This window comes from Billgrantia antri (assembly GCF_017868935.1).
Lineage (GTDB): Bacteria > Pseudomonadota > Gammaproteobacteria > Pseudomonadales > Halomonadaceae > Halomonas > Halomonas antri.
In genome coordinates, this window is record NZ_CP053383.1 from 2,393,039 (window position 1) to 2,450,709 (window position 57,671).

47 protein-coding genes (2 of these 47 running past the window's edge) are annotated in these 57,671 nt (G+C 64.6%); 26 read left to right on the forward strand and 21 right to left on the reverse strand.

All coding sequences use genetic code 11. The annotated features are described in order from the left end of the window. From HNO53_RS11140 to HNO53_RS11175, 8 genes are all read left to right on the forward strand, one after another. Positions 1-341, forward strand: partial view of a hypothetical protein gene (locus HNO53_RS11140; RefSeq protein WP_209472189.1) — the 3' portion only. The gene continues 208 nt to the left of window position 1, outside the view; the window shows 341 of its 549 coding nt (coding positions 209-549); the start codon falls outside the window, past its left edge; its stop codon occupies positions 339-341. Next, positions 331-1,545 (forward strand): MFS transporter, encoded by a 1,215-nt coding sequence (locus HNO53_RS11145; protein WP_209472190.1) that lies wholly within the window; start codon positions 331-333, stop codon positions 1,543-1,545. Before HNO53_RS11140 ends, HNO53_RS11145 begins: the two co-directional genes overlap by 11 nt. Positions 1,546-1,645: 100 nt before the next feature. Next, entirely contained in the window at positions 1,646-2,425 is a 780-nt protein-coding gene (locus HNO53_RS11150; protein WP_209472191.1) for an ABC transporter ATP-binding protein, read from the forward strand. Positions 2,426-2,439: 14 nt separating this feature from the next. After that, entirely contained in the window at positions 2,440-4,803 is a 2,364-nt protein-coding gene (locus HNO53_RS11155; protein ID WP_209472192.1) for an ABC transporter permease, read from the forward strand. A 50-nt stretch (positions 4,804-4,853) separates the two neighbouring features. Then, positions 4,854-6,062: an efflux RND transporter periplasmic adaptor subunit gene (locus HNO53_RS11160; RefSeq protein WP_209472193.1), complete on the forward strand. Its 1,209-nt coding sequence runs from the start codon at positions 4,854-4,856 to the stop codon at positions 6,060-6,062. Positions 6,063-6,143: 81 nt separating this feature from the next. Continuing rightward, positions 6,144-7,196 carry an asparaginase gene (locus HNO53_RS11165; protein WP_209472194.1) on the forward strand — a complete coding sequence of 351 codons (1,053 nt, stop codon included), beginning with the start codon at positions 6,144-6,146 and terminating at the stop codon, positions 7,194-7,196. Between the two features lie 107 nt (positions 7,197-7,303). After that, complete coding sequence (locus HNO53_RS11170) at positions 7,304-7,540, forward strand: DUF2789 domain-containing protein (RefSeq protein ID WP_209472195.1); 237 nt, start codon at positions 7,304-7,306, stop codon at positions 7,538-7,540. Between the two features lie 117 nt (positions 7,541-7,657). Next, the gene (locus HNO53_RS11175; protein ID WP_209472196.1) at positions 7,658-9,181 is read left to right on the forward strand and encodes a sensor domain-containing diguanylate cyclase; all 1,524 of its coding nucleotides are present in this window, start codon (positions 7,658-7,660) and stop codon (positions 9,179-9,181) included. Positions 9,182-9,260: 79 nt separating this feature from the next. On the opposite strand, the gene trhP is transcribed toward HNO53_RS11175, so the two are convergent. Next, the gene (gene trhP / locus HNO53_RS11180) at positions 9,261-10,676 is read right to left on the reverse strand and encodes a prephenate-dependent tRNA uridine(34) hydroxylase TrhP (protein WP_209472197.1); all 1,416 of its coding nucleotides are present in this window, start codon (positions 10,674-10,676) and stop codon (positions 9,261-9,263) included. Between the two features lie 208 nt (positions 10,677-10,884). Here trhP and queC point away from each other — a divergent pair, with 208 nt between their 5' ends. Genes queC through HNO53_RS11200 form a run of 4 tightly spaced genes read left to right on the forward strand, consistent with a single transcriptional unit; the run spans position 10,885 to position 13,365 of the window. Beyond that, positions 10,885-11,595, forward strand: a complete 711-nt coding sequence (gene queC, locus HNO53_RS11185) for a 7-cyano-7-deazaguanine synthase QueC (protein WP_209472198.1) — start codon at positions 10,885-10,887, stop codon at positions 11,593-11,595. Next, complete coding sequence (queE, locus tag HNO53_RS11190; protein ID WP_209472199.1) at positions 11,595-12,239, forward strand: 7-carboxy-7-deazaguanine synthase; 645 nt, start codon at positions 11,595-11,597, stop codon at positions 12,237-12,239. The genes queC and queE overlap by 1 nt, the downstream gene beginning before the upstream one ends. Continuing rightward, positions 12,239-13,084 carry a 6-carboxytetrahydropterin synthase gene (locus tag HNO53_RS11195; protein ID WP_209472200.1) on the forward strand — a complete coding sequence of 282 codons (846 nt, stop codon included), beginning with the start codon at positions 12,239-12,241 and terminating at the stop codon, positions 13,082-13,084. Before queE ends, HNO53_RS11195 begins: the two co-directional genes overlap by 1 nt. Continuing rightward, entirely contained in the window at positions 13,081-13,365 is a 285-nt protein-coding gene (locus HNO53_RS11200; protein WP_209472201.1) for a YkgJ family cysteine cluster protein, read from the forward strand. Before HNO53_RS11195 ends, HNO53_RS11200 begins: the two co-directional genes overlap by 4 nt. A 20-nt stretch (positions 13,366-13,385) precedes the next feature. Here the strand turns inward: HNO53_RS11200 and HNO53_RS11205 are convergent, their stop codons facing one another. Genes HNO53_RS11205 through HNO53_RS11215 form a run of 3 tightly spaced genes read right to left on the reverse strand, consistent with a single transcriptional unit; the run spans position 13,386 to position 18,477 of the window. Next, positions 13,386-17,324 (reverse strand): ATP-binding protein, encoded by a 3,939-nt coding sequence (locus tag HNO53_RS11205; RefSeq protein WP_209472202.1) that lies wholly within the window; start codon positions 17,322-17,324, stop codon positions 13,386-13,388. Between the two features lie 30 nt (positions 17,325-17,354). Then, positions 17,355-17,990 carry a MiaE family protein gene (locus HNO53_RS11210; RefSeq protein ID WP_209472203.1) on the reverse strand — a complete coding sequence of 212 codons (636 nt, stop codon included), beginning with the start codon at positions 17,988-17,990 and terminating at the stop codon, positions 17,355-17,357. A 4-nt stretch (positions 17,991-17,994) separates the two neighbouring features. Further along, a complete protein-coding gene (locus HNO53_RS11215) occupies positions 17,995-18,477 on the reverse strand; it encodes a DUF1289 domain-containing protein (protein ID WP_209472204.1) in 483 nt (160 codons plus the stop codon). Between the two features lie 254 nt (positions 18,478-18,731). Between HNO53_RS11215 and acnB the strand changes: the two genes are divergently transcribed. The 4 genes from acnB (at position 18,732) to HNO53_RS11235 (ending at position 24,837) form a co-directional block, all read left to right on the forward strand. Then, a complete protein-coding gene (gene acnB, locus HNO53_RS11220) occupies positions 18,732-21,335 on the forward strand; it encodes a bifunctional aconitate hydratase 2/2-methylisocitrate dehydratase (protein WP_209472205.1) in 2,604 nt (867 codons plus the stop codon). 311 nt (positions 21,336-21,646) lie between these two features. Beyond that, a complete protein-coding gene (locus HNO53_RS11225; RefSeq protein ID WP_209472206.1) occupies positions 21,647-22,255 on the forward strand; it encodes an outer membrane beta-barrel protein in 609 nt (202 codons plus the stop codon). Positions 22,256-22,388: 133 nt separating this feature from the next. Next, the gene (rraA, locus tag HNO53_RS11230; RefSeq protein WP_209472207.1) at positions 22,389-22,877 is read left to right on the forward strand and encodes a ribonuclease E activity regulator RraA; all 489 of its coding nucleotides are present in this window, start codon (positions 22,389-22,391) and stop codon (positions 22,875-22,877) included. 88 nt (positions 22,878-22,965) lie between these two features. Further along, positions 22,966-24,837 (forward strand): glycerophosphodiester phosphodiesterase family protein, encoded by a 1,872-nt coding sequence (locus HNO53_RS11235; RefSeq protein WP_209472208.1) that lies wholly within the window; start codon positions 22,966-22,968, stop codon positions 24,835-24,837. A gap of 33 nt (positions 24,838-24,870) precedes the next feature. Here HNO53_RS11235 and ggt read toward each other — a convergent pair whose 3' ends face one another. Together ggt and ppsA are read right to left on the reverse strand one after the other, a co-directional pair. Further along, entirely contained in the window at positions 24,871-26,700 is a 1,830-nt protein-coding gene (ggt, locus tag HNO53_RS11240; protein WP_209472209.1) for a gamma-glutamyltransferase, read from the reverse strand. 105 nt (positions 26,701-26,805) lie between these two features. Continuing rightward, positions 26,806-29,178, reverse strand: a complete 2,373-nt coding sequence (ppsA, locus tag HNO53_RS11245; protein WP_209472210.1) for a phosphoenolpyruvate synthase — start codon at positions 29,176-29,178, stop codon at positions 26,806-26,808. Between the two features lie 263 nt (positions 29,179-29,441). Here ppsA and ppsR point away from each other — a divergent pair, with 263 nt between their 5' ends. Then, a complete protein-coding gene (gene ppsR, locus HNO53_RS11250) occupies positions 29,442-30,275 on the forward strand; it encodes a posphoenolpyruvate synthetase regulatory kinase/phosphorylase PpsR (RefSeq protein ID WP_209472211.1) in 834 nt (277 codons plus the stop codon). A 10-nt stretch (positions 30,276-30,285) separates the two neighbouring features. Here the strand turns inward: ppsR and HNO53_RS11255 are convergent, their stop codons facing one another. The 6 genes from HNO53_RS11255 to HNO53_RS11280 form a co-directional block, all read right to left on the reverse strand. Next, the gene (locus HNO53_RS11255) at positions 30,286-31,491 is read right to left on the reverse strand and encodes a CaiB/BaiF CoA transferase family protein (RefSeq protein WP_209472212.1); all 1,206 of its coding nucleotides are present in this window, start codon (positions 31,489-31,491) and stop codon (positions 30,286-30,288) included. A 66-nt stretch (positions 31,492-31,557) separates the two neighbouring features. Beyond that, on the reverse strand, positions 31,558-32,739 hold the full coding sequence (locus tag HNO53_RS11260) for an acyl-CoA dehydrogenase (RefSeq protein WP_209472213.1): 1,182 nt from the start codon (positions 32,737-32,739) through the stop codon (positions 31,558-31,560). An 85-nt stretch (positions 32,740-32,824) separates the two neighbouring features. Continuing rightward, positions 32,825-34,237 (reverse strand): MATE family efflux transporter, encoded by a 1,413-nt coding sequence (locus tag HNO53_RS11265; protein ID WP_242597403.1) that lies wholly within the window; start codon positions 34,235-34,237, stop codon positions 32,825-32,827. A gap of 71 nt (positions 34,238-34,308) precedes the next feature. Further along, positions 34,309-35,205, reverse strand: coding sequence for a 3-hydroxyisobutyrate dehydrogenase (gene mmsB, locus HNO53_RS11270; protein ID WP_209472214.1), 897 nt, complete (start codon positions 35,203-35,205; stop codon positions 34,309-34,311). A gap of 46 nt (positions 35,206-35,251) precedes the next feature. After that, complete coding sequence (locus tag HNO53_RS11275; RefSeq protein ID WP_209472215.1) at positions 35,252-36,406, reverse strand: enoyl-CoA hydratase/isomerase family protein; 1,155 nt, start codon at positions 36,404-36,406, stop codon at positions 35,252-35,254. 35 nt (positions 36,407-36,441) lie between these two features. Beyond that, a complete protein-coding gene (locus HNO53_RS11280) occupies positions 36,442-37,608 on the reverse strand; it encodes an acyl-CoA dehydrogenase family protein (RefSeq protein WP_209472216.1) in 1,167 nt (388 codons plus the stop codon). A gap of 224 nt (positions 37,609-37,832) precedes the next feature. Here HNO53_RS11280 and HNO53_RS11285 point away from each other — a divergent pair, with 224 nt between their 5' ends. Beyond that, complete coding sequence (locus HNO53_RS11285; RefSeq protein WP_209472217.1) at positions 37,833-38,276, forward strand: MerR family transcriptional regulator; 444 nt, start codon at positions 37,833-37,835, stop codon at positions 38,274-38,276. A 116-nt stretch (positions 38,277-38,392) separates the two neighbouring features. Beyond that, positions 38,393-40,096 (forward strand): AMP-binding protein, encoded by a 1,704-nt coding sequence (locus HNO53_RS11290; protein WP_209472218.1) that lies wholly within the window; start codon positions 38,393-38,395, stop codon positions 40,094-40,096. Positions 40,097-40,165: 69 nt separating this feature from the next. Here HNO53_RS11290 and gcvA read toward each other — a convergent pair whose 3' ends face one another. Beyond that, on the reverse strand, positions 40,166-41,053 hold the full coding sequence (gene gcvA / locus HNO53_RS11295) for a transcriptional regulator GcvA (protein WP_209472219.1): 888 nt from the start codon (positions 41,051-41,053) through the stop codon (positions 40,166-40,168). A gap of 120 nt (positions 41,054-41,173) precedes the next feature. Between gcvA and amaB the strand changes: the two genes are divergently transcribed. Then, complete coding sequence (gene amaB, locus HNO53_RS11300) at positions 41,174-42,667, forward strand: L-piperidine-6-carboxylate dehydrogenase (protein WP_209472220.1); 1,494 nt, start codon at positions 41,174-41,176, stop codon at positions 42,665-42,667. 74 nt (positions 42,668-42,741) lie between these two features. Next, entirely contained in the window at positions 42,742-44,022 is a 1,281-nt protein-coding gene (gene amaA / locus HNO53_RS11305) for an L-pipecolate oxidase (RefSeq protein WP_209472221.1), read from the forward strand. A 5-nt stretch (positions 44,023-44,027) separates the two neighbouring features. Here the strand turns inward: amaA and HNO53_RS11310 are convergent, their stop codons facing one another. Then, entirely contained in the window at positions 44,028-44,516 is a 489-nt protein-coding gene (locus tag HNO53_RS11310) for an Lrp/AsnC family transcriptional regulator (RefSeq protein WP_209472222.1), read from the reverse strand. A gap of 280 nt (positions 44,517-44,796) precedes the next feature. Here HNO53_RS11310 and nhaC point away from each other — a divergent pair, with 280 nt between their 5' ends. Beyond that, positions 44,797-46,320 carry a Na+/H+ antiporter NhaC gene (gene nhaC, locus HNO53_RS11315; protein WP_209472223.1) on the forward strand — a complete coding sequence of 508 codons (1,524 nt, stop codon included), beginning with the start codon at positions 44,797-44,799 and terminating at the stop codon, positions 46,318-46,320. Positions 46,321-46,426: 106 nt separating this feature from the next. On the opposite strand, the gene HNO53_RS11320 is transcribed toward nhaC, so the two are convergent. Further along, entirely contained in the window at positions 46,427-47,347 is a 921-nt protein-coding gene (locus HNO53_RS11320) for a LysR family transcriptional regulator (RefSeq protein ID WP_209472224.1), read from the reverse strand. A gap of 169 nt (positions 47,348-47,516) precedes the next feature. On the opposite strand from HNO53_RS11320, the gene aptA reads away from it, so the two are divergent. Together aptA and HNO53_RS11330 are read left to right on the forward strand one after the other, a co-directional pair. Next, the gene (gene aptA / locus HNO53_RS11325; protein ID WP_209472225.1) at positions 47,517-48,857 is read left to right on the forward strand and encodes an omega-aminotransferase AptA; all 1,341 of its coding nucleotides are present in this window, start codon (positions 47,517-47,519) and stop codon (positions 48,855-48,857) included. Between the two features lie 11 nt (positions 48,858-48,868). After that, positions 48,869-50,359 (forward strand): CoA-acylating methylmalonate-semialdehyde dehydrogenase, encoded by a 1,491-nt coding sequence (locus HNO53_RS11330; RefSeq protein ID WP_209472226.1) that lies wholly within the window; start codon positions 48,869-48,871, stop codon positions 50,357-50,359. Between the two features lie 126 nt (positions 50,360-50,485). Here HNO53_RS11330 and hglS read toward each other — a convergent pair whose 3' ends face one another. From hglS to HNO53_RS11360, 6 genes are all read right to left on the reverse strand, one after another. Continuing rightward, the gene (hglS, locus tag HNO53_RS11335; RefSeq protein ID WP_209472227.1) at positions 50,486-51,910 is read right to left on the reverse strand and encodes a 2-oxoadipate dioxygenase/decarboxylase HglS; all 1,425 of its coding nucleotides are present in this window, start codon (positions 51,908-51,910) and stop codon (positions 50,486-50,488) included. 1 nt (position 51,911) lies between these two features. Next, entirely contained in the window at positions 51,912-53,183 is a 1,272-nt protein-coding gene (locus tag HNO53_RS11340; protein ID WP_209472228.1) for a 2-aminoadipate transaminase, read from the reverse strand. 204 nt (positions 53,184-53,387) lie between these two features. Then, positions 53,388-53,966 carry a hypoxanthine-guanine phosphoribosyltransferase gene (locus HNO53_RS11345; RefSeq protein ID WP_209472229.1) on the reverse strand — a complete coding sequence of 193 codons (579 nt, stop codon included), beginning with the start codon at positions 53,964-53,966 and terminating at the stop codon, positions 53,388-53,390. 51 nt (positions 53,967-54,017) lie between these two features. After that, positions 54,018-55,031 carry a beta-N-acetylhexosaminidase gene (gene nagZ, locus HNO53_RS11350; RefSeq protein WP_209472230.1) on the reverse strand — a complete coding sequence of 338 codons (1,014 nt, stop codon included), beginning with the start codon at positions 55,029-55,031 and terminating at the stop codon, positions 54,018-54,020. 113 nt (positions 55,032-55,144) lie between these two features. Beyond that, positions 55,145-55,663, reverse strand: a complete 519-nt coding sequence (locus HNO53_RS11355; RefSeq protein WP_209472231.1) for a L,D-transpeptidase — start codon at positions 55,661-55,663, stop codon at positions 55,145-55,147. A 1-nt stretch (position 55,664) separates the two neighbouring features. After that, positions 55,665-56,330 carry a TetR/AcrR family transcriptional regulator gene (locus HNO53_RS11360; protein WP_209472232.1) on the reverse strand — a complete coding sequence of 222 codons (666 nt, stop codon included), beginning with the start codon at positions 56,328-56,330 and terminating at the stop codon, positions 55,665-55,667. Between the two features lie 202 nt (positions 56,331-56,532). On the opposite strand from HNO53_RS11360, the gene lexA reads away from it, so the two are divergent. Then, positions 56,533-57,180 (forward strand): transcriptional repressor LexA, encoded by a 648-nt coding sequence (gene lexA, locus HNO53_RS11365; protein ID WP_209472233.1) that lies wholly within the window; start codon positions 56,533-56,535, stop codon positions 57,178-57,180. A 16-nt stretch (positions 57,181-57,196) separates the two neighbouring features. Further along, positions 57,197-57,671, forward strand: partial view of a DNA polymerase IV gene (dinB, locus tag HNO53_RS11370; RefSeq protein ID WP_209472234.1) — the start only. The gene runs 575 nt beyond the window's last position; only the first 475 of its 1,050 coding nucleotides appear in the window; the start codon lies at positions 57,197-57,199; its stop codon lies off the right edge, out of view.

Below are 57,671 nucleotides of genomic sequence, written 5' to 3' on the forward strand. Positions count from 1 at the left end.
CCCTGGTGCCGCTCGAGGCCCTGCAGTTGGACGATCAGGGCCATGCCCACTGGAACGGTCGCCACTGGTACGTCGCCCAGACTCCCCAGCGCTGCTGGACCTTCGAAGGTCGCCTGGTCACCCAGCGCCAGGTATTGGGCAATCAGGAACAGCTCATCAGCGTCGAGGACGTTTCCGACATTCGCCGTCAGGTGCAGAGTGCCGCCACCCCCGGGCGGGTCAACTACGACCCGCGCGGCGTCAACGAGCACCCTCTGATTGCCCGCCGCGACGAAGGCGACGCTGCCGAACGAAAAGACACCGACAGCGGAACCGACAAGTGGCGGGGCCATGACGACTGAATCACGCCCCAATCGACGACGCCTGATCCTGTTTCTTCTGTTGATGGTGCTGGTAGGACTCAATCTGAGGCCTGCCCTCTCTTCGCTCGCCCCGCTGCTGCTGCGCATCCAGGTTGATACCGGCCTTTCGCCACTGGCCATCGGCGCCCTGACCACGCTGCCGGTGCTCTGCCTGGGTGTCTTCGCGCCGCTGGCTCCATGGCTCGCCAAGCGCATAGGTCCCGAACGTACCCTGACCCTGGCCTTGGGGATCCTCATTGCCGGGCTACTGCTGCGCGGCACCCCTAGCGTACCGTCGCTTTTCATCGGCACCCTGCTTGCCGGTGCCGCCATCGGTATTGCCGGCACACTGCTTCCGGCGTTGGTCAAGCGCGAGCTGCCCGGTGGGGCGGACCTGATGACGGGGGTCTATACCATGGCCTTGTGCCTGGGAGGCGCTCTCGGTGCGGGCCTGAGCATTCCTCTCGCCGATCTGCTGGGTGGTTGGCGTTTCAGCCTGATCAGTTGGGGCCTGCTCGCCGGTATCGCCCTGGTCGCCTGGGTATCGCTGATGCCACGCACGCCACGTGCCATCACGACGCCTCAGGCCGGCGGCAGCATGCGCGAGCTGCTCGGCCAGCCGCTGGCTTGGCAGGTGATGCTGCTGATGGGCACGCAGTCTTCGCTGGCCTATATCGTCTTCGGCTGGCTGCCGACGCTGCTCCAGAGCCGCGGCTACAGCGAAGCCGAGGCCGGCTGGCTGATGGGGGCTTCGGTCATGGTGCAGCTGGTCTCGGCGCTGGGTGCACCGTGGCTCGCACGTTTCGGCCGCGACCAGCGCCCGGCGCTGCTGCTGGTGCTAGGCTGCGTGGCAAGCGGCCTGTGGCTGCTGCTGCAGGCCGACATTCAATGGCGCTGGCCGGGCGTGGTGCTGCTGGGCTTGGGCCAGGGTGGCAGCTTCAGCCTTGCGCTGACCCTGATCGTGCTGCGTACGGCCAATTCGCGCCTGTCCGGCAAGCTCTCCGGCCTGGCCCAGGGCGGCGGCTATACCCTGGCGGCCATGGGACCGCTGGCCGTGGGCGTGCTGTTGCAGCTCGAGGTTTCTCTCGATGCCATCACCTTAGTGCTGCTGCTCATCGTGGCCGCGGCTGCCGCCTTCGCCATGCTGGCCGGACGCAACCGTCGCCTCGATCTGGACAAGAGCGGGAAGCTGTTCACGCATTAACCCTTGCCAACCTGAACGCTGCTTGACCTCGATCAACCATATGTCGACGCCTCGTCGTGCTAGCCTGTTTCTATTCTTTACATGAGGCAGTCCCTACGCCATGTCCCGCGTCGTGTTCCAGGCCTGCGGCCTGAAGCGCTTCTACCCGATGGGCGAAATCACCATCCAGGCGCTGCGCGGCGTCGACCTGGAGCTGCATGCGGCAGAGCTGGTGGTAATGCTGGGCGCTTCCGGATCGGGCAAGTCCACCCTGCTCAACATCCTGGGCGGCCTGGACATCCCCAGTGAGGGCTCGCTGCTTTATTATCCGAGCGACCCACGCGACTCTTATCGCTCCGTCCCTCGTCACTCAAATAGCGATTCGCCGGCCCTGGCGCAAGGCATCGACCTGGCACGCGCCAACCACCGGGAACTGACCCGCTTTCGCCGTCATCACGTCGGTTTCGTGTTCCAGTTCTACAACCTGATATCGAGTCTTACTGCGCGGGAGAACGTCGCCGTCGTCACCGATATCAGCCGCCACCCGCTGCCCCCCGAGGAGGCCCTGGCGCTGGTGGGTCTTGAGCATCGCCTCGACCACTTCCCTTCGCAGCTCTCTGGCGGAGAGCAACAACGGGTTGCCATTGCCCGCGCCGTGGCCAAGCAGCCTGACGTGCTGCTATGCGACGAACCCACCGGCGCCCTCGACTTCCAGACCGGCATCCGGGTGCTGGAAGTGCTCGAGCGTATCAATCGCGAAACCGGCACCACCGTGGCGATCATTACCCACAACGAGGTGATCGGCGACATGGCCGATCGCATCGTGCGCCTGCGCGACGGCAGGGTCGAGCAGCTGCAGGTCAATGCCCAGCGCCGCATGCCACACGAGCTGCGCTGGTAGCCACGGACACAGGCATGCAGACACTCGACCGCAAACTGTATCGCGACCTGTGGCGTCTCAAGGGACAGGCGCTGGCCATTGCCCTGGTCATCGCCAGCGGCGTGATGACGCTGATTCTCGCCGTTACCACCCTGGAAGCCCTGTCCGGTGCCCGCGACCGGTTCTATGCCAGTCATCACTTCGCCGAAGTATTCGCCGAGGTCAAGCGCGCTCCCCTGGGCGTGCTCGAGCAGCTGCAGCGAGTCGATGGCGTCAACCTGATCGAACCTCGGGTTCGTGCCGCGGTTCGGCTGGCGGTACCCGGTTACGGCGATCCGGTGCGCGGCCAGTTGCTGTCGCTGCCCGACGGCCGCCAGCCACTGCTCAATCGACTCCACCTGCTGAGCGGCAGCCTGCCGGAAGCCGGGCGCGACGACCAGGCCGTCGTCTCGGATGCCTTTGCCGAAGCGCATGGACTGCAACCGGGCGACACCCTGGAAGCGATCGTCAACGGCCGTCATACCCGGCTGACGATCTCCGGTATCGCGCTGAGTCCCGAGTTTCTCTATCAGGCCGCTCCCACCGACCTGATGCCGGACTATCGCCGCTATGCGGTGCTATGGATGAACCAGCGTTCGCTATCCCGCGCCTACGGCATGGAAGGGGCCTTCAACAGCATCAGCCTGACGCTGCAGGCCGGGGCCAGTCAGGACGACATCATCGATGCCCTCGACCTGGCGCTGGCCCGCTATGGCGCTACCGGGGCGCAGACCCGCCATGATCAGCAGTCGCATCGCTTCATCGAGGAGGAGCTCAACCAGCAGCGCATCATGGCCACCGTACTGCCGACGATCTTCCTGACGGTGTCGGCCTTCCTGCTCAACGTGGTGATGGGGCGCATCATCCAGACCCAGCGCGAGCAGTTGGCCATCCTCAAGGCCTTCGGCTATCGCGACACCGAACTGGCTCGGCACTACGGCCTGCTGGCGGCATCGATCGTCATGCTCGGCTGGGTCATGGGCGTTGCGCTTGGCGGCTGGGCCGCCAGCGGTCTGGCCGAGGTCTATCGGGCGTATTTCCGCTTCCCCGAGATGCGCTTCGGCGTACCCGCCTGGGCATTGGCCCTGTCGTTCACGGTGACGCTATGCGCCGCCCTGGCTGGCACCTGGCATGCAGTATGGCGGGCGGTCAGGCGTCCGCCCGCCGAGGCAATGCGTCCGCCGGCTCCGCACCGCTTTCGCCGCAGCTGGCTGGAGCGTTGCGTTCCCCCCGCCCTGCTCGGCAACGAAGGACGTATCGTGCTGCGCAACCTGGCCCGGCATCCAGCCAAGGCCGGCTTCTCCATCGTGGGTATTGCCCTGTCTGCCGGCCTGCTGATGATCGGCGCCTACCAGCTCGCCGCCGTGGAAAAGATGATCGACCAGCAGTACCGCCAGGTACTGCAGATGGACGTCGAACTCACCTTCAACGAACCGACACCGGCACGGGCAGCCGGTGAATTGCGCCAACAGCCTGGCGTACTGGCGGTGGAAACCTGGCGCCGGGTGCCGGCGACACTGATTCACGGCCACCGCGAGTACCGTACCAGCCTGCTGGGAATGGAGCCGGAGCCACAGCTGCGCCGGGTGCTCGATTCCCGTGGCCAGGCTCAATCCGTGCCCGAAGCGGGAATCATGCTGACACGCCACCTGGCGGGGATACTCGATGCCAGGGTCGGCGATACGCTGGACGTGACGGTCATGGAGGGGCGGCGCGAGCGCCTGCGCCTGCCGCTGACGGCTGTGGTGGACGAACCGCTGGGCGTCGGTGCCTACCTGCGACGCGACACCCTCAACGCGCTGATGCATGAAGGTCCTGCGGTGAGCGGCGCCTGGCTGCTGATAGACCCCGCATACATTACCGAGCTGCATGCCGCACTGTGGAAGATGCCCATGGTGGCCTCGATCAGCCTGCTCAACGAGGCCGAGCGCGGCATTCGCGACTACATGGACGAGACCCTGCGCATGTTCGCGGTGATCTTCGTTGCCATCGCCTCCTCCATCGCCTTCGGCGTGGTCTACAACAATGCTCGTATCGCCTTCGCCGAGCGCGCCCGGGAGTTGGCGACCCTGCAGGTGCTGGGATACACCCGGGCGGAGGTCTCGCGGATACTGCTGGGTGAGATCGCCCTGCTCACCCTGGCAGCCATCCCGCTGGGCTGGGCCATCGGTAGCGTATTCGTTCGCCTGCTGCATACGGCTTTCAGCAACGACCTGTTCCGCATACCGCTGGTCTTCACCTCCCAGGTCTTCGGCTTTGCAGCCGCAGGCGTGTTGATCGCTTCAGTGGTGGTCGGCGTCCTCGTCTTCCGCCGCCTCGGACGTCTCGACAAGCTACGCGTCCTCAAGGCCGTGGAGTGACGGTCCATGGCTCCAGCACAACAGGGAAAGAGCATGAACGGGGGAAGAGCATGAATGAAGGTCGCCGTTGGATTCGCTACGCCATCTGGGCCGCGCTGGGACTCGGGCTGCTCGCCCTGCTGGCCTGGGCGCTGCGCCCCATGCCGGTGCCGGTCAACGTGGCGCGGGTCAGCGTGGGGCCTTTCACCGACTCGATCATCGAAGAGGGTCGTACCCGCCTGCGTGATACCTGGAACGTCTCGGCACCGATCACGGGTTTCCTCCAGCGCGTGACGCTCGAAGAGGGCGACCGGGTCGCGGAAGGCGATACGCTGTTCCGCCTCGAGCCGAGCCCTGCTCCAGCGCTGGACGTGCGTACTCGGCAGCAGGCAGAAGACAGCTTGCTGGCCGCTCAGGCCCGGCTACGTGCCGCCCAGGCCAACCTCGAGACGGCACGAGCCGACCGGCGATTCGCCGAGGCCGAGTATCAGCGCTATCGCCAGTTGCATGAACGCAGCCTCATCTCCACTGCCGAGCTGGAGCAGCGCCAGAACCAGCGTGACCGGCTTCGGGCGCTGGAAAATTCCGCGGCATCCGGGGTCGAGGTCGCGCGCTTCGAGGTGGAAAGCGCCAGGGCACTGCTCGCCGTGGCCAGCGGCCAGCGCAGCGAGTCGGACCAACCGGTACTTCAGGTGCGCGCACCGGTCTCGGGGCTGGTGCTGACACGCTACCGCTGTTGCGAGGGCAGCGTCGCGGCCGGTGAGCCGATCCTGGAGCTGGGCAGCCTCGACGACCTTGAGATTCAGGTCGATCTGCTTTCCATGGACGCCGTGCGCCTGCGTCCCGGCATGGGCGTCAACATCACCGGCTGGGGCGGCGAGCCGCTGACAGGCCACGTCAGGCGCATTGCGCCTTCCGGCTTCACCCGTACCTCGGCGCTGGGCGTGGACGAACAGCGGGTCCCCGTAATCGTGGACTTCGCCGATGGTCTCGACCTGGCCACGCTGGGCCTGGGCAGCGGCTTTCGTGTCGATGCCGAATTTCTGGTCTGGTCGGCCGATGAGGTCCTGCAGATGCCTACCAGCGCACTGTTTCGCCACCAGGGAGAGTGGAGCGTCTTCGTGATCGAAGCGGGGCGCGCCGTGCACCGGCCAGTGGAATTGGGGCGACGCCAGGGGCTCGTCAGCCAAGTACTCTCGGGGCTCGAGGCGGGCGAAACGGTGATCACTCATCCCGGTGAACGAGTCGCGGAAGGCGTCAGAGTCAGAGCCGACGAGTGAGTTCCCTAGCGACTCCCGTTATTATGTCGCTCGCTGCGCACTTTGGCGTGTCTCAACGAACCTCTGACGTCAGGAACTGCCATGATCGTATCCGCCTCTTCCGACTGCCCCGTACTGGTGCTCTACACCGGCGGCACCCTGGGCATGATTCCCAGTGCCGAAGGGCTGGCCCCGGGAGGCGATATCGAGGCGAGGTTGCGACGGGCGCTGGCTGGCCTGCCCCCGAGCCGCCAGGCTAGCCTGCCACGCTTCACCGTTCAGTCGACAAGCGACCCCATCGACTCGAGCGCGGCGACGCCCCGTGACTGGCAGCGCCTGGGCGCTTCCATCGCCGCCCAGGTGGGCGACTACGCCGGCGTGGTCGTCCTGCACGGCACCGATACCCTGTCCTGGACCGCTTCCAGCCTGGCCTATCAGCTACAGGGACTGGACCGCCCCGTGGTGGTGACCGGGGCCATGCAACCCTTGGAGAGCGAAGGCAGCGATGCGCTCGACAACATCGAGCTCGCCCTGCGCTTCGCCGCCAAGCCGGAGCTGCAGGAAGTCGCGATCGCCTTCGCCGGGCGCCTGCTGCGGGGGGTGCGCACACGCAAGACTCACAGCGAGGCCGACGACGCCTTTGCCAGTTTCAACTACCCCGTGCTGGGCGAGCGCATCGACGACGACGCGGTCCTCTATCCCGGTCGCGGACTCGAAGCCCAGCAGCGCGGCGCCCCTCGCTTCGAACTGCCGGACTATACCTCGCTGGCCGAGGGCGGCGTGGTCAGGCTCACGCTCTGGCCCGGGATCCAGCCCTGGCAGCTCGACGCCTGGCTCGGCGACAATCGAGTACGCGGTGCGCTGCTCGAGGTCTGGGGAGGGGGGAACGTTCCAGACGATCCTGAACTGGTCGGCATGCTGGCCAAGGCCAGCGGCGAGGGCAAACTGCTTGCCGCGATCAGTCAGTGCCCGATCGGCGGCATTGCACCGGGGCATTACGCAGCCGGCCAAGGGCTGGTGCAGGCCGGCGTCCTCTCGGGGGACGCCATGACCCCGGAGGCAGCCATGACCAAGCTGGTACATCTCCTGGCGCAGCCGCTCGACGAGCAGGAGCGTCGCCGACGATTTCTCACACCGCTGGTCGGCGAGCGCTGATCCGGGCGGCGCCGGCCCGCCATGCCTGCCGCAGCGGCTGGCGTCTCGCCGCTGTCGGGCTAAGTTGAACGTAACGAAGCAAAACCCCAGGCTTAAGGAGTTGCGACATGGAGCATCCCGACCACCCCTTCAGCGAGCTGTTCGAACAGTTGGGCCTTGCGGCCGATGAAGCCTCGATCAAGGCTTTCCTCGAGCAGCATGCCCCACTGCCGCCCGAGATGGCCTTGTATCAGGCCCCCTTCTGGAACCCCGCTCAGGCCGAGTTCCTGTATACGGCGCTGGAGGAAGATGCCGACTGGGCGGAGGTCGTCGACCACCTCGATGCATCGTTGAGGAAGCAATAATTTTTCAAACGCTTGGTCGAATGCCGTTCTGCTAGGCTTGGCCGGGGACAACAAGAACCAATACGGGCGGGGAACACTATGCCGATCGATAGGATATCGATAACGGAACCTTTTGACGTGGCTGACCTCGCCACTCAAGCATTACCGCCCTTGCCCGAAGTCCTGCGAAGCCGACTGGCCGAATGCCGTACGCTGCCCAGCCTGCCGGCTGCGGCAGCGCGCTTGATCGCCATTGCCCGCTCTTCGGACCCCTGCCTTGCCGATTACGCCCGCGCCATCGAGCAGGATCCCGCCCTTACCCTGCGACTCCTCTCAATGGCCAACAGCGCCTCGTATTCACGGGGCGGAAATGCCGTTTCCACCTGCCTGGACGGCGTCTCGCGCATCGGTCTGGATGCGACGCTGGCAATCGCCTTGAGCTTCGGCCTCCCCCGCCCCGGAGCCAATGCCGTCCTCGACCATGAGTACCTGTGCCAGCGGGCCATCATCGCCGCCACCGCCACCCAGGAACTGGCCCAGCACCTGTGTCCGCACGAAGCCCCTCAGCTGTTCACCACCGCTTTGCTGCAGGACATCGGCATACTCGCTTTCGAGGCGCTGGATAACGATGCCTATGCCGCGCACATTCCCGACCTTCGCCAACACCAGAAGCTGAGCGAGGCCGAGCAAGAACGCTACGGCTGCGATCATGCCCTGGTAGGAGCGTGGATCGCCATGAGCTGGGGCGTGCCCAGCCCCATTGCGCTGGGCATCATCGATAGCCATGGCCCGCTGGCCGACGGCGATGCGCGCAAGCTCTGCCTGCGCCTCTCATGCCGCATCGCCGACTGCTGGCTCGCCGCCGACTCGGCCTCCGCCTTCAGCGCCCTGCTGCGTCAGCTGGCGTCGGTCGCCTCGCTGGACATCGTCATGTTGATGACGGTCATGCAGGAGCTGCAGCATCGCCTACCCTCACTGGCACGCCTGTTCGAGATCACCTGCCCCCCAGCTATCGACAGCACTCACCTGCTGGCCGAGGCCAAGGAGCTGCTGTTCGAGCAGAACCTGAAAATGACGATTCGGCTGGCCGAACAGCAACGGGAGCTGGAGGCGCTGCACGCCAGCCATGTCGTGCTCGACGAACAGCACCGCACCGACCATCTAACGCAGTTGGCCAATCGCCCCTGGCTGGAGAAGCGCCTCGACCAGCACTTCACATGCGCCAAGCGTGCCCGTCAGCCCCTGTCGGTGATGTTCATCGACCTCGACCACTTCAAGCGGATCAACGACAGCTTCGGGCACCGTTTCGGCGACGAGGTCCTGATCCACTTCGCCGCCGCGCTCAACAACATGGTGCGGGAAAGCGATATCGCGGGACGCTATGGCGGCGAGGAATTCCTGGTCATCATGCCCAACACCCGCCGTCAGCATGCCGGCATCCTGGCCGACCGAATTCGCGAATACCTCGCCACCCAACCCTTGGCCCAGGCCGACGGCAAGCCGTTGCACGTGACCGCCTCCATCGGCATTGCCGATCTGGAAGATGGCGAATTCGAGGATGCCGCCAGCCTGGTCGACGCCGCCGACAAGGCCATGTACCGCGTCAAGCACGACGGTCGTGACGGCGTGGGGCACTACCATGAGCCGGACGCTTCCGATTGATTCTCACCGGATGCCTCGGCAAGACGACGAAGGCGGCCATTGGCCGCCTTCGTCGTCTTGATTCGACAGTCACAATGCCCTAGTCCGGCAAATCGCGCATCAGCAGGGCGAACTCGATGCGTTCCGGTGCAATGCTCTCGCCCGGCACCGGAATGCGCACTACATGACCGGAGCCCGGCGCCGCCTGGACCGACTCACCGCGCTTGTTCTCGATGTGCTCGAGCTTGAAGCGCCGATTGCCGCCGGGCAGCATCAGCTCCATGCCATCACCCACCTCGAAGCGGTTCTTGACGTCCACTTCGAGGACGCCGCGACCGGGATCGTAGCCGATCACCTCGCCGACGAACTGCTGATGTACGCCGACCGAATTGCCACGCTCGTAGTTCTGGTACTCGTCATGTACGTGGCGGCGATAGAAGCCTTCGGTGTAGCCGCGGTTGGCCAGGTTATCGAGTTCGTCCATCAGCCGCATGTCGAAGGGCCGGCCCGCTACGGCATCGTCGATGGCACGCCGATAGACCTGAGCGGTGCGCGCCACGTAGTAGTGGGACTTGGTGCGTCCTTCGATCTTGAGTGACGTCACGCCCATTTCGGCAAGCCGGGGCACGTGCTGCACGGCGCGTAGGTCCTTCGAGTTCATGATGTAAGTGCCGTGCTCGTCCTCGAAGATCGGCATCAGCTCGCCCGGCCGGGTGGCATCCTCGATCAAGGCGGAAAGCTCGTCCTGGCCTTCCACCCCTCCAGCCGTCGCCGTGCTGTGGGTCGTGCTACCGCCACCGGAGGCGATCAGCCCGCCCTGGCCGGGCGTCCACACGCCGCTGGCCGCATGGGCCGCCGCGGAGTTCGCCGGTACCAGGTCGCCGGTCTCGTCCTGGGCGGCGGCTACTGTGTTGTACTGCCAGCGGCAGGCATTGGTACAGGTACCCTGGTTGGGGTCGCGGTGATTGAAATAACCGGAGAGCAGGCAACGGCCCGAATAGGCGATGCAAAGGGCGCCATGCACGAAGGTCTCGATCTCGAGGTCGGGGCACTCGGCACGAATCTCGGCAATTTCCTCCAGCGACAGCTCCCGCGACAGGATGATGCGGCTGATTCCCTGTCGCTGCCAGAACTTGGCGGCCGCCCAGTTGACCACGTTGGACTGCACCGAGAGATGGATCACCTGCTCGGGCCAGCGCTCGCGGATCATCATGATCAGCCCCGGATCGGACATGATCAACGCATCCGGCCCGGCCTCGATGACGGGCTCCATGTCGCGCAGGTAGGTCTTCAGCTTGCTGTTGTGCGGCGCGATGTTCGACGCCACGTAGAACTGCTTGCCGCGCTCGTGAGCATAGGCGATGCCGCGATGCAGGTTGTCGAGCTTGAAGTCGTTGTTGCGCACGCGCAGCGAATAGCGCGGCTGGCCGGCGTAGACGGCATCGGCGCCATAGGCGAACGCGTAGCGCATGTTCTTGAACGTCCCCGCCGGGGAGAGCAGTTCGGGAGCTTTCATGTGGGGTCACCGTTGTCAGGACGATGCAGCGCTGCACGATTTTCGCTGTCGGCGAAACGCAGTGCTGAGATAGAGAGGGCGGAAAGTCTAGCAAGCGGGTGGGGCTCTGGCCAGCGTTCGCTCCAACAGGTAGACTGACGCGCGCCGGACCGGATCCCGGCGCCCGCCCAAAGCGGGAGTGACAAATTCTCCGACTCAGAGCCTCACTATGACCAACGTCTCCCCCGATGCCACCGTGGTGATCTACTCCGGCGGCATGGACTCCTTCACCGTCCTCCATCGCGCCCTGAACGAGGGCTGCGACGTTCACGCCCTCTCCTTCGACTACGGTCAGCGCCACGCCCGGGAGCTGGAAGTCGCTGCCCGCGTGTGCAGCGCACTCGGCGTGCCGCACCAGGTGGTGGACATCCGCGCCATTCATGGTCTGATCGACAACTCGGCGCTGACCGATACCCGCCGCGACATGCCCGAGGGCGACTATGGCGAGGAGAACCTCACCGCTACGGTGGTGCCCAACCGCAACATGGTGCTGCTGTCGCTGGCCATCGCCAAGGCGGTGAATATCGGCGCCAGGCGGGTCGACTACGGTGCCCACGGCGGCGACCACGTCCTCTATCCCGACTGTCGCCCCGAATTCGTCGACGCCATGAATGCGGTGGCCGGTATCGCCAACTTCGAGCCGGTCGAGATCCGTGCGCCCTACCTGCGCGCGAGCAAGGCGGAAATACTCGCCGAGGGCTTGGCCATGGGTCTCGACTACGCCGAGACCTGGACCTGCTATCGCGGCGATACGCTTGCCTGTGGCCGCTGCGGCAGCTGCCGCGAACGGCTTGCCGCCTTCGCCGCCAACGGTGTGAGCGATCCACTGGGGTATTCCACCGATGCGCCGCGCCCTGACCTCGTCAGCGGAGGCGCCTGATGTATCACGTCAAGGAAGCCTTCTACACACTCCAGGGCGAGGGGGCGCGAGCAGGTCGTGCCAGCGTCTTCTGTCGCTTCAGCGGCTGCAACCTGTGGTCGGGGCGCGAGCAGGACCGGGCAAGTGCCGCCTGTCGCTTCTGCGATACCGACTTCATCGGTACCGATGGGCAGCACGGTGGACGCTTCTCCAGCGCCGATGCCCTGTCGGAGCACTTGATGTCGCTCTGGCCCGAGGCACAGGAGCGGGCAGCACCTTATGTGGTATTCACCGGCGGCGAGCCGTTGCTGCAGCTCGACGAGGCGCTGATCGATGCCATGCATGCGCGTGGCTTCGAAGTGGCAGTGGAAACCAACGGCACCCTGCCCGCGCCTGCCGGTATCGATTGGCTGTGTGTCAGTCCCAAGGCCGCCACGTCGCTGGCGCTGACCCGGGGCGACGAACTCAAGCTGGTCTACCCGCAGCAGGAGGCGCCGCCCGAGCGCTTCACCGATCTCGACTTTCGCCACTTCTACCTGCAACCGCTGGACACCACGCCGCTTGCCGAGAGAACCCGGCACCTGGACGCGACCGTGGCCTACTGTCTGGCCAATCCGCAGTGGCGCCTGTCGCTGCAGACCCACAAGATAACGGGAATCGACTGATGACTCTGTTCGTCAACCGGTTGAGCCAGCTCGACGCCTCACTCTGGTGCCCGCAGCGCGGGCTGATCGGTGTCAGCTGGTACGTCGATGCCGAGCTCGACGGCGAGCTCGGCGAGGATGGCATGCTGTTCGATTTCGGCGAGGTCAAGCCATGGATCAAGTCGCGCCTGGATGCCGGCGCCGACCATACGCTGCTGGTGCCGACGCGCGCACCCGGCATCAGCGTCAGTGAATGCAGCGAGGGGATCTGCCTACGTACCTCGCGCCCCTACTCGCTGGAGGTTCGCGCTCCGCGACAGGCCTTCACGCTGCTGCCCTGGGCCGAGGTCACTCCGGAGCGACTCGCCGACTTCCTCGCCCGGGAGCTGATGAAGCGCCCACCGCCGCGGGTCAGCGACATTCGCCTGCGCCTGCGTGCGGAGGTCATCGATGGCGCCGCCTACACATACAGCCACGGTCTCAAGCATCACGCCGGCAACTGCCAGCGTATCGCTCATGGTCACCGCTCGCGCCTGCACATCTGGCAGCGCGGCGAGCGCTGCCCCGCGCTGGAGACCCAGTGGGCACGCTATCTGGACGATCGCTACCTGGTCGATGCAACCGACGTCATCGACCAGGCCGAATTCGAGATATCTCCCAGCCTGACCAGCCGCTACCGCGCCGAGCAGGGCCGCTTTCAACTGCGGCTGCCGCTGGAGCGCTGCATCGTGCTCGACTCTCCCACCACGGTCGAACATATTGCCGAATGGCTGGCACGGCAGATCGCCGGCCAGACGGGACTGTCCACGCGGGTGCAGGCATTCGAGGGAATCGACAAGGGTGCCATCGCCGAGGCCAGGCCATGAGCCAGCAGGCTTCCGCTGACGCCGCCGAGTCGTGCCGCCCCGGCTGCGGCGCCTGCTGCATTGCCCCCTCGATCAGTTCGCCGATACCCGGCATGCCTGATGGCAAACCGGCCGGCGTGCGTTGCGTGCAGCTCGACGAGCATAACCTCTGTCGCCTGTTCGGCGATCCGAACCGTCCCACGGTGTGCGAACGTTTCGCTTTCGACAGCGCGCTATGCGGAGAGGACCGAACCCAGGCATTGCAGCGCATTGCCATGCTCGAGTGCGGCACCTCTTCCTGACACGCTCAGCCCTGACGCCTTCACCCGTTGCCGACTGCCACGCGCCCGGCGATATCGAGCGACTGCGGTAGCTGGCGGTCGAGCAGCATGCGCCAGCGAATCAGTACCGGGGCATCGCTGTGGCTCACACTGTCGAGCAACGCCCGGAACTGGTCGCGCGAGGCTTCATCCTGGCTGTCGACCAAGGTCAGCCACGCCTCGAGTGCACAGAGCTCCTGGTGACGGTTCTCGTGCAGGCGAGCGCACTCGAGCGCCTGCTCAACCAACAGCCGCACTTCGCTCGTCGGGCGCCCGAGACGGTGGCGTACGCGTGCGAGCTGCACCGCCAGCTCGGAGACGAACAGGGTACTGCGCTCGCGCGCGATCATCAGGCACTGGTCCAGGTAATCCTCTGCCCGAGGGAGTTCGTCCAGCGCCAGGCAGGCGTCGCTGTACCACAGGGTAGGTCGATGGTAACGGTCACGGCCGGTGATCTCCCCGAGCTCCTCCTGAGCCAGCTCCATCATCTTCAGGCCATCGCGATCACCGGAGAGAGCCCGGCGCCAGCCCAGAATCGCCTGGGCCGATACCTGCCACAGATGCAAGTCCGGTGTCTCCGTCAGAGCCACGGCCTGTTCGGCACGGCGTGCCGCCAGGTGCACATGGCCAAGCTGTCGGTAGAGCGCCGCGGCAAACAGCAGCGCCATAGCCAGCGAGCCGGGGTGCCCGATTCGCTCGGCCAGGCGGATTGCCGCCTCGACCTGCTGTTCGGCGCGCCGGTAGTCGCCGCGCAGGCAAATCGCCCAGCCCTGAAAGCAAGCCGCTGCCACCTGGGGGTGTTCGGAGAATGGCAGCCATTCGATCAGCATCGGCTGCTCCAGCGGAGCGATCTCGTCGAGATGTTCGAATGCCTGCCGAATACGGCCCGCCCAGTACTCGCAGTTGGCTCGGGCGTAGTCGGCGAGACGCTGGTAGCGAGGATCGTCGAGGCGCCCGGCGATGGAAGCCAGGCTGGCGGCAAGGGAAAAGGCATCGGCATGTGCATGGCGCTGGCTGCAGCCCACCCATAGCCCCCACTTGACCAGGAAGGCCTGCTCGAGGTCCTCGGCGTCTTCGGCATGGCAACCTCCATGCTGAACCAGCAACTCGCGGGCGCGCACGAAGCTTTCGTGAGCGGTCGGCGAGCCGTGTCCCTCGAGGGCGAAGGCAGCCTGACCACGCACGGTCAGCAGGCTGATCTCGCGCTCCTCCTGGCCTTCCACGTGGCGCAGGCTGGCCAGGCCGAAGTCGGCCATCTTCAGTGCGGTACGGTTGGCGCTGACCTTGAGCGCCTCGCGCGCCGCCAGTTCAAAATAGCGCGCCCCTCGGGCGTAATGTCCGCTGCGCCGCAGGTGGGTGGCAAAATCGCCGGGATGCCGTCCGATCCACATCGGGAAGCGCTCCTCGATCAGGCTGACGACCTGACGGTGAATGCGCACCCGCACGTCACGAGGACAGGAGAGGTAGGCGGCTTCCTGCAGCAACTGGTGACTGAACTGGTATTCGCGGCATCCGCCTTCGCCCCCGGCGGGCTCAATGATCTCGAGCCGGCGCATCTGCTCGAGGGCTCGGTTGAGCTGCGTCATGTCCCAGCCGCTGCACTCGGCCAGGAAATCGAGCCGGAAACGGCGGCCCAGCACGGCGGCGACATGCGCGACCTCACGGTCGCCATCGAGCTGGTCGATGCGTCCGGCCAGCAGACCAAGCAGACCACGCGGCAACTCATCGAGCTGCACGCTGCGCCCCTCGCGACGGTCCATTTCCAAGCGCCGGCAGATCTCCTGCATGTAGAGCGGCACGCCATCACAGCGCTCGATGATCTGGCCTCGCAGGCGCGGGCTGAGGTGCAGTCGGTAGCGCCTGGCCAGTTGCGACAGCAGCCGTGACGACTGCATCGCATCGAGATGGCTCAGGGCAACCTGTTGGTCCCAGTGCAGTCGCGTGGGCAGGGTCTCGCGGCCATGGTGGCTGGCCACCAGCAGAAAGGCGCAATTGATCGGCAGGCGTGCCTGCAGGCCGGCCAGCACGCGGAACGAAGGTTCGTCTAGCCACTGCAGATCATCGATCATCAACACCTGTGGACGCTCGGCGGCATGTCGCTCGATGACCCGGCACAGCAGCGCAACGACAAGATCCACCGCCTCGCCACTCTTGGCCAGCTGCGCCACCTCGGAAGACTCTCTGACGCCCAGCGCCTCCTCGAGCAACGCCAGTTGCTCGGGGCTCAGTGCGATTTCGCACTGGCTCATCAGGCCCTCGAGTCCCTCCTTGTCGAGCGTGTCGTCGAGCCGCCAGCGCAGCAGCGTACGCGCTACCCCGTAAGGCTCCAGTACCGACAGGCGAGTGGTGGGCTTCCAGCAGATGGCCGCGTCACGGCTCAGTTCGAGCTGCCGAAATCCTACCATCAGGGCCGACTTGCCCATGCCGGACGCACCTCGCACCAGCACGCTCTGGCGCAGGCCGATGCCGGCCCGGGCCAGAGCGTCGCGCAGCACGCGCAGCGAGGACTCACGGCCAACCAGGCTCGGCGGCATGGCATCGCGACCGCCCTCGTTCTGACCCAGCACCAGTGCACGCAGACGTACCCGACCGTCGCTCGCCACCAGCCGCGAGGAAAGACGCGGCTGCAGGTCCAGCGCCGGCGGCATGTGCTGGCTTGCTTCCTGGGAAATGACCAGCTCGCTGCCTTCGGCGGCACACATCAGGTCAAGCGCGCCCTGGGTCACCTGGCCCAACGGGTCGACCAGCTGGCGCTCGGGCAAATAGACGACACGGCCACTATTGAGACCGGCCGCCAGCTCGATGCGCGGCGCTTCGTCTTCGCCGCTCCAATGGCGCGCGACTTCGTCGGGCAACACACGCCGGCAATGCTCGTAGAGCGCTACCAGCTCGGCCAGCTGGTGTGCCGGGCCGTGAGTGCCGAAGCAGGCCAACCCCAGGCCACCGGTAGCTCCAGGCAGCCAGAAACCGCCCAGGTGGTGGCACTGCTGCTCAAGCCAACGCATCAGCTCGATCTGCAGGGCCAGGCAGGCGCGGATTTCGTCGCGGGCGGAGAACTCTCCGTTGACCCGCAGGCGAATCGCCATCACCGAGAGCTGACGCTGCTCGATCTCGTCCTCGCGCAGTGGCGAACTGCCGGCCGCCAGCGTGCGAGAGAATGCGCCTTGGGGCGACAGGCTCTGCAGGTCCGGACTGCCGTCCGACCAGTAGCGCGCCAGCTGGAGAAAGTTCGGCTCGGGCTGCTGGCCGGAGAGCGCCAGCAGCTGCAGGTAGGCATTGTACTGTTCGTGAGCCGCGGCGAGCTGACCCTGCTCGGCAAGCTGGCCCACTAGGCGCTCATGGAACGGACCATAGCCCGAGAAGCGGCTGACCAGGGTATGCAGCAGCGCATCGGGCACGTCCTCGTTTCGCTCGAGCACGCCTTCGGCGAAGCGGATGACACGCTGGCGCCATTCGTTACGCAGTTGCACCAGCCAGCGCTGGAACTCGGTGCAAGCCGACAGCTGCAGCTCTTCCACCAGATCGCCGCGATAGCGTCGCAGCAGCCGCTCGAGCGTGGCCACGTCCTGCGTGCCCTCCAGCAACTGCTGGAGTTCGTGCAGGTCGAAACGCCAGCCGTCAGGGCGGCGGAAGGCAATGGTCTGACGAGAAACGACCAGTACTTGCTCGGCGTGTTCGCCCAGTGACTGGCGCAGGCAGTGCAGTGCGTGGCGCAGGTTGGTGCGCCCCGAAGAGAGCCCCTGATCGGGCCATAGCAATTCGGCCAGACTGGCTCGGTTGACCGGCTGCTGATGCAACAGCAGGTAGACCAGCAGTGCCTTGACCTTGTCGTAGCTGAACTGGGTCAGCACATCATCGCCCAGCACCAGCGAGAACTGGCCGAACAGCGTCAGATGATCGCCATCCTCACTGTTATGCTCGGTTACAGAAGCGTCCTGCATGACGGAACCCTGCATGGCAAAGTGGCGGCATCAGGCCGGCACGCCACTATGGAAACGAAACGCCGTGTCCGGCGTGACTATTAGTTGTGCTTCGCATTCGGCAAAGAAATCCACTCGCTTGTCAATGGCATCCGACGAAAGATATCGCGCCAGCATCAGGTAGTCTTCGTAGTGCCGGCCTTCCGATTTCACCAGCGAGCGGTAGAAGCGAGCCAGCTCGGTATCCAGGTGCGGGATCAGCCTGGCAAAACGTTCGCAGCTCCTCGCCTCGATGAAAGCCCCTATGATGAGAATATCGACCAACCTGTCGGGTTCTTGAGGACGAACGTGTCGGCGTAGCGCTTCGGCATAGCGTGATGCGCTCAGGTGCCGATACTCGATGCCCCGCGACTCCATCAGCTTGACCACCTGTTCGAAGTGCAACAGTTCCTCACGGGCCAGTTGGGACATCTTGGAAAGCAGCAGCGGTTGGTTCACATAGCGATAGAGCAGGCTCATGGCGGTTGAGGCGGCTTTCTTCTCGCACTGGGCGTGATCGATCAGCAGCAGCTCAGGATTGTTCAGCGCCCACTCGACCCAGGCGTCGGGCGTGGGGCAGGCAAGAAAGGTAAGCAGGCCAGGCGGCAGCTCGATGTCGTTGCGGGTCGCATCCAGGGTCTCGGACATGGTGTCAGCTCGGCAATTCTGGGTCAGGCAAGCAACAGGGGGAGTCCGTACACGCTCGCTGCGCACGCCGACGCTCACCCGCCTCGACCATGAGCTCTGCGCTTAGGCGGTCGTGGAGTTCGGCGGCATCGAGCTCCACCGCCCCTTCCCGCAGCGTCACCCCGTAGCGCCGCAGGTCGCGTATGCGGTCACGCCCGACCCTCAGTAGCTCCACGACACGGGAGAGCGAAGGCTGCTCGGAGCGAAAGCGAATGCGGTGGCGTTTCAGCTGCGCCTCGAGGCAGGCTGCGTCATCGACCCGCAGGAAGCGGCCGGCCACGCGTTCACGCAGGCCATCCAGCTCTGTCATGCGATGGTCGCGCTGCTCGGCGGACAGTGCCATCCATTCGCCGATCTCGTCGTCGGTGCGCTGACAGCCCCGGCACACCGGGTCCCCCAGCGTCGTCGAACAGAGCCCCACGCAGGGCGAGGCGATACGCGCGCACATCTACCCATCCCCTAATCGTTTAACCCGCCCATGGTAACGCGCCCTGCTCCGGGTGGCACCCTGTAGTTCAGCAGACATTGCGACGACCAAAGTCTAGCCCCGCGCCAGGAGGGCCAACTTAACATTGTCGACAGTTTGCCGTAGAATCGCGCCACCCAGTGACTACGGTTGTTTTCCCGCCAGGGCGGCCTTTTCGCCGATGTTCGTCGCCGTACCGAACCGCCTTGGGCAACACACCAGATGAGGGCCCCAACGTGCTTGAAGCCTATCGCCAACATGTCGAAGAACGCGCCGTCGAGGGCGTCCCGCCGAAGCCCCTGAATGCCGAGCAGGCTGCTGCGCTGGTCGAACTGCTGAAGAACCCGCCCGCTGGCGAAGAAGAGTTCATTCTCGACCTGCTCACCAACCGCGTTCCCCCCGGCGTCGACGAGGCTGCCTACGTCAAGGCCGGCTTCCTCACCGCCATCGCCAAGGGCGAGGCCGAGTCGCCGCTGGTCGACAAGGTGCACGCCGTCAAGCTGCTGGGCACCATGCAGGGCGGCTACAACATCGCCACGTTGGTCGAGCTGCTGGATGACGCCGGGCTGGCCAAGGAGGCCGGTGAACAGCTCAAGCACACCCTGCTGATGTTCGACGCCTTCCATGATGTGGAGGAGCGCGCCAAGGCCGGCAATGCCGTGGCCAAGGACGTTCTACAGTCCTGGGCCGACGCCGAGTGGTTCCTGTCCAAGCCGGCGCTGGCCGAGAAAATCACCCTGACCGTGTTCAAGGTGCCGGGCGAGACCAACACCGACGACCTCTCTCCGGCCCCCGATGCCTGGTCGCGCCCCGACATCCCGCTGCATGCCAATGCCATGCTCAAGAACGAGCGCGAAGGCATCGAGCCTGAAGTCCCCGGCACCAAGGGCCCGCTGGCCCAGATCGAAGCGGTGAAGGCCAAGGGCTTCCCGGTCGCCTACGTCGGCGACGTGGTCGGCACCGGCTCCTCGCGCAAGTCGGCCACCAACTCCGTGCTGTGGTTCTTCGGCGACGACATTCCCAACGTGCCCAACAAGCGCGCCGGCGGTTTCTGCTTCGGCGGCAAGATCGCCCCGATCTTCTTCAACACCATGGAAGACGCCGGCGCCCTGCCCGTCGAGATGGACGTTTCCAAGCTCGAGATGGGCGACGTGATCGACGTCTACCCCTATGAAGGCAAGGTGTGCAAGCACGGCACCGATGAGGTGGTCTCGACCTTCGAGCTCAAGACCCAGGTGATTCTCGACGAAGTACGCGCCGGCGGCCGTATCCCGCTGATCATCGGTCGCGGCCTGACCGGCAAGGCGCGCGAGGCACTGGGCCTGCCCCAGTCCGACGTGTTCCGCCTGCCCGAGCAGCCCAAGGACACCGGCAAGGGCTTCACCCTGGCGCAGAAGATGGTGGGCAAGGCCTGCGGCATGGAGGGCGTGCGCCCGGGCATGTACTGCGAGCCGAAGATGACCACCGTGGGCTCCCAGGACACCACCGGCCCGATGACCCGCGACGAGCTGAAGGATCTCGCCTGCCTCGGCTTCCAGGCCGACCTGGTGATGCAGTCCTTCTGTCACACCGCCGCCTACCCGAAGCCGGTCGACGTGGAGACTCACCACACCCTGCCCGACTTCATCATGAACCGCGGCGGCGTTTCGCTGCGCCCGGGCGACGGCATCATCCACAGCTGGCTCAACCGCATGCTGCTGCCCGACACCGTGGGCACCGGCGGCGACTCCCACACGCGCTTTCCGCTGGGCATTTCGTTCCCGGCCGGCTCGGGCCTGGTCGCCTTCGCCGCCGCCACCGGCGTGATGCCGCTGGACATGCCGGAATCGGTGCTGGTGCGCTTCAAGGGCAAGCGTCAGCCCGGCGTCACCCTGCGTGACCTGGTCCATGCGATCCCCTACTACGCCATCAAGCAGGGGCTGCTGACCGTCGAGAAATCAGGCAAGAAGAATGCCTTCTCCGGCCGCGTGCTGGAGATCGAAGGTCTTGAGGACCTCACCGTCGAGCAGGCCTTCGAACTTTCCGACGCCTCCGCCGAGCGCAGTGCTGCGGGCTGCACCATCACGCTGTCCGAAGAGAGCGTCACCGAGTACCTGAAGTCCAACATCACCCTGCTCAAGTGGATGATCGCCAACGGTTATGGCGACAAGCGCACCATCGAACGCCGCATCCTGGCCATGGAAGAGTGGCTGGCCAACCCGAGCCTGATGCGCGCCGACAAGGACGCCGAGTACGCCGAGGTCATCGAGATCGACCTCGCCGAGCTCAAGGAGCCGGTACTGTGCGCCCCGAACGACCCGGACGACGCCCGCCTGCTCTCCGACGTGGCTGGCGAGAAGATCGACGAGGTCTTCATCGGCTCGTGCATGACCAACATTGGCCACTTCCGCGCCGCCGGCAAGCTGCTCGAGAAGCAGCCCGCCGGCAGCCTGAAGACCCGCCTGTGGCTGGCACCGCCGACCAAGATGGACCAGCACCAGCTTACCGAAGAGGGATACTACGGTATCTACGGTCGCGCCGGCGCACGCATGGAAATGCCGGGTTGCTCGCTGTGCATGGGTAACCAGGCCCGTGTCGCCGCCAAGAGCACCGTGGTCTCCACCTCGACCCGCAACTTCCCCAACCGCCTGGGCGACGGCGCCAACGTCTATCTGGCGTCGGCCGAACTGGCCGCGGTGGCCGCGGTTGAGGGTCGCCTGCCGACCGTCGAGGAGTACCGGCAATACATGGGCGAATTCGACGCCATGGCCGGCGAGATCTATCGTTACATGAACTTCCACGAGATCGAGGAGTATCAGAACGCCGCCTCCAACGTGATTCCGGTCGCTCAGGAAGCCTGATACCTCGAATTCCGATAGCATCAGGTTCGACTCCGATGCTCGCAACATCGATGGCACCTTGCAAAAGATGCCGGAGCCGATGAACGAAGCGCCCTCCTACGAGGGCGCTTTTTTTATAAGTCACTGTATTGCCTTACCTTCATGTCGCCGCGAGGCGACGCCTCGCTACGTTTTTTTACCTACCTCGCCTTGTGAGCCGTTCCCTGCGAGTCTAACTTTAAGGAGCCTCTGTGCACTGGCGGCCTGGAGTCGTCCAGGCACGAGAATGAAGAGGGATTCGAGAGGCCAAGGGACATTCAAGGAGTCAGAACATGTCGAAGAGAACGCTCCTCACCGTAACACTCGCCTCCACCACGCTGCTTTTTGCCGCTGGGGCACAAGCCCAGGCCAACGCACCGCACGAGCGCTATGCCTACCTGGGCCTCGGTACCGGTTTCAGTTCGCTGGAGAACGACCGCGACGACGTGGACAACTTCATCGAGAGCGGCAGCAGCGATTTCGATCTCGACGATGACGACAACGTCTGGAAGGGCTTCGCCGGTTACCAGTTCAACCGCTACCTGGCCGCCGAGGCCTTCTACGCCGACCTCGGCCGTGTGCGCCTGCGTGGCACCGATGGTGCCAACACCGACCTGGAGTCCAGCGCCTACGGCGCCAGCCTGATCGGCCAGTTTCCGATCACGAGCTGGTTCACGCCTTTCGCCAAGGTCGGGGCTGCCAGTTGGGAGACCGATGTCGACGGCAACCTGGGCGACGCCAATGTCGATCTCGAAAACAACGACGGCTTCGACCCGGTCTACGGCCTCGGTGCCCAGTTCAACCTCAATCCGGTGCTGATCCGTGCCGAGTACGAGCGCTACGACTTCGACAGCGACTACACTCTCGACACCTTCACCGCTTCGGTCGGGCTTCGCTTCTAGTCCCGCTGCCCCGCTTCACCCACGCCACCGTGCCACCGCCGGTGGCGTGCCTGCCTGCGACGAATCGACGAAGGCCTGAGCGCACAAACCATGGCATCATCCCGACCATCATTTCCCAGGCAAGGAACCTGCAATGAGCGCCATCATTACACCGGACATCTGCGACGCCCATCCTGAAGTCCAGGTTCTCGACCCGATCTTCATCAACTTCGGCGGGCGCGATGCCTTCTGCGGTCCGATACGCACCGTCAAGTGCTTCGAGGACAACTCGCTGGTCAAGCAGGCCGTCGGCGAAGCTGGAGAAGGTGCGGTGCTGGTGGTCGACGCCGGTGGGTCCCAGCGCTGCGCCATGCTCGGCGACATGCTGGCCGAGCAGGCCGTCGATAACGGTTGGTCGGGTGTCGTCATGTATGGTTGCGTGCGCGACGTCGACGTCCTGGCCGAGACCGATCTGGGCGTTCAGGCCCTCGGTGCCCATCCCCGCAAAAGCGAAAAACGCGGTGAAGGCAGCCGCGACATACCAGTCACGTTTGCCGGCGCTACCCTGCGTCCGGGGCAGTGGCTGTATGCCGACAACAATGGCATCGTGGTGGCCGAAGAGCGCCTGCCGCTCGACGCTTGATGCCAACCGCCGCGCGGCGGCGCTTGTCCAACCGCCGGCGGCGGTGCCACGCTTGTGGCAAGTACTCTGACCGGGAGCCTCCGTATCGATGACGTCACTAGGCGTGGATCTTCTTCGCAGCCTGCGAGAGCACCTGCGTCCACTGGTGGCGTACCATCTCTTCTTCACCCTGCTGGCCTCGAGCCTGCTGCTGCCGGGCGTGGCCTGGACGCTGACCAGCCTGCTCAGGCGATTCGACCGAACGGTCGTGACCAATGCCGCGCTACTCGACCTGCTGTTCAGCCCAGGGGGCATACTCTGGCTACTGGCGGCCATCGGTCTGACGTTCCTGGTGCTCTACCTGCAACAGGCCGGGATGATTCTGGTGGCGGTGAAGCGTCGCGACAATCACTACCAACTGGCGTTCATTGCCCTGTGGCAAACTCTGCGCCGCCTCCCCGTCCTAGCCGGCCTGGTGGTGCTGCAAGTGGGCACGCACCTGCTGCTGCTGATTCCCGTCGCGCTGCTGCTAGGCTGGCTATACGAGAATGTCATCGGCGGGCTCGACCCCTATTTCGTGCTGCGCATGCGACCCCCCGCATTATCGCTCTTCCTGGCTGGTGCCATACCGCTGTCCCTCGCCTGGGCGCTCATCGCGGGCTGGCTCTACGTCCGCTGGATCCTGGCACTGCCAACTGTCATGCTGGAGAACCTGTCGCCTCTCGCCGCCCTGCAGCGCAGCCGTGAACTGACCCGCGGCCATCGGGGCAAGGTCGCGTTGGTGGTGATCTCCATGCTGCTGGTGATCGTCGCCCTGCCGTTCATGACCAGCGCACTCTTCGATCATGTCTTCACCCCCCTGCTGTGGTGGCTACCGGAACGCAATGCGGTGCTGATCCCGGCCATGCTGGCGTACGCCACGGGCTACGTGCTGGCCACCTTGGCGATCACCTTCGTCGGTATCGCGGCGAATGCGCTGCTCTCGGCCTGCCTCTACCTGCGCCTGGCCCACCGTGAGCCTCGCCCCGCTCCACCACCACCCGATGCCCACCCCGGCCGGCTCGCCTGGGGCGTGGAGTTGGCCGTGGTGCTGTTCGCCCTGGTTCAGGCCTGGTGGATTGTCAACAGTTTCGGACTTCGCGACGATGTGGCCATCATTGCACATCGTGGCAGTTCGGCAGCCGCTCCCGAAAACACGCTTTCGGCAATCGAGCAAGCCAGCGCGGATCGCGCCCACTACGTGGAAGTGGATGTGCGCCTGACGGCCGATGGGGAGGCGGTGCTTTACCACGACCGTAGCCTGCAGCGCCTGACCGGCGACTCACGCCTCCTGCACGAAATGTCCCTCGAGGCGCTTCGGCGATTCGATGTCGGCAGTTGGTTCGGCGACGCTTACGTCGGAGAACGTGTTCCGACCCTCGACGAAGCTTTCGCCGCGGTACGCGGCAAGAGCGCCCTGATGATCGACATGAAACCGGAACCGGGGGAAGAAGCCGCTCTGGTGAAGGCCGTACTCGACTCACTGCAGCGGGAAACCGCAGCGCGCCGCGAGTGCCTGTCTCATGTGTCGCCGGCACAGGCCGCCCGTTGCGGCAGCCCCGACGTCAGCGGGGAGACGAGGCTGGCGGTGATGTCGACCAATGTACTGGACATGATCAAGGAACAAGAGCCGGACCTGCGCGTGACCCTGCTGGCACAGCTGGTCATGCCGGGGACTCTCGATCGACGCGGTTTCGATGCCCTGGGGCTACGCCATAACCGCATCACCGAGAACGAAATCCGGCTGGCGCGTGAGCTGGGTTACGAAGTGCATGCCTGGACGGTCAACGACCGAGCGCGCATGTCGCAGATGATCGATCTCGGGGTCGATGCCATCATCACCGACCACCCGGAACGCCTCGCCGAACTCATCCGCGATCGCCGCGAGCTGAGCGACGGGGCGATTCTGCTGGTGAAACTGCGCAACTGGCTGCGACGTTGAACGGTGGCGCCCAAGGGGCGCCACCAAGTCTCGTCAGTCGCCCATCACCACGCCTTCACGACGTGGATCAGCCCCTCCAAAAAAGCCCTCCTCGGTGCGCTGAATTGCCTGCAGACCGCTCGTCAATTCGCGCTCGCTGGCTTCATGACCCAGTTCATTCAACGTCTCGATCACTTCCGCAGGAAATCGGCCCTCTTCCAGATAGGCCGGCCCACCCAAGGTGATGGCGTGAGGCAGGTCGAGCGCCTCCTGGGCATCCAGGCCCCAGTCGAGCATGGCCACCAGCGCCTTGGCGGTGTAATGAATGATCGCCGCCCCACCGGGCGAACCCAGGCTGGCGATCAGCTCATCGCTTTCGCGGTCAAAGACCAGCGTCGGACTCATGCTCGAGCGGGGCCGCTTGCCGGCCTCGACCCGATTGGCGATCGGCGAGCCATCGCTATCGAGCGGACGGAACGAAAAGTCGGTGAGCTCGTTGTTGAGCAGGTAACCGCCCGGCAGCCCGGTGCCGCCATCGGCCATGATGCGAGAGCCGAACGCTGACTCGATGGTCGTGGTCATGGCGACGGCATTGCCTTCCTCGTCGACGATGCTGATATGACTGGTGCCGTACTCGGGCTGGATGGGTTGAACAGCCCATGCCGTCTCCACCTCGCCAGGATTGCCCGCCTGAGCCCCATCGGGACCCATGCTCTGTTCACCGACCAGCTCGGCGCGCTCGGCCAGGTAGTCCTCGTCGAGCATGCTGTTCCAGCTGCCGCCGGGAGGAGTGACGAAATCCGGATCCGCGATGAACTTATTACGATCCGCGAAGGCCAGCCGCGACGCTTCGAGGAAGCGATGCAGCCACTCGGTGCCGGGCCGATCCTCTTCGAGCGGTTCGTCCAGATCCGGCAGGTGTTCCATGATGCCCAGTATCTGCATGATGGTCAGGTGCCCCGAGGACGGCGGCGGGAAGCCGCAGACACGGTATGCCTGCCAATCAGTACAAAGCGGGTCGCGAGCCTTCGCCACGTAGGTGGCCATGTCCTCCAGGCTGATCGCCCCCGGTCGGGAGGAATGGCCTTGCACCCGCTGCACGAGGTCCTCGGCGATTGGTCCGGTATGCAGCGCCTTGCTGCCGTTCTCGGCGATTTCCCGCAGAATCTCGGCGAGGGCCGGGTTCTGCAAGCGATGCCCCTCAGGTAGCGGCTCGCCCTCCTCGGTGTAGTAGAACTCGCTGGCCAGCGGATCGTCGCGCAGCCGCTCCTCGGCGGCCAAGCTGGTATGCAGGCGCGGGCTGACCTCGAAGCCCTCTTCCGCCAGGGTGATGGCGGGAGCGAACAGCTCCGCCCAAGGCAACTTGCCATGGTTCTCATGGGCCATCTCGAGCATGCGCACGGTGCCCGGTACGCCAACCGACAGACCACTGGCTGCCGCTTCCATGAACTCCAGGGGCTCGCCCCCACCGTTGAGAAAGAGCGATTCGCTGGCGGCACGGGGGGCAGTCTCGCGGCCGTCGTAGGCCTTCACCCCGCTGCCGTCGTAGTGCATCAGAAAGGCTCCTCCGCCGATGCCGCTCGACTGGGGCTCCACCAGCGTGAGCACCATCTGCACGGCGATGGCGGCATCCACGGCGGATCCACCCGCCTTGAGTACCTGATAGCCGGCATCGGTGGCCAGCGGATTGGCGGCTGCCACGGCAAAGCGCTCAGTGGCCCAGCCGGTTTTTTCATCGTAGCCGGACGCGGCCTCCGGCTCGATGGCCGGGGCTTCGTATTGAAAGGCCACCTCGGATGTTGCCAACAGCGGCGTACCCAGCACACACGCTGAAGCAACTGTAACTAACCAGTATCGACGCAAGGAAACTGATCGGAAGTCCATGAGCGGGCCCCTCGGTAACTCCATGTAAGAGGTGTACAGCATAGGCGAAAAAATGCCCGATTGAGAGCCATCAATCGGGCAAGTTTGTAAATTAAGCAAACTTAGCTACGAGAGTGTTTCTCCCGCCAGCATGAACCAGGTCTCGAGTACCGCATCGGGATTGAGCGACACGGAATCGATACCTTGCTCCATGAGCCACTTTGCAAGATCGGGGTGGTCGGACGGGCCCTGGCCGCAGATGCCGACGTACTTGCCCTTGGCCCGGCAGGCCTGGATGGCCATGGCCAGCAGCCGCTTCACCGCCGGATTACGCTCGTCGAACAGGTGCGCCACGATACCCGAGTCGCGATCCAGGCCCAGCGTCAATTGGGTCAGATCGTTGGAGCCGATAGAGAAACCGTCGAAGTACTCGAGGAACTCATCGGCCAGCAGCGCGTTGGCCGGCAGCTCGCACATCATGATGACCTTGAGGCCCTTGTCGCCGCGCTTGAGCCCGTTGGCCGCCATCAGTTCCACGACCTCGCGGGCCTCGTCGGTGGTACGCACGAACGGCACCATGATCTCGATGTTGTCGAGTCCCATCTCGTCGCGCACACGCTTGAGCGCCTTGCACTCCAGCTCGAAGCAGGGACGGAAGGCATCGGAGATGTAGCGAGAGGCACCGCGGAAACCGAGCATGGGGTTCTCTTCGCCCGGCTCGTAGAGCTTGCCGCCGATCAGGTTCTCGTACTCGTTCGACTTGAAGTCGGAGAGGCGCACGATGACCCGCTGCGGATGAAACGCCGCCGCCAGAGTCGAGATACCCTCGACCAGCTTGTCGACGTAGAAATCCACCGGGCTGGCATAGCCGGCCGTGCGCAGATTGATGGTCTGCTGCAGGTCCAGCGGCAGGGTGTCGTATTCCAGCAGCGCCTTGGGGTGTACACCGATCATGCGGTTGATGATGAACTCCAGACGCGCCAGGCCGACACCGGCATGCGGCAGGCTGGCGAAGCTGAAGGCGCGATCCGGGTTGCCAACGTTCATCATGATCTTGAACGGGATCTCGGGCATCGAATCGACGCTAGTGACGCGACGGTCGTAGTCGAGCAGCCCCTCGTAGACATGCCCGGTGTCGCCCTCGGCACAGGAGACGGTGACGTCGCGACCATCTTCGAGAATCTCGGTGGCATCGCCGCAGCCGACCACCGCCGGGATACCCAGCTCACGAGCGATGATCGCCGCATGGCAGGTGCGCCCGCCGCGGTTGGTGACGATCGCCGAGGCACGCTTCATGATCGGCTCCCAGTCGGGATCGGTCATGTCGGTGACCAGCACATCGCCGGCATTGACCTTGTCCATCTCCTCGGGGGTAAAGACGATCTTCACCGCACCGCGACCGATGCGCTGGCCGATGGCGCGCCCGCTCACCAGGGTGCGTCCCTTCTCCTTGAGATGAAAACGCTCCAGCTTACCGCCCTCCTGTTGGGAGACCACGGTTTCCGGACGCGCCTGGACGATGTAAAGCTCGCCGTCATCGCCGTCGAGCGCCCATTCGATGTCCATGGGGCGGCCGTAGTGCTGTTCGATCGTCACCGCCTGGCGCGCCAATGCCATCACCTGGTCATCGTTGATGCAGAAGCGCGCGCGGTCCTTGAGCGGTACGTCGACGGTGGAAACCGACTTGCCGGCGCTGGCATCGCTGCCGTAGATCATCTTGATCAGCTTGGAGCCGAGGTTACGCCGCAGCACGGCCGGGCGTCCCGCGGCCAGCGTCGGCTTGTGCACGTAGAACTCATCGGGATTGACCGATCCCTGAACGACCGTTTCCCCCAGCCCCCAGGAGGCGGTGACGAACACCGCGTCACGATAGCCGGACTCGGTGTCGAGGGTGAACATCACGCCCGAGGCTCCGGTCTCGGAGCGCACCATTTTTTGGATGCCCGCCGACAGCGCCACGTTCTCGTGGGCGTAGCCGCGATGCACGCGGTAGGAGATGGCACGGTCGTTGAACAGCGAGGCGAAAACCTCGTGCACGGCACGCTTGACGTTGTCGAAGCCTTCGATATTGAGGAATGTTTCCTGCTGGCCGGCGAAAGAGGCATCGGGGAGATCCTCGGCGGTAGCCGAGCTGCGCACCGCCACCTTGAGGCTGGGATGCAGGCTGGACAGCTTGTCGTAAGCAGTACGCAGGTGTTCCTCGAAGGTCGGCGGCAGCGGGGTGTCGATCACCCACTGGCGAATCTCGGCACCGACGCGTGAGAGCTCACCGACGTCGTCCACGTCGAGTCGTGACAGCGCCTGATTGATACGCTCATTGAGCCCTTCATGGGCCAGGAATTCGCGATAGGCATGGGCAGTCGTGGCAAAGCCGCCAGGAACGGTGACGCCGGCTCCCGACAGGTTGGAGATCATCTCGCCGAGCGAAGCGTTCTTGCCGCCTACCCGCTCGACGTCGTCCATGCCGAGTTGATCGAACCACAGGATGTACTCTTCCACGTAACCCCCTTGAATCTTCGTTGCCCAGGCTTATCCGAAGCCCGGTTTCTGGCAAAGTGCGCAATGCTGCCCACCATAAACGCAAGCGGCCATATTCGCCATTGGTCTAACATCGAAGTCACTGGAGGTTTTTTACAACAATCGTCCGTTTCGAGCCGTTTCTGTAGTCGAGCGCTGCGCCACCGGCAGGAACCACGCCTTGCCGTCGCCGACACCAGCCCTGACAATGTTCCATCGAACCCTCTACGGATACCGCCGACGCCATGTCCCGTACCGCCTTCTTCATTTCCGACGGCACCGGCATTACTGCCGAGAGCCTGGGCCGCAGTCTGCTCGCCCAATTCGAGAACGTCGACCTGCGCATGCTGACCAAGCCCTACATCGACTCGCTCGACAAGGCCCAAACCTTGGTCGAGATCATTACGGACACCGCGATGCGCGATGGTGAGGAGCCGATCATCATCGACACCATCGTCGATGAGTCGATTCGTGAGGTGATCCGCAGCGCGCCCGGTTTCAAGATCGACATCTTCTCGACCTTCCTCAAGCCACTGGAAAAGGAGCTTGGCACCCATTCGAGCTATACCGTCGGGCGCACCCACTCCATCGGCAAGGACGAGGTGTACATGGACCGCATCCACTCGGTCCACTTCGCCCTGGACAACGACGACGGTGCCCGCACGCACCAGTACGATCAGGCCGACGTGATCCTGGTCGGCGTGTCGCGCTGTGGAAAGACGCCGACTTCGCTCTATCTCGCCCTGCAGTTCGGTATCCGCGCCGCCAACTATCCGCTCACCGAGGACGACCTCGACGAGGACGGAACCCTCAAGCTGCCCCGCGCCCTCGCCCAGTACCGTCACAAGCTGTTCGGCCTGACCATCGACCCGCGCAGGCTGGCTGCGATTCGCCATGAGCGGCGACCCAACAGCCGCTACAGCTCGCTGGACCAGTGCGTGCAGGAAGTGGAACAGGCCGAGGGCCTGTATCGTCAGATGCACATTCCCTACATCGATACCACGCGCTTCTCGATCGAGGAGATTTCCACCCGCATGATCGCCGAGACGGGGCTGACGCGACGCTTCTCGCCGCGCTGAACGAGAGAGCCTAACGAACGACACCCTCGCGCCTGAGCCGCTCGATGTCCTCGGCGGTCAGGCCCATCTCGGCGAGTATCGCGTCGCTATCCTGGCCCAGCCGGGGCGGCGCGACCTCGCTCATGGCGGGCTCACTGTCGAAGTGCAGCGGACAGGCCACCTGGGGCACGTCGAGCTCGCCGCGCTTGAGTGAACGCTGCATGCCGCGATATTTCACCTGAGGGTCGTCGAAGACTTCGGCAATGGTATTGATCGGCCCGGCGGGAATGCCCCGCGCCTCCAGTTCGGCCAGCCATTCGTCGCGTCCGCGGGTGAGGAAGATGGATTGAATCAGCGGCACCAGGTCTGCACGATTGCCCACCCGGGCCGCATTGGTGGCATAGGCCGGGTCGCTGGCCCATTGCGGCTGGCCCAGCAGCTCGGCCAGGCGCTCGAATTGGCTGTCGTTGCCCACGGTCAGCACCAGATGCCCGTCGGCGCAGGCGAAGGCCTGGTAGGGCACGATGTTGGGGTGGGCATTGCCGTGGCGCTCCGGCGAGACGCCGCTGACCAGGGCATTGAGCGCCTGATTGGCGAGTGCCGCCACCTGCACGTCGAGCAGCGCCACGTCCACGTGCCGCCCCTGCCCGGTCCGGTCGCGCTCGTGCAGCGCCGCCAGCACGCCGATGGTGGCGTAGAGCCCGGTCATGACGTCGGTGATCGCTACGCCAGTCTTCATCGGCATGCCGTCCGGCTCACCGCCGATGCTCATCAGTCCGCCCATGGCCTGGATCATGAAATCGTAACCGGCGCGATGCGCATAGGGGCCATCCTGGCCGAAGCCGGTGATCGAGCAACCGATCAGCCGCGGATTGAGCGCCTTGAGGCTGGCATAATCGAGGCCGTACTTGGCCAGACCGCCGACCTTGAAATTCTCCAGCACGATATCGGCGCCGGCGGCAAGCCGACGAATCAGTGTCTGGCCCCTATCGCTTGCCACATCCACTGCCAGCGACTGCTTGCCACGATTGGCGCACAGGAAATATGCCGCCACTCTCTCAGCCTCGTCAGCTTCAGCGAGCCAAGGTGGCCCCCAGCCGCGGGTGTCGTCGCCGCGCTCGGGATGCTCGATCTTGATAACCCGCGCGCCGAGGTCGGCGAACAGCTGGCCGGCCCAGGGGCCGGCCAGCACTCGCGACATGTCGAGCACCGTGATGCCTTCCAGCGGTCGACTCATCTTGACTCCTTCCACATTCGTCGCTGCGTCGCTCCTCGTTAGAGGTAACGTTTGGCGCTTGGCGAATTAGTTGGCGAAGGCTTGAAGACCGGTCTGCGCACGACCCAGAATCAGCGCGTGAACGTCGTGAGTGCCCTCGTAGGTATTCACCGCCTCGAGGTTCATCACGTGGCGAATCACGTGGTACTCGTCGGCGATGCCGTTGCCGCCGTGCATGTCACGCGCGACGCGGGCTATGTCCAGCGCCTTGCCGCAGTTGTTGCGCTTGATCAGCGAGATCGCCTCGGGCACCAGCTGGCCGGAATCGATCATGCGGCCGACCCGCAGCGCGGCCTGCAGGCCCAGGGCGATCTCGGTCTGCATGTCGGCAAGCTTCTTCTGGATCAGTTGGTTGGCGGCCAGGGGGCGGCCGAACTGCTTGCGATCCAAGGTGTACTGGCGGGCAGCGTGCCAGCAAGCCTCGGCGGCCCCCATGCTACCCCAGGCGATGCCATAGCGGGCCCGGTTGAGGCACGAGAACGGCCCCTTCAGGCCGGTCACGCCCGGCAGGCGCTGGTCGTCGGAGACTTCCACGTCCTGGATGGCGATCTGCCCGGTGATCGAGGCGCGCAGGCTGAACTTGCCTTCGATCTTGGGCGCCGTGAGCCCCTTCATGCCCTTCTCGAGGATGAAGCCGTTGACCACGCCCTCCTCGTCACGCGCCCAGACCACGAACACATCGGCGATCGGTGAGTTGGTGATCCAGGTCTTGGTGCCGTTGAGGCGCCAGCCGTTGTCGGTGCGCACGGCACGGGTGGACATGCCGCCCGGGTCGGAGCCGTGATCCGGCTCGGTGAGGCCGAAGCAGCCTACCCACTCACCGCTAGCCAGCTTGGGCAGGTACTTCTCGCGCTGTGCTTCGCTGCCAAAGGCGTGGATGGGGTACATCACCAGGCTCGACTGCACGCTCATGGCGCTGCGGTAGCCGGAGTCGACGCGCTCCACCTCGCGGGCGATCAGGCCGTAGCTGACGTAGTTCATGCCGGCACAGCCGTAGCCGTCGATGGTGGCGCCGAGCAGGCCCAGCTCGCCCATTTCACTCATGATCTCGCGGTCGAAGCGCTCGTGGCGGTTGGCCTCGAGCACGCGCGGCATGAGCTTGTCCTGGCAGTAGTCATGGGCGGTCTGCAGGACCATGCGCTCGTCTTCGTCGAGCTGGTCGATCAGGCGGAACGGGTCTTCCCAAGTGACGGGGGTAATCTGGCTCATGGCGGCTCTCCTGGAGGAATTTCGACATTTTTATCGAATGTAGAGCAAACAAGCCGTAAAGCCAACCCTTTCTTGCCTCCATTCCTTACACTTTTGGCCGCATGGGGCCGGCGTCATGCGCTGCCATCTCCATGCCGGCGAGACGTCGACGCAGCGCACCCCAGGCCACCAGGCCCACCGCCACATTGGCCAGCAAGAGTCCAATGAAAATTCCCTCGATACCGCCCACTACGCCACCCAGCCACGCCAGCGGCACCGTGAGCAGGAACAGCCGGATCACCGAGAGGCGCATGGCCCGGGCCGGCTCATGCAAGGCGTTGAACGACGACACCGCCAGGATCACTACGCCCTGCGCCCCCAGCCCCAGCGGCACCCACCAAAGAAAGCTGCGCAGTACCTCGCTCATCTCGCCGCCCGGGGTGTAGCTGGCCACGAGCCAGGGCGCCAATAGCTGCAATAGCAGCCAGACACCTAACTGCCACGCCAGCACGAAGACGAAGCAACCAAAGATAGCCCGTCGCACGCGCTCGTGTTGCCCGGCCCCGACGTTCTGACTGACCAGGGGCGGCAGCGTCATCGAGAGCGCCAGTACGCCGATCTGGGCAATGGCCTCGATGCGCGTGCCCACGCCGTAGCCCGCCACCGCATGGTGGCCATGGCCGGCGACGATGCGCGTCACCAGTGCCAGGGCCAACGGCGTGAACACGCTGGTTATCGCTGCCGGCACGGCAATGCGACCCAGCTCCCGCCACGACGCCAGCAGCCCGCCCGGAGTGAGATGACGCAGGTCGAGACACTCGCGCAGCTCGCGCTGGCCGAACAACGCCGCAGTCATGGCGCTCCAGCTCAGCAGCGTGGCCAAGGCCGCCCCCTGCACCCCGAGTGCCGGCAGCGGCCCCACGCCGAAGATCAGCAGCCAGTCGAGCAGCCCGTTGAGAAGCGCGGCCAGCGCCATCATCAGTCCGGGGATCAGGGTGTTGCCCTGGGCCCTCAGCACGCTGTTGAGCACTCGTGGCACGATCACCGCCGCCGCGCCCAGGTACCAGGTACCCATGTAGTCACGAATATGCGGCAGCAGTGCGGCGTCGGCCCCGAGCAGGCGGAACAGCGGCTCGAGGGTGGCCAGGCCCAGCACGCTCAGCAGCACGCCGACCGCCAGCGCCAGCAGCGCGGCATCAGTGGCCCTGCGCCGTACCGTGGCATGATCGCCCCGCCCCAGCAGGCGGGCCACCACCGCCGAGGTGCCGATACCCATCCCGATGGCCAGGCTGATCACCGTGAACACCACCGGAAAAGTGAACGACACCGCTGCCAGCGGCTGCGGCCCAAGCCGAGCGATGAACCAGGTATCGACCAGGTTGAAGCTCATCATGGCGATCATGCCGCCGACCACCGGCAGACACTTGCGCAGCAGGGTCAGAGCGATGGGGCCTTCGAGCAGCTCCCGTCGCATGGGGCGGCGCTCGCCTGCGCCAGAAGGGGAAACGGTGGATTTCATGAAGCCTCGAAAAGCAGAAGCGGGCACAAGATTGTGCCCGCTGCGAGGGAAAGCGCCAAAAGGCTATGTGGCTATTCGCCAGCCCTATAGAGCTTCTGAATACTGGAAAAGTCGAGGCCGCCGTTGCCCTGCGCCGCATGCAGGGCAAACAGGTTGCGCGCCTGTGAGCCCATCGGCACCGTGGCCTTGCAGCCCAGCGCCAGTTCCCAGGCCAGCCCCAGGTCCTTGGCCATCAGGTCGGTGAGGAAGCCACCCTGATAGTCGCGCGAGGCAGCGGACCCTTCCATCACCCCGGGCCAGGGATTATAGACGTTGAGCGCCCAGTTGCCGCCGCTGCTCTGCTTCATGATCTCGGAGAGCACCGCCGGATCGAGACCGTTCTTGACCCCCAGGGCCAAGGCTTCGGCGGTGCCGCTCATGAGAATGCCGAGCAGCATGTTGTTGCAGATCTTGGCGACCTGGCCGGCCCCGACCTCACCGGCATGGAAGATGTTCTTGCCCATCGCTTCCAGTACCGGCCTGGCCTGCTCGAAACCGGCCTGACTGCCGCCGACGATGAAGGTCAAGGTACCGGCCTGGGCGCCGCCGACCCCACCGGAGACCGGAGCGTCGAGGTAGGACAGCCCGCGCTCGGCGGCGGCTTCGCCCACGGTGCGCGCATCCTGCGGCGAGATGGTGGAGGCGTCGATGATCAACGGCTTGCCCTCGAGCGCATCGAACAGTCCCGAGGCGTCCGGCTGCCCCATATAGAGGCGGCGAACGTGCTGCCCGGCCGGCAGCATCGAGATGACCACCTCCGCCCCGTTGGTCGCGTCCTGGGCGCTGGCAGCGGCCCGGGCGCCGGCTTCTTCAAGGCGCCGCATGGCGGTATCGACCAGGTCGTATACGCTGACCTCATGGCCGGCCTTGACCAGATTGAGGGCCATCGGCGCACCCATGTTGCCGAGGCCGATAAAGGCGATTTTCATGCGTGCTGCTCCTGATTGTCGTTATGCGAGAGAATGAGTGACTGGGTCAGTGGCCTTGCTTGGCGCGGCCGAGGTCGCGCAGAGGGTGTTCCTCCTCGCTCCACAGCGGCGCCAGCAGGGCCTTGAGGTCCGCTTCAGGAACGCGGGCAGCGCTTTCGTGCTGCCACTTGGGGCTCTTGTCCTTGTCGATCAGCAGGGCCCTCACGCCCTCGGCGATATCGCCCAGGCGACAGCACTGCACCGAGAGGTTCAACTCTTCTCGGAAGGCATCGGCCAGGCAGGTGTGGCGGTGTCGCTCGAGCATGCGCCAGACCAGATGGGCGCTCAGCGGACTGCCGGCCGCCAGCCGCTTGCGGTTAGCGGCAAGCCAGGTGTCGTCACGTGCGTCCTCGAGGATACGTTCGACCGCGGCGACGGCATCGACCTGGCCCACCAGCGCCTGAATATGATCGATCAACGGCGCAACCTGCGGCGCTGGTGCCCGGTCGCGCGCCTCGAGCTCGTCCAGGACCCGCTGCACTCCGGCCCGCAGGTCACGGGGACTGCGGGTGCCGTAATCGGTCTCGCCCAGCGCTTCCAGCAAAGCCTCACGTCGCTCGCGCGGCACGAAGTGGTCGGCCAGCCCCAGATCGAGCGCATCGCGCGCATTGAGCTGGCCCCCGGTAATGCCCAGATAGGCGCCAACGCCCGGCGGCATGCGATTGAGGAACCAGCTGGCGCCGATGTCCGGATAGAGCCCGATGGTGATCTCGGGCATGGCGATCAGTGTGGTTTCGGTCACCAATCGCCGCGAGGCACCCGCCATCAGACCCAGGCCGCCGCCCATGACGATGCCGTCGCCCCACACCAGGATCGGCTTGGGATAGGTGTGGATGCGGTAATCGAGACGATATTCCGTGGTGAAGTAGCTCTCGGCAAAGAGGCTGTCGCGCCCGGCGCCAGGATCGTCGCCTTCCTCGGTCATCGAGCGGTACAGCGCCACCACGTCACCACCGGCACAGAACGCCTTTTCTCCGGCCCCCTCCAGCCATACCGCCACGATGCTGCGATCCACCGCCCAGGCCTCGAGCTTGGCATCGAGCTGCCGCGCCATCTCCAGCGACAGGGCATTGAGCGACTTGGGCGCGTTGAGTGTGGCGACACCGATGCGTCCGCCGTCGCGGGTCGGCAGCTCATCGAAGATGACCGCTAGATCCGTCATGCCTGCTTTCTCCTTATGCTCGTTGCAGCCAATGCTCATTGCAGCGCTTCGATCACGCCGTCCGCCAGCAGACGGCGGGCCACGATCACACGCATGATCTCGTTGGTCCCCTCGAGGATCTGGTGAACGCGGGTATCGCGCACCATGCGCTCCAGAGGGAACTCCCTAAGGTAACCATAACCGCCATGCAGCTGCAGCGCCTCGTTGCAGACGTTGAAGCCCATGTCGGTAGCGAAACGCTTGGCCATGGCGCAATAGGCCGTGGCTTCCGGGTCGCCCTGGTCGAGGCGCCAGGCGGCGTGGCGAACCATCAGCCGGGCCGCCGCCAGTTCGGTCGCCATGTCGGCCAGCTTGAACTGCAGCGCCTGGAATTGCGCCAGTTCTCGGCCGAACTGCTTGCGTTCCTGCAGGTAGTTGCGCGACAAGGTCAGCGCATGCTGAGCGGCGCCCAACGAACAGCTGGCGATATTCAGCCGGCCGCCGTCAAGCCCCTTCATCGCCAGCTTGAAGCCTTCGCCCTCCTCGCCGAGCCGGTTGCCCACCGGCACGCGTACGCCGTCGAAGCTGATCAGCCGGGTGGGCTGGCTCTTCCAGCCCATCTTCTCTTCGTTCTTGCCGTACTCGATGCCCACGGCATCCGCCGGCACCAGGATCGCCGACACGCCGCCGGCGCCGCTGTCGGGCGCACCGGTGCGTGCCATGACCACCAGCACGTCATTGGCCCCGGCTCCGGAGATGAACATCTTGGAACCCGTGATGACATACTCGTCACCCTCGCGCACGGCCTTGGTCCGCAGGCTGGCGGCATCCGAACCGGAGCCCGGCTCGGTCAGGCAGTAGCAGCCCAGGCACTCACCGCTGATCAGGCGCTCGACCCAGCTCTCGCGCAGCGCCTCGCTGCCCCAGCTGGCCACCATCCAGGCCACCATGTTGTGAATGGTAAGATAGGCGGTCGTCGAGATGCAGCCCTGGGAGAGCTGCTCGAAGATCAGCGAGGCATCGAGCCGCGACAGCCCCAGGCCGCCGCGCTCCTCGGGGATGTAAATGCCGAGGAAGCCCGCCTCACCCGCCCGGCGAATGACATCGACCGGAAAGTGAGAAGTGGCGTCCCATTCGGCAGCGTGATCGGCCAGTTCCGCTCGCGAAAAATCCGCGGCGGCCTGGACGAGTGCCTTCTGATCGTCGGTAAGGGAGAAATCCATTGCGCTGTCCTCAAGCAGTTTGGCGGTCCGTTCGTCCAGCAAAAACCGGCTGGCTGGGTCAACGAGGCCGCACCTCATCGCCAACCAACCTAGCACTTGCTAGGTTTTATCGCATACCTCCCTTGGTCGACAACCACTTTACGTTAACGTCAACGTCGTCTAGTGTTGCGATTAGTGGAGGGACATCGCCAGACGGCCCGTCCAACTCATAGGAAACGAACGAAATGAGCATACCCAAAGCGGAAGTCGCCCCCCCGGCCAACGGCAACAGCCTTCCCCGGCATCGCCGTACCTATTCGATAGGCGAATTGGCCCGGATGTTCGAAGTGACCCCGCGCACGATCCGCTTCTATGAGCAGGAGGGGCTGCTGGCGCCGGAGCGCCGTGGCCAGACCCGCATCTACCACGAAAAGGACCGGGTTCGCCTCAAGCTGACCCTGCGCGGCAAGCGTCTGGGCTTTTCGCTGGCCGAGATTCGCGAGGTCATCGAGATGTACGACGCCATGCCCGACGGCAACGCGCGACAGCTCAAGCGCCTGCTGGAAATCCTGGCCGACAAGCGCAGCAACATGGAGCGCCAGCTCGAGGACATTCGCCTGATGCAGCGCGAACTCGATGACGTGGAGATGCGCGCCCGCGAAGTGCTCGAACGCCTCGCCCAGCCCTAAGGCCGGGTCACCGCAACGTTACGTCCTCGCCACGCCGTTCAACGGATGGGCCGCCAGTGAGGCGCTCATCGGCAATCGACTACCGCAGCCAACTGCACAACAAGACGGGTAATACGATGACACGCCAAGCACTTCATGAACGCGTATCGAACAGTTACGTCAGCGGCATCAGCGATACACCGCTCAAGGGCGAAACCATCGGCGACTGCTTCGACGCGACCGTGGCGCGCTTTCCCGACGGCGAAGCGCTGCTCAGCCTGCATCAAGGGCTGCGCTATACCTGGCAGGAGCTTCAGCAGTCGGTGAATCAGGCCGCCCGAGCCCTGCTCGCGCTGGGCGTGAAGAAAGGCGATCGAGTCGGCATCTGGTCACCCAACTGCGCCGAGTGGACCATCACCCAGTTCGCCACGGCCAAGATCGGCGCCATCCTGGTCAATATCAACCCCAGCTACCGCACCCACGAACTCGAGTACGCGCTCAAGCAGTCCGGCACTTCCACCCTGATCCTTCAGGGCCAGTTCAAGAGTTCCGACTACGTGGCCACCCTGGCGGAGCTGGCGCCGGAGCTGCGTGACGGCGCGCCCTCCACTTTTTCCTGCGCCAAGCTTCCCGAGCTCAAGCGCGTGGTGTGCCTCGATGCCGACCGCACCCTGACCGGCATGTTCAGCTGGCAGAGCATGCTGGCGCATGCCGATGAAGTCTCGGATGAACACCTTGCCGACATTCAGGCCACGCTGCAGTTCGACGAACCGATCAACATCCAGTACACCTCGGGCACCACCGGTGCGCCCAAGGGCGCCACCCTCTCCCACCACAACATCCTCAACAACGGTTTCTTCGTTGCCCGCACCATGGGCTTTTCGGAGAAGGATCGCCTGGTCATTCCGGTGCCGCTCTACCACTGCTTCGGCATGGTGATGGGCAACCTGGGGTGCGTGACCCACGGCGCCACCATGATCTATCCCGGCGACGGCTTCGATCCGGAAGCCACGCTCAAGGCAGTCTCCGAGGAAAAGGCCACGGCGCTCTACGGCGTACCGACGATGTTCATCGCCGAACTGGAACACCCCGACTTCGCCCAGTACGATCTCTCCTCCCTGCGCACCGGCATCATGGCAGGCTCCATCTGCCCCATCGAGGTAATGCGCAAGGTCATCGACAAGATGCACATGGAAGACGTCACCATCTGCTACGGCATGACCGAGACCAGCCCGGTGAGCTTCCAGACCCAGACCGATGCCCCGCTGGAGAAGCGGGTGACCACGGTGGGCACCATCCATCCCCACCTGGAGGTCAAGCTGGTCAGCCCCGAGACCGGTGCGGTGGTACCGCGCGGCGAAACCGGCGAACTGTGCACCCGCGGCTACAGCGTGATGCTCGGCTACTGGAACAACGAGGAGGCCACGGCCAAGTCGATCGACAGCGCGGGCTGGATGCACACCGGCGACCTGGCGACCATGGACGAAGAGGGCTACGTGGCCATCGTCGGGCGGATCAAGGACATGATCATTCGCGGCGGCGAAAACATCTATCCGCGTGAAATCGAGGACTTCCTCTATACCCATCCGGCCATCTCCGACGTGCAGGTGATCGGCGTGCCCGACGAAAAGTACGGCGAGGAAGTCATGGCCTGGGTCAAGCTCGGCGATGGACAGAAGCTTACCGCCGACGAGCTAAAGGAGTTCTGCAAGGGCAAGATCGCCCACTACAAGATCCCGCGCTACGTGAAGTTCGTTGACGAGTTCCCGATGACCGTTACCGGCAAGATCCAGAAGTTCAAGATGCGTGAGGAAGCCACCCACGAGCTCGGCCTGGCCTGAACCGCTGACAAGGCGATGCCTTGACGGCCGTCACGCCCCTGCCTCGGCAGGGGCGTTTGCGTTTCGCCTTCAGACGATGCGTTCCCGTATCCAATCGATGAAGGCGCGCACCTTGTAGAGATCCGCCATGTGCTCCGGGTAAGCCATGTAATAGGCGTCGCGGCTCTTCAGGCTGAACGACCACGGAACCACCAGCTTGCCCTCGTCGATCTCTTCCTGGGCCAGGAAACGCGGCACCAGCGCCACGCCGCAGCCGGCTTGCGCCGCCCGCAGCGCCATGTAGAACGTATCGAAACGCGGCCCATGGTAGCTGTGCTCGGTGTACTGGCCCTGGGCATCGAACCAGTCGTGCCAAGCCTCCGGCCGGGTGGCGCTCTGCAGCAGCACGAGCCGCGTCAGTGCCAGCGGTTCCTCCACCCTCATGCCTTCCAGCGCCTGCGGCGAGCAGACCGGCACGATCTCCTCCTCGAGCAGCCTGATGCATTCGGCCTTGGGCCAGGCCCCGTGGCCGAAGAAGAACGCCACCTCCACCCGTTCCTGCTGCATGTCGAACGGCTCGACCCGGTTGCTGATGTTGAGGTTGATGTTGGGATGGCGAAAGCGGAAACCGTTGAGCCGAGGGATCAGCCAGCGCGCGCCAAAGGTAGGCAGGGTCGCCACGTTGAGCACGTCCGCCTCGCCGCCGTATGACTGCATGTAGCGCGTCGACATCTCCACCTGGGCGAGGATCTTGCGCGCCTCGCCCAAGTAGATCGCCCCCTCGGGGGTGAGATGCAGGCGCCGACGAATACGCCGGAACAGCGGATGCTCCAGGATCGACTCCAGCTGTGCGACCTGCTTGCTCACGGCGCTCTGGGTCAGGCTCAACTCATCTGCCGCACGGGTGAAGCTCAGATGGCGGGCCGCCGCCTCGAAGCATTGCAACCCGGCCAGGGAAGGAAGGTGTCGACGACTCATTTCGCCCGCCTAGCATGAAATTAAGGAATGATATGTATCGTAATCGTCGCTTGTTGCCTTTTGGCAGCGCTAGCGATACTGGCGCCACGACATTCTCGGATGATAACGATAGGAGAAAGAATGATCGACTCCCTGATGCAGCGCCTCGGCGTGGCGCCTGAACAGTATCGAGACGGCGATATCGCGGTCGCCACTCCCATCGACGGCAGCGAAATCGGTCGTGTACGAACGGCCACTGCCCAAGAGATCGACACGGCCATCGCCAACGCCCAGCGCGCTTTCGAAGCGTGGCGCCAGGTGCCCGCTCCGCGTCGCGGCGAACTGGTTCGCCTGTTCGGTGATCAGCTGCGCCGCCACAAGGAGGACCTGGGCGCACTGGTCACCTGGGAGTGCGGCAAGATCCTCCAGGAAGGGCTCGGTGAAGTGCAGGAGATGATCGACATCTGCGATCTCGCCGTGGGTCAGTCCCGCCAGCTCTATGGTCTCACCATCGCCTCCGAGCGTCCCGGGCACCATATGCGTGAGAGCTGGCATCCGCTCGGCCCGATCGGGTTGATCACCGCCTTCAATTTTCCGGTCGCCCCCTGGGCCTGGAATGCGGCACTGGCCCTGGTATGCGGCGACAGCCTGCTGTGGAAGCCCTCCGAGAAGACACCGCTCACCGCCCTGGCCTGCCAGGCGTTGCTCGAGCGCGCCATGGCCGAGTTCGGCGATGACGCACCCCAATACCTCAGTCAGGTGATCATCGGCGAGCGTGCCGCAGGCGAGCAACTGACCGACGACGCCAGGGTCCCCCTGATCAGCGCCACCGGCAGCACGCGCATGGGCCGTGAAGTGGGGCCGCGCGTGGCCGCCCGCTTCGGTCGCAGCATCCTCGAGCTGGGCGGCAACAACGCCATGATCCTGACGCCCAGCGCCGACCTGGACATGGCCGTGCGCGCCATCCTTTTCTCGGCGGTGGGAACCGCCGGCCAGCGTTGCACCACGCTGCGCCGCCTGGTCGTGCATCACTCCATCAAGGAAGAGGTCGTCGCCCGGCTCAAGCAGGCCTATGCCGGCATCAGTATCGGCAACCCGCTCGAAGGCAACCTGATCGGCCCACTGATCGACCGCCATGCCTTCGCCACCATGCAGGCGGTGCTGACCCAGGCCCGCGAGCAGGGTGCCAACGTATACGGCGGTCAGCGCCAGCTCGCCAAGCAGTATCCCGAGGGCTACTACGTGGCGCCGGCCATCGTCGAGGTCGAAGGCCAGAGCGACCTGGTGCGGCACGAAACCTTCGCACCGATCCTGTACGTGATCGGCTACGAAGCGCTCGACGAGGCCATCGCACTCAACAACGACGTGCCCCAGGGCCTTTCCTCCTGCATCTTCACCACCGACGTGCGCGAGGCGGAAACCTTCGTATCCGCGGTGGGCAGCGATTGCGGTATCGCCAACGTCAACATCGGCCCCAGCGGCGCCGAGATCGGCGGCGCCTTCGGTGGAGAGAAGGAGACCGGTGGCGGCCGCGAGTCGGGCTCCGACGTATGGAAAAGCTACATGCGCCGCCAGACCAACACGGTCAATTATTCCCGGGAGCTACCGCTCGCCCAGGGCATCAAGTTCGACTGACCGGCTAGGTATCCTCGGCCTCGGCGCAGCGGCTCGCCGAGGCCTTCCCCATCACCCGATGTACGGGAGGCACAATGAAGGAACGCTGTCTCTGGCACGACACCTCTCCGGAGCCGCCCCTGGAGCTGCCCATGCTGCAGGGCGATCACAGCACCGATGTGCTGGTGATCGGTGGAGGGATTACCGGTCTCAGCACCGCCCTGCACCTGGCCGAGGCTGGCGTGAGCGTGACCCTGATCGAAGCCGGCGACGTACCCAGCGGCGCTTCGGGACGCAATGTCGGCCTCGTCAATGCGGGACTGTGGATTCCACCTGACGACATCCAGACGGTGCTTGGCGAGGAGATCGGCGAGCGCGCCAATACCATCCTCGGCGGCGCCCCCGCAGTCGTCTTTTCATTGATCGAGCGGCACGGTATCGCATGCCAGGCAACTCGCACCGGTACCCTGCACATGGCACACAATGGCAAGGGCGAGCAGGAACTGGCACGACGAGCGGAGCAGTTGCAACGACGCGGCGCCCCGGTGGCACTGCTCGCAGCAAACGAGTGCCAGCGACTCGTGGGCACCAGGCGCATCCACCGCGCCCTGCTCGACCACCGCGCCGGCACACTGAATCCCAGCGCCTACACCCGTGGCCTGGCGCGTGCCGCGCAGGCGGCCGGCGCACGCCTGCATACCCACAGCGCCGCCACCGGCGTCACCCGAGCGGGAGACGACTGGCTGGTCACCACTGCTCAGGGCAGCATCCAGGCCCAGCGCCTGGTGCTTGCCACCAACGCCTATACCGAGGATCGGTGGAACGAGGTCCGCCGCCATTTCTTCGTCGGCCACTTCTACCAGGTTGCCTCCCGACCACTGTCCGGCGGGGCTGCCGATGAGGTCCTGCCAGAGCGCCATGGTGCCTGGGATACCCGCATGGTGCTGAGCAGCCTGCGCCGCGATGCCGAAGGCCGACTGATCCTTGGCAGCCTCGGCAAGGGGGAAGGCAAGCCCGCCGCCTTCCTGCGCTGCTGGGCCAACCGCATCCAGCGTCACTATTTCCCTCGCTTGAATAGCATCGAGTGGGAATACAGCTGGACGGGACGCATCGGCTTCACGCCCGATCATACGCTGCGCCTCTTCGAGCTTGCCCCTGGCGTGCTTGGCGTCTCCGGCTACAACGGGCGCGGTATCACCACTGGCACAGTGGTGGGCAAGGGTTTCGCTCGATACCTGATGACCGGCGAGGACGATGCCCTGCCCCTGCCGATTCGCACACCCCGGCCGATACGCGCCAGAGCGCTACGCAGCTCCGGCTATGAAAGCGGCTTCACGCTCTACCACACGGGGCAGTGCCTGAGAGTGCTGGGTTGAGCAACTTACGGCTGGAAGTAGGCATCGATGGGAACCGGCACCGTTACTTCGTCTTTCACCAGTTCCATCACCACGAAGGAGTGCGTTTGGTGGACATTCGGCAACCGGCCGATCTGCTGGACCAGCACGGCCCGGTAATGGGAGATATCGTGAGTTCTCACCTTGAGCAGGTAGTCGAAATTTCCCGCCACCATGTAGCAGCCCTGCACTTCGGGAATGAGGCGCACGGCCTCGTTGAAACGGTCCAGGGCGTCTTCGCTGGTCTTTTCCATCGTCACCAGCACCACCAGCACATGGCCCGCCCCCAACTGCTCGGGGTCGAGGTCGGCACGGTAGCCGCGGATGATGCCGGCCTGCTCGAGCCGGCGCACTCGCTGAGCGCAAGGCGTCTTGGTCAGATTGACCCGGCTGGCAAGCTCCACGATGGAAAGACGCCCATTCTCCTGCAACTGGTTCAGGATACGGCGGTCTATGCGGTCCAGTTTGTTAGCCATATTGCCTACCATTTTTTATTTTTAAGGACAAAGGTAAAACAATCTAGCGTTATTTGGAGCCAATTCCTATCAAAATTGGCCAACAATCAGGCTTGAGGGACGATGCTAATGACAACAAGCGGCAACGACCCGAGGAGGTGATCCCACGACGATACCCGGAGAACCCAGTGATCGGCCTTGGTCGCCTGCCATGGCGACGAGGGTTGGGAAGCTGCGTAGTGCTTATCAAGTAATAAGCAACCCAAGAACAAACGCACACTTGTCCCAAGGTAAAGTTAATATGAAAAGTTCAACGCCCATCCAGCATCAGCAGCCAAGTCTGGCGCTGGCGCTGACTCCCGTCGTCCTGACACTGCTGGTACTGGCAGTGCAGCTGTTCTACTTCGGCGACTTCACTCCGCATATCCCCTTGGCCATCGGTCTGGCCATCACGGCGCTGGTAGGCGTCAAGCTTGGCTTCCGCTGGAAGCAGATAGAAGAAGGGATCTTCCACGTCATTCACGTGTCGCTGCCCTCCGTCTCGGTACTGATCTGCGTCGGCATGATCATTGGCGTATGGATTGCCAGCGGCACCGTGCCCACCCTGATCTACTACGGCCTGACGATCCTCTCGCCGACCATCTTCCTGGCCGCAGCCATGCTGCTGTGCTCGATCGTGTCGCTGGCACTGGGTACCTCCTGGGGCACCGTCGGCACGGTGGGCCTGGCCCTGATGGGCATCGGCGCCGGCTTCGACATTCCGATGTACTGGACCGCCGGCGCGGTGGTCTCGGGCGCGTTCTTCGGCGACAAGGTCTCGCCGCTGTCGGATACCACGAACCTCGCCCCGGCGGTCACCGGCACCGACATCTTCTCGCACATCAAGAACATGATGCCGACGACTGTCCCCGCCATGCTGATCGCCTTCGCCATCTATCTCGGTGCCGGCTTCGCCCTGATCGACGACAACTCTGCCTCCTTCGAGCGGATCGACGCCATTACCTCCGCACTGCAGGCGAACTTCACCATCTCGGCCTGGCTGTTGCTGCCGGCGGTGCTGGTCATCGTGCTCGCAGTCAAGCGCATGCCGCCCATCCCCTCGCTGTTCGCCGGCGCCCTGGCCGGTGCAGTCACCGCCATGCTCGTTCAGGAGGCGGGCGTGCATGACGTGCTGACCTATGCCAACAGCGGTTACTCGATCGATACCGGCGTTGCGGCCATGGACAGCCTGCTCAATCGCGGCGGCATCCAGTCGATGATGTGGACCATCTCGCTGGTGCTCATCGCGCTGGGCTTCGGTGGAGCGCTGGAAAAGACGGGCTGCCTGGAGGCAATCATCCGCGCCATCATGACCAAGGTGCGTAGCTTCGCAGGGCTGCAGACCTCAGCCGTGCTGACCTCGGTTTCCACCAACCTGGTCGCCGGCGACCCCTACCTCTCCATCGCCCTGCCCGGCCGCATGTACGCCCCCACCTATCGTGGCATGGGCTATTCGACCCTGAACCTGTCGCGCGCCATCGAGGAAGGCGGCACGCTCATCTCGCCGCTGATTCCGTGGAATGCCGGTGGCGCCTTCGTGATCAGCGCCCTGGCGCTCGGCATCGCCGACGGCAACGTCGAGAACCTGCTGTACATTCCGCTGGCCTTCGCCTGTTGGCTGTCGCCGGTTTTCGGCCTTGTCTATGCTCAGCTCGGCCTGTTCTCACCTCGTGCAACCGACGAAGAGCGGCAGCTCTGGCAGGAACAGGGAGAGGCCATCGCGACCGACTTGGGCGCCGCAGGTGAAGCCTCCATAAGCGCTACCCCAGCAACACGAACCAGCTGAGTCAGCGCCCCGGCATCGGCCGGGCCATGCCACCAACCCAGCAGGCCAAGCCTGCTGGGTTTTGCGTTAGTCAGTCACTGCCATTGCACCCGGTACTCTGTCGCTCTTATTCACCTATCATGCCGCGGAGCTCCTCAAGATAGGTTTCCAGCACCAGGTTGGGCGGAGCCCCCTTGCGGGTGATGGCACTGTAGTGGGTGAGATAGTGCCAACGCCCGGGATCCAGGGCCCGCATCCGGCCACTCCCTACCCAGCGTTCGGCATAGTGGGTCGGCAGGTAACCGATATAGCGGTTGGAGAGAATGAGAAAGGCGATTCCTTCCCGGTCGGTGGCCGAGGCTGAGGCCCTGAGCGGCTCGTGCAGCGCCTTGACCTCGGGCGTCTGGGCATAGGCGGGTACCACGGCATCACAGCTCGCTAGTTCACGCTCGGTCACTCCCTCGCTGTCAAACAGGGCATGGCCGGAGGCACAGTAAAGCTGCGACGTCTCCGCATACAACGAGAGGTAATCGAGCCCTGGCAAGCACTTCAGCGCAGGGATTACCCCGGTATGCAGGCGGCCGTCCAGCACTGCCAGTTCGATATCACTGGGTGGAATCATGCGGATGTTGATGCGCACTTCCGGACCGCGCTCCTTGAGCGCGCTGAGGGCATTGGTGATGTGCATCTGGGGCATGGTCACCAGGTTGTCGGTGATGCCGATGTTGAGTTCACCCTTGAGCCAGGCATGCAGCCCATTGACCCGGGTGCGAAACCCCTCCACCGCAGCCAGCAGTTGCAACGTCGCCTGGTAGACTTCCGCGCCTTCATCGGTCAGGGAGAAGCCACTACGCCCACGCTGGCACAGCCGCAAGCCGAGACGTGTCTCGAGATCGTTCATCGCCATGCTGATGGCGGCACGGCTGATGTTCAGCTCCACCTCGGCAGCGGAAAAGCCACCGCATTCCACCACCTTGCGGTAGATCTTCAGCAGGCGCAGGTCGGCATCGCTGGGCTGGGCCGAGAGGGCCTGCTTGCGGCGTGACATGTACATTTCCTTTTCTCAGGACGTTCGGTTTCGAGGGTATCGCTGCGGGGAAAGAAAGTTAAGCAGTGGCTTGCGTAAGCTTAAAAAAACTTGCATTTAACTTAGCTTCTAGCCGAACTAGCCTGCTTTCATATCATCAACAACAGCAACGCCAACAGAGGGTGCTGCCATGACAGCTCAAGAGACCCTGCACGCTGGCCTGAGCCAGGAGCAATTGGACGCCTACTGGATGCCTTACACCGGCAACCGCCAGTTCAAGCACGATCCACGCATCATCGTCGGTGCCAAGGGCAGCTACCTGACCGATGCCCAGGGCCGGCAAGTCTTCGACGGCCTCTCCGGGCTGTGGACTTGCGGGGCGGGTCACTGTCGTCCGGAAATCGCCGAGGCGGTCAGCCGCCAGATCGGTGAGCTGGACTACTCCCCAGCCTTCCAATTCGGCCACCCCAAGGCGTTCGAATTGGCCCATCGCATTCGCGGCCTGACACCGAAGGGGCTCGATTACGTCTTCTTCACCGGTTCCGGCTCGGAGAGCGCCGATACCTCGTTGAAGATCGCCCGCGCCTACTGGCGCAAGAAAGGCAAGCCGACCAAGACCAAGCTGATCGGTCGCGCCAAGGGCTATCACGGGGTCAACTTCGGCGGTATCAGCCTGGGCGGCATCGGCGCCAATCGCGCCCTGTTCGGCCAGGGCGTCGATGCTGACCACCTGCCCCATACCCTGCTTGCCGAGAACGCCTTCAACCGCGGCATGCCCGAGCGCGGCGCCGAGAAGGCCGAGGAATTGCTGGAGCTGATCGCCCTGCACGATGCCTCGAACATCGCCGCGGTGATCGTCGAGCCGCTGGCCGGGTCCGCTGGCGTCATCCCGCCGCCCAAGGGCTACCTCAAGCGACTGCGCGAGATCTGCGATCAGCACGATATCCTGCTGATCTTCGACGAGGTCATTACCGGCTTCGGCCGCATGGGTGCCATGACAGGCGCCGAGGAGTTCGGCGTGGTGCCGGACATCATGAATGTGGCCAAGCAGCTGACCAACGGCGCGGTGCCCATGGGTGCGGTAATCGTGCAGGGCAAGATCTACCAGACCTTCATGGAACAGGGCGGGCCCGACTACATGCTCGAGCTGCCCCACGGCTACACCTACTCCGGCCATCCGGTGGCCTGCGCCGCCGCCCTCGCAGCCCTGGACGTACTCGAGAACGACCGCCTGATCGATCGCGTGCGTGAGATGAGTCCAGTCTTCGAGGAGGCCCTGCATGGGCTCAAGGGCACCCGCCATATCAGCGACATCCGCAACTACGGGCTCGCCGGGGCCCTGCAGATCGAGCCCTACCCCGGCGAGCCGGCACGGCGCCCCTTCGAGATCGCCATGAAGTGCTGGGACAAGGGCTTCTACGTGCGCTACGGCGGCGACACCATTCAGCTCGGCCTGCCCTTCATCGTCGAGCGCGACGAGATCGACCGCCTGGTGAATGTGCTGGGTGAGGCCATCGGCGAATTGAATTGAGAGGTAACGCAATGACCACGCTCGGTCACCTGATCAACGGTACACGCGTCAACGACGAAGGGCGCACCCAGGATATCTTCAATCCCTCCACCGGCGAGGTCGGTGGCCAGGTCAGCCTGGCCAGCAAGGCCACCGTCGAGGAGGCCATCGCCACCGCCCAGGCCGCCTTCCCGGCCTGGCGCAACACGCCGCCGGCCAAGCGCGCCCGGGTCATGTTCCGCTTCAAGCAGTTGCTCGAAGAGCACGCCGACGAGATCTGCCGGCTGATCGGCCAGGAACACGGCAAGATCGTCCACGATGCCAAGGGGGAATTGCAGCGCGGCATCGAGAACGTGGAGTACGCCTGCGGCGTGCCGGAGCTGCTCAAGGGCGAGCACAGCAAGAACGTCGGCCCGGGCATCGACTCCTGGAGCGAGTTCCAGCCGCTCGGTGTGGTCGCCGGTATTACACCGTTCAACTTCCCGGCCATGGTTCCGCTGTGGATGTACCCGATGGCTATCGCTTGCGGCAACACCTTCGTGCTCAAGCCCTCCGAGCGCGACCCGAGCTCGACACTGTTCATCGCCGAGCTGGCACTGGAGGCGGGCCTGCCGGCCGGCGTGCTGAACGTCGTCAATGGCGACAAGGAGGCCGTCGACACCCTGCTCGACGACCCGCGAGTGCAGGCCGTCAGCTTCGTCGGCTCCACGCCGATCGCCGAATACATCTACGGCCGCGCCAGCGCCAACGGCAAGCGCTGCCAGGCCCTCGGGGGTGCCAAGAACCACGCCATCGTGATGCCCGATGCCGACATGGACAACGTGGTCGATTCGCTAACCGGGGCCGCCTTCGGCTCCTCCGGCGAGCGCTGTATGGCGCTATCGGTGGCGGTCGCCGTGGGTGATGCCGCCGCCGACGCCCTGGTCGCCAAGATGCAGGAGCGAATGAAGGCTCTCAAGGTTGGCCACTTCGCCGACGCCGGGAACGACTTCGGTCCGGTAATCACCAAGGCTCACCAGGAGAAGGTCTGCGGCTACATCGACAGCGCCGAGGCCCAGGGTGCCGAGATCGTGGTGGACGGCCGTGGCGTGCAGGTGCAGGGCTTTGAAAACGGCTTCTATGTCGGTGGCACCCTGATCGATCGGGTGACCCCCGAGATGACCTGCTACCAGGAGGAGATCTTCGGTCCCGTGCTGCTCGTGGTTCGCGCCGGCTCGATGCGGGAAGCCATGCAGCTGATCGACGACCACGAGTACGGCAACGGAACCTGCATCTACACCCGTGACGGCGAAGCGGCGCGTTACTTCAGCGACAATATCCAGGTGGGCATGGTCGGCATCAACGTGCCGTTGCCGGTACCGGTCTCCTACCACAGCTTTGGCGGCTGGAAGCGCTCGCTGTTCGGTGATCTCGCCGCCTACGGACCGGATGCCGTGCGCTTCTACACCAAGCGCAAGACCGTCACCCAGCGCTGGCCGTCAGCCGGGGTTCGCGAGGGCGCGCAGTTCTCCTTCCCCTCCTGACGCCAGGCGTTAGGCGTTAGGCGTTAGGCGTTAGGCGCCAGCATGGCAAAGCCGAACCAGGTCTCCTGGTTCGGCTTTTGATTTTCGCTATTCTCAAGAGTTGAGCGCCCGGGTGACAGGCGCTACTCAGCGCCCCAGGGCTTGAAGCACCGCCTCGCGGGAAACCCGCTCACGCTCGGCATAGAGCGCCAGCTCATCGCTGACCGGAGCCCCCAAGGCCTGCTCGAAGGCCTCGCGATTGGCGTTGCCGGCATAGGCCCCGTTCTGCCCGCCACCCAGATTCGATTGGAAGATTCCTGCCGCACTGACCGGCAGAAAATCTTCGTAGGTGAGTGGCAACGCTTCCACCAAGCCCTGGGCGATCAGCGTCTCCAGGCCAGCACCCTCTACTCGGCCTGCCGCCGTGCTGGCGTCACTCTTCACACGAGCCGCCGCCGTGCTGGAGTCACTCTTCACACGAACCGCCGCCGTGCCGGCGTCGGTAAGGCGATACTGGAAGAAGGCCAGGCCTTCACGCCGCAAAGTGGCTTCGTCATCGGGGAAGTCGGCGAAGACCTCATCGAGCACGCGCTGATGCGCCTCGTTGTCGAGGCCGGCGGCGCGGCGCCGTGCTTCGCCAAGCAGGCTGTCGTAACGCTCACGCCCCCTGGGGGTCAGCGCCATGCCACGCTGCTCGATTTCACCGAAGCGGGCGGTGTGGGTCCCCTGCCGCTCACCGGCAAAGCGGATACCCTCCTCCAGCGCCTTGAAGCTGGTCTGACGCAGCAGGATGGGACACGCGCGACGGGGCGGCCCCTCGATTACCGCCTTGGGCTGCATGCCGGCATCGGGCATGCGCCGTTGCACTTCGTCGATATCGAGCGTGCGCGGCGTGAGGTGATTGATATGCGGGCCGCGGAAGCAGACCACATCGGCGATCAGCCGATGCTCGGCATGCAGCGCCTGGTAGGTGTCCAGATCTACCGTAGCATCGCGGTGCCAGCGGAACGTCTCCAGGGCCTCGCCGATGAAGCGCTCAGCCTGCTCTTCATCGAGCCCGCCCTGCGCTTCATGGAGTTCGATCAGCTGGCGACAGGCCGGGGTGAAGATATCACGGCCGGCAAGGATGGCTGCCGCCCGCTCCCGCAGCGCCGGGCTCTCGATCAGCTCGAGGCGCAGCAGCGAGGTGAAGATGCGGAAAGGGTTGCGCGCCAGCGCCGCGTCATCCACCGGGCGGAAGGCCGTGGAGTGTACCGGCACGCCGGCTTCGGAGAGGTCGTAGTAGCCCACCGGATGCATGCCCATGACGGCGAACAGGCGACGCAGCATGGACAGCTCCTGGGCCGTGCCCACACGAATGGCGCCATGACGCTCGGCACCCAGGCGTTCCAGTTCGCCATGGGCGGCAAGGCGCTCGGCCAGGGTGGGATCGGCCTCCAGAACTTGCCGGTTAACGCACTCGACCAGATCGAGCAGCGCCCCGTATTGCGGCACTTCAACCTGGTACATCGCCGACATGGCCCGGGAAAAACGGTCACGGATTTCATCGCAAGGAAGATAGTTGGCAGGCAATTCAGGCCTCCTCGGTATTGGGTTGAAAGAGCGAATCCAAAGCGCGCTCGATGCGCCCGAGTCCTTCTTGCAAGGTGTCGGGCTCGGCGGTCAGTGGCGCCAGCAAGCGCAGCACGTTGCGCCGCCGGCCGCTGGGCATCAGTAGCACGCCGGCCTCGCGCGCCGCCGTCAGCAGCGCAGCCAGGTGCTCGGCACCGCTGGCCCGGTCGGTATCCTCGAAGACGATCCCGCGCATGGCCCCCACGCCAGTGAGATTGCCCAGCATCGGGAAGCGCCCACTGGTCTGCCAGCGTCGATGGGCCTCGACGATCAGCGCCTCCTGGCGCGCTCCCCAGCTCGCCAGAGCCTCTTCGCTCATCAGAGCCATCACCGTACGCGCCGCAGCGCAGGCCAGGGCGTTGCCCGAGTAGGTACCGCCCAGCCCGCCCTTGGGCACGGTGCCCATGAATTCCGCCCTACCCGCCACCGCCGCCAATGGCAGCCCCGCCGCCATGCTCTTGCCCATCAGCAGCAGATCGGGCTCGACGCCCAGCCGTGAGAAGGCGAAGCGGGTCCCGGTACGTCCGAACCCCGACTGGATCTCGTCGAAGATCAACACGATGCCGTGTCTGTCGCACAGGGCGCGCAGCCGCTTGGCGAAGTCGGCACACAGTACGCGGAAACCACCCTCGCCCTGGACCGGTTCGACGATGATGCACGCCACTTCATCGGCAGGCGTCTCGACCTCGAAGAGTCGCTCCAGAGCGGCCATGGCCTGGTCGGCATCGACACCGCTGTCGCCGCTGGGGAAAGGCACGTGGTGCACCGGGCCCGGCAAGGCGCCCAAGCGGTTCTTGTAGGGCTTCACCTTGCCGTTGAGATTCAACGCCGCCAGCGTGCGCCCATGGAAGCCGTCGTCGAAGGCGATGACCGCCTGGCGCCCGGTCGCCGCACGCGCCACCTTCAAGGCGTTCTCGGTGGCTTCGGCACCGCTGTTGGTGAGCATGCAGGAGAGCGGGTAGGAGACGGGCACGAAGGCATCCAGCGCCTCGACGACTTCCAGATAGCCGCGGTGCGGTACGGCATTGAACGCCGAATGCATCAGCGTATCGGCCTGAGACTTCACGGCCTCGACGACTTGAGGATGCGAATGCCCCAGGTTGAGGACGCCGATACCGCCGATGAAGTCGATGTAGTGCGTGCCACGCTCGTCCCACACCTCGGCATTACGCCCCCGCTCTATACAGATGGGATGCACGATACCCAGGCCGTGGCTGACGTGAGGTAAATCCATGAACAATGTCCCGCAAGCATGAGAGATCAGTGGCTCAATGAGAGCAGATGGCCAAGGGCATGCTCAAACGAAAAAAAGACGCCTATGCATTCCATAAAGTCATGACATAAGGCGTCTTATAGTTTTTTCACCAAACTTTCAGCTATCTGAATGCATGGCTTGCGTTGTCATTCCGAAATCTATCGCGAATGAAGTATTCGCGAGCTAGAGACCTTTAGGAGCGAATATCCCCGGCGCATTGCGCCAGTAGCCCTTGTAATCCATGCCGAAGCCGAACACGTAGCGGTCGACCACTTCGAGGCTGCAATAATCGGCCTTGAGGTCCGGCACCGCCTTGCGATCGTGTCGCTTGTCTACCAGCACGGCGGTGGAAATGCTTGCCGCACCGGCTTCGCGGCAGTAATCGAGGATGGCGGCAAGCGTCGCGCCCTCATCGAGAATGTCATCGACGATTACTACATGGCGATCGGCCATGGGGATTTCGGGCGAAACCCGCCAGAACAGCTCCCCACCGCGCAACCCACCGCGATAGCGCGTTGCATGGAGGTAATCGACCTCAAGCGGGAAGCCCAGGCGAGTCAACAGATGGCCGGTGGTGATCAACCCGCCATTCATAACGCAGTAGAAGACCGGCAGCTTGTCGCCCAGATCGGCGGTGATCTGCTCGGCCATGCGATCCAGCGCGCGCTCGACCTCCTCATGGCTGATCAGGCAGTCGGCGTTCTCCATGACATCGCGCATGGTGGCCAGGGATTCGTGAAAATCGGCTTCGAGTTTGGGCATGAGTGGCTCGTATCAACGCAGGTAAACGAATATGAAAAACGATATGACAGATCAGAGCGACGCCATGGCCTCGAGACGCGCATGCACCCGACGCCAGCGCCCCAGGGCTTCGAGCGCCTCGATGTCGGGGCGTGCCCGGCCGTAACGCAAGCGCGCCGTCAGACGCGTGGTCCGACCCTGGCAGGCGTCCAGCGCCTCGAGCGCGGCCGCGCGGTCGTTGCACACCAATACCATGTCGCAGCCGGCTTTTAACGCGGCCAGGGCTCGCTCGCCTGGGGTACCGGCAAAGCCGGCGCCTGCCATGCCGAGATCATCGGAGAAGATGGTGCCCTTGAAGCCGAGCGATTCGCGCAGCAGGCCCAACCAACTTGCCGAAAACCCTGCGGGACGCGAATCGAAGGCGGAGTAGATGACGTGAGCCGGCATCACGCCATCGAGCCGGGAAGCCAGTTCCGTAAACGGTATCAGGTCGTGCTGGCGCAACGCCGCGAGGGGGCGATCGTCGACCGGCAGCTCCAGATGGGAGTCTGCCGCCACGCTGCCGTGGCCGGGGAAGTGCTTGCCCACTGCGGCCATACCGGCTTCGTGCAGCCCGCTGATGAACGCACCGGCCATGGCCGCCACCGCCTGCGGGTCGGAGGAGAAGCTGCGATCGCCGATCACGCTGGAGACGCCAGTGTCGATATCGAGCACCGGAGCAAAGCTGAGATCGAGCCCGCAGGCGGCCATCTCCATGCCCAACAGCCAGCCGGCATCGAGACAGAGCCGAAGGGTCACTTCCGGCGACACTTCGTAGTCCCGGCCAATACGCCCCATGGCCGGCAGGCGCGTCACCCCTTGCCGGAGGCGCTGGACACGGCCGCCCTCCTGGTCGATAGCCAGCAGCAGCTCAGGGCGCACACGCCGTATGTCATGGCAAAGCTTCCGCACCTGTCGCGCATGCTCGACGTTGCGGCCGAACAGGATGACGCCGCCCACCTCGGGACGCTTGAGCAATTCGCGCTCTTCCTTACGTAATGCGGTGCCTTCCAGATCGAGCATCACCGGGCCGAGGGTCTGGGTCATGATCGGAGTCCTTGGGCATGAAAGGGAGCTGATTCTAGACTAAAGGCGCCGATGGCAACAGCCATCCAGGGCACACCGAGCAATGCCCGTCCTGGCGTGCCTTCACCGCCTCGTCACTCGTGCAGCCAGAAGGGAGTGCCCGGTTGGGCCAGTGCGAAGAGCTGCAGCAGCGCCTCGTCACGCATGCGAATGCAGCCATGCGAGCGGGGCTCCCCCATCGGCTGATCGGGCGGAGTGCCATGTAGATAGATATAGCGCCTCTGGGAGTCGACGTCGCCGCCGCGATTGACTCCCCGCTCGAGCCCGCACAGCCAAAGGATACGGGTCAGGATCCAGTCTCGCCCAGGATGCGCCTCGGCCAGCGCCGCGCTGTACACTTCACCGGTGGGACGTCGGCCACGAAACACCGCGCCCGGCGGCTGTCCTTGACCGATCGCTGCCCGCACGTAGTGCCAGCCGCGCGGCGTGCAACCACTGCCCTCACGCTGGCCCACCCCCGCCGCGGCCGTCGATACCGGCCACTCCGCCTGGCGCTGCTCACCCTGCCACTGGACGAGGCATTGACGACCGATGTCCACCTCGAACCACAGCCCCTCCCTGGGTGGCAGGGCCTCCAGTTGCGGAGTACGCATATCAGCTCGCCTTGGCCGGCTGGGCGGCGGGCGGCGGCAGAGGCGCATTCATGGCCGCTACCACCACGGGGCGCAGGCGCCGAATCAGGTCACGCACCGAAACGTGCTCATGATAATCCTTCTCGGCGATGTCGCGCAGTGCGTCGAGACCGGAGAGGGTGAAGATCACCGTCCCCAGCACGAAGTGCAGGCGCCAGAAGCGCTCGGCATCGGGCAACTCAGGCGTGGCGCGGCGCACCAGATCCGTGAAGCGGGTGAACACGCTACCGTACTCCTCCTGGATATGCCGCCTCAGGTGGCCCTGGGCCTGACTGTAGGCGAGTCCCAGCAGCTTCATGAAGACCTTGAGACTGTGCTTCTCCGCGGGCACCTCGAGCACCGTTCGGGCCATGGTCTCGAGCAGTTGCTCCAATGGGATGACAGCGCCGGCGTGCTGCGCCTCGAGTTCATCGAGAGCGTGATGAAAGCGTACCGTGAAAGGGTCGAGATAGCGCGAGAAGACCGCCTGGATCAGCGCCTTCTTCGAGCCGAAGTGGTAGTTGACCGCAGCGAGGTTGACGCGAGCCTTGCTGGTGATGGTACGTAGCGAGGTCTCGGCGAAGCCGCGCTCGGCGAACAGCACCTCGGCGGTATCGAGGATGCGCGTGACGGTATCGGTCTGGGCCATGATCAGTTCCCACTGAAAACAACTGTTTTAAACATTACAAAAGTCTACGCCATTACATCTTTTGCCTCAATGTATCGATGAACGAAAGCGTTTTAAACGCTTTTGCGATACGAGGCGAGACGCTCACCACCCCCCCTTTTACTGTATGGGCTTCCATGCTGTATACTTGACCAATACGGCAGTCACGCCTCTGGAGTTCGCCATGACCCGCCCTCTCACATCGCGCCAGCAGAACGTTTATGACTTTATCGTCAAGACCATGAACGAATTCGGCTACCCGCCCACTCGCGCCGAGATCGCCCGTGCACTGGGCTTTCGCTCGCCCAACGCCGCCGAAGAGCACCTGCGCGCCCTGGAGCGCAAAGGCGTGATCCGCGTGATACGCGGCACCTCCCGCGGCATTCGCCTGCCCGCGCAGGAAGCCGACAGCCTCGTCAGCGAACCTAGCGCCGAAGGCCTGCCCATCATCGGTGAAGTGGCCGCCGGCAGCCCTGTCCTTGCCGCCGAACACATTGACCGCTACTGCCCCCTGCCACCCGACTTCTTTACTCCGCGCGCCGACTACCTGCTCAAGGTACGCGGCCTGTCGATGAAAGACATCGGCATTCTCGAGGGGGATCTGCTGGCCGTGCATCGCACCGACCGTGTGCGCGACGGCCAGATCGTGGTGGCACGCCTGGAGGACGAAGTGACGGTCAAGCGCTTCCATCGCCAGGGGCATCGTGTGGTGCTGGAAGCCGAGAACGCCGACTTCGCCCCGATCGAGGTGGACCTGCGCCGACAGGAGCTCGACATCGAGGGGATTGGTGTGGGAGTGATACGCGGCGGCAACGGCCAAGCTTTGGGGTGAGAGCTGGCGAATCTCCATGAGCCGCAAGATTCTGCATGCCGATTGCGACTGCTTCTATGCCGCGGTGGAGATGCGTGACAACCCGACGCTGCGCGATGTGCCGCTAGCCATCGGTGGCAGTGCGGAGGGGCGCGGGGTCATCGCCACCTGCAACTACCCTGCCCGCGCCTACGGCATTCACTCCGCCATGCCCACGGCGCGCGCGCTGCGCCTATGCCCCCACCTGACCCTGCTGCGCGGGGACTTCGATCGCTACCGCGAAGCGTCACGCCAGATATCGGCGATCTTTCACGAACTCACCCCGCTGGTGGAACCGCTATCGCTGGACGAAGCCTTTCTCGACGTCACCGACGTTACGCGCTTCTCGGGCAGTGCCACCTGGATGGCACGCTGGCTGAAGGAGGAGTGCCTGAAGCGCGTCGGCATCACGGTGTCAGTGGGTGCCGCTCCGTCGAAATTTCTGGCCAAGATCGCCAGCGACTGGGATAAAC

Coding starts and splice junctions, on each gene's coding strand:
- HNO53_RS11150 (WP_209472191.1), top strand. CDS start 1,646: ATGTCCCGCGTCGTGTTCCAGGCCTGCGGCCTGAAGCGCTTCTACCCG.
- HNO53_RS11160 (WP_209472193.1), top strand. CDS start 4,854: ATGAATGAAGGTCGCCGTTGGATTCGCTACGCCATCTGGGCCGCGCTG.
- HNO53_RS11355 (WP_209472231.1), bottom strand. CDS start 55,663: ATGCGTACTCCGCAACTGGAGGCCCTGCCACCCAGGGAGGGGCTGTGG.
- HNO53_RS11330 (WP_209472226.1), top strand. CDS start 48,869: ATGACCACGCTCGGTCACCTGATCAACGGTACACGCGTCAACGACGAA.
- nhaC (WP_209472223.1), top strand. CDS start 44,797: ATGAAAAGTTCAACGCCCATCCAGCATCAGCAGCCAAGTCTGGCGCTG.
- mmsB (WP_209472214.1), bottom strand. CDS start 35,205: ATGAAAATCGCCTTTATCGGCCTCGGCAACATGGGTGCGCCGATGGCC.
- gcvA (WP_209472219.1), bottom strand. CDS start 41,053: ATGAGTCGTCGACACCTTCCTTCCCTGGCCGGGTTGCAATGCTTCGAG.
- HNO53_RS11360 (WP_209472232.1), bottom strand. CDS start 56,330: ATGGCCCAGACCGATACCGTCACGCGCATCCTCGATACCGCCGAGGTG.
- HNO53_RS11210 (WP_209472203.1), bottom strand. CDS start 17,990: ATGTCCGAGACCCTGGATGCGACCCGCAACGACATCGAGCTGCCGCCT.
- ggt (WP_209472209.1), bottom strand. CDS start 26,700: ATGGACTTCCGATCAGTTTCCTTGCGTCGATACTGGTTAGTTACAGTT.
- amaA (WP_209472221.1), top strand. CDS start 42,742: ATGAAGGAACGCTGTCTCTGGCACGACACCTCTCCGGAGCCGCCCCTG.
- trhP (WP_209472197.1), bottom strand. CDS start 10,676: ATGAAAGCTCCCGAACTGCTCTCCCCGGCGGGGACGTTCAAGAACATG.
- HNO53_RS11290 (WP_209472218.1), top strand. CDS start 38,393: ATGACACGCCAAGCACTTCATGAACGCGTATCGAACAGTTACGTCAGC.
- HNO53_RS11275 (WP_209472215.1), bottom strand. CDS start 36,406: ATGACGGATCTAGCGGTCATCTTCGATGAGCTGCCGACCCGCGACGGC.
- nagZ (WP_209472230.1), bottom strand. CDS start 55,031: ATGACCCAGACCCTCGGCCCGGTGATGCTCGATCTGGAAGGCACCGCA.
- queE (WP_209472199.1), top strand. CDS start 11,595: ATGTATCACGTCAAGGAAGCCTTCTACACACTCCAGGGCGAGGGGGCG.
- amaB (WP_209472220.1), top strand. CDS start 41,174: ATGATCGACTCCCTGATGCAGCGCCTCGGCGTGGCGCCTGAACAGTAT.
- HNO53_RS11235 (WP_209472208.1), top strand. CDS start 22,966: ATGACGTCACTAGGCGTGGATCTTCTTCGCAGCCTGCGAGAGCACCTG.
- HNO53_RS11170 (WP_209472195.1), top strand. CDS start 7,304: ATGGAGCATCCCGACCACCCCTTCAGCGAGCTGTTCGAACAGTTGGGC.
- rraA (WP_209472207.1), top strand. CDS start 22,389: ATGAGCGCCATCATTACACCGGACATCTGCGACGCCCATCCTGAAGTC.
- lexA (WP_209472233.1), top strand. CDS start 56,533: ATGACCCGCCCTCTCACATCGCGCCAGCAGAACGTTTATGACTTTATC.
- HNO53_RS11195 (WP_209472200.1), top strand. CDS start 12,239: ATGACTCTGTTCGTCAACCGGTTGAGCCAGCTCGACGCCTCACTCTGG.
- HNO53_RS11165 (WP_209472194.1), top strand. CDS start 6,144: ATGATCGTATCCGCCTCTTCCGACTGCCCCGTACTGGTGCTCTACACC.
- HNO53_RS11280 (WP_209472216.1), bottom strand. CDS start 37,608: ATGGATTTCTCCCTTACCGACGATCAGAAGGCACTCGTCCAGGCCGCC.
- HNO53_RS11145 (WP_209472190.1), top strand. CDS start 331: ATGACGACTGAATCACGCCCCAATCGACGACGCCTGATCCTGTTTCTT.
- HNO53_RS11255 (WP_209472212.1), bottom strand. CDS start 31,491: ATGAGTCGACCGCTGGAAGGCATCACGGTGCTCGACATGTCGCGAGTG.
- HNO53_RS11265 (WP_242597403.1), bottom strand. CDS start 34,237: ATGAAATCCACCGTTTCCCCTTCTGGCGCAGGCGAGCGCCGCCCCATG.
- aptA (WP_209472225.1), top strand. CDS start 47,517: ATGACAGCTCAAGAGACCCTGCACGCTGGCCTGAGCCAGGAGCAATTG.
- HNO53_RS11200 (WP_209472201.1), top strand. CDS start 13,081: ATGAGCCAGCAGGCTTCCGCTGACGCCGCCGAGTCGTGCCGCCCCGGC.
- HNO53_RS11320 (WP_209472224.1), bottom strand. CDS start 47,347: ATGTCACGCCGCAAGCAGGCCCTCTCGGCCCAGCCCAGCGATGCCGAC.
- HNO53_RS11310 (WP_209472222.1), bottom strand. CDS start 44,516: ATGGCTAACAAACTGGACCGCATAGACCGCCGTATCCTGAACCAGTTG.
- ppsR (WP_209472211.1), top strand. CDS start 29,442: ATGTCCCGTACCGCCTTCTTCATTTCCGACGGCACCGGCATTACTGCC.
- HNO53_RS11155 (WP_209472192.1), top strand. CDS start 2,440: ATGCAGACACTCGACCGCAAACTGTATCGCGACCTGTGGCGTCTCAAG.
- HNO53_RS11225 (WP_209472206.1), top strand. CDS start 21,647: ATGTCGAAGAGAACGCTCCTCACCGTAACACTCGCCTCCACCACGCTG.
- HNO53_RS11345 (WP_209472229.1), bottom strand. CDS start 53,966: ATGCCCAAACTCGAAGCCGATTTTCACGAATCCCTGGCCACCATGCGC.
- HNO53_RS11340 (WP_209472228.1), bottom strand. CDS start 53,183: ATGGATTTACCTCACGTCAGCCACGGCCTGGGTATCGTGCATCCCATC.
- HNO53_RS11285 (WP_209472217.1), top strand. CDS start 37,833: ATGAGCATACCCAAAGCGGAAGTCGCCCCCCCGGCCAACGGCAACAGC.
- HNO53_RS11215 (WP_209472204.1), bottom strand. CDS start 18,477: ATGTGCGCGCGTATCGCCTCGCCCTGCGTGGGGCTCTGTTCGACGACG.
- HNO53_RS11205 (WP_209472202.1), bottom strand. CDS start 17,324: ATGCAGGACGCTTCTGTAACCGAGCATAACAGTGAGGATGGCGATCAT.
- HNO53_RS11260 (WP_209472213.1), bottom strand. CDS start 32,739: ATGAGCCAGATTACCCCCGTCACTTGGGAAGACCCGTTCCGCCTGATC.
- queC (WP_209472198.1), top strand. CDS start 10,885: ATGACCAACGTCTCCCCCGATGCCACCGTGGTGATCTACTCCGGCGGC.